The organism is Erysipelothrix anatis (assembly GCF_009828745.1).
GTDB lineage: Bacteria > Bacillota_I > Bacilli_A > Erysipelotrichales > Erysipelotrichaceae > Erysipelothrix > Erysipelothrix anatis.
This window is the reverse complement of the sequence record NZ_WTSX01000016.1, coordinates 1-55,581: the sequence shown is the minus strand read 5'-3', so window position 1 is coordinate 55,581 and position 55,581 is coordinate 1. Positions and strand designations below refer to the sequence as shown.

At 37.9% G+C, this 55,581-nt stretch carries 52 protein-coding genes, 1 other RNA gene and 1 riboswitch; of the genes, 41 read left to right on the top strand and 12 right to left on the bottom strand.

Annotated features, from left to right (window positions below; all coding sequences use genetic code 11):
- Positions 1–88 precede the first annotated feature (88 nt).
- From GVV19_RS10105 to GVV19_RS09985, 25 genes are all read left to right on the top strand, one after another.
- Positions 89–403 (top strand): dockerin type I repeat-containing protein, encoded by a 315-nt coding sequence (locus GVV19_RS10105; protein ID WP_159647383.1) that lies wholly within the window; start codon positions 89–91, stop codon positions 401–403.
- Positions 403–1,017, top strand: a complete 615-nt coding sequence (locus tag GVV19_RS10100; protein ID WP_159647381.1) for a hypothetical protein — start codon at positions 403–405, stop codon at positions 1,015–1,017. The genes GVV19_RS10105 and GVV19_RS10100 overlap by 1 nt, the downstream gene beginning before the upstream one ends.
- Before the next feature lie 1,046 nt (positions 1,018–2,063).
- Complete coding sequence (locus GVV19_RS10095; RefSeq protein ID WP_159647379.1) at positions 2,064–2,471, top strand: P27 family phage terminase small subunit; 408 nt, start codon at positions 2,064–2,066, stop codon at positions 2,469–2,471.
- The gene (locus tag GVV19_RS10090) at positions 2,452–4,260 is read left to right on the top strand and encodes a terminase large subunit (RefSeq protein ID WP_159647377.1); all 1,809 of its coding nucleotides are present in this window, start codon (positions 2,452–2,454) and stop codon (positions 4,258–4,260) included. The genes GVV19_RS10095 and GVV19_RS10090 overlap by 20 nt, the downstream gene beginning before the upstream one ends.
- Positions 4,247–5,440 carry a phage portal protein gene (locus GVV19_RS10085; RefSeq protein ID WP_159647375.1) on the top strand — a complete coding sequence of 398 codons (1,194 nt, stop codon included), beginning with the start codon at positions 4,247–4,249 and terminating at the stop codon, positions 5,438–5,440. Before GVV19_RS10090 ends, GVV19_RS10085 begins: the two co-directional genes overlap by 14 nt.
- Positions 5,441–6,022 carry an HK97 family phage prohead protease gene (locus tag GVV19_RS10080; protein ID WP_159647373.1) on the top strand — a complete coding sequence of 194 codons (582 nt, stop codon included), beginning with the start codon at positions 5,441–5,443 and terminating at the stop codon, positions 6,020–6,022. It begins immediately after the preceding gene.
- Positions 6,019–7,224 carry a phage major capsid protein gene (locus tag GVV19_RS10075; protein WP_159647371.1) on the top strand — a complete coding sequence of 402 codons (1,206 nt, stop codon included), beginning with the start codon at positions 6,019–6,021 and terminating at the stop codon, positions 7,222–7,224. The genes GVV19_RS10080 and GVV19_RS10075 overlap by 4 nt, the downstream gene beginning before the upstream one ends.
- Positions 7,225–7,255: 31 nt before the next feature.
- Positions 7,256–7,447 (top strand): hypothetical protein, encoded by a 192-nt coding sequence (locus GVV19_RS10070; protein ID WP_159647369.1) that lies wholly within the window; start codon positions 7,256–7,258, stop codon positions 7,445–7,447.
- On the top strand, positions 7,428–7,712 hold the full coding sequence (locus tag GVV19_RS10065) for a phage head-tail connector protein (RefSeq protein WP_159647367.1): 285 nt from the start codon (positions 7,428–7,430) through the stop codon (positions 7,710–7,712). Before GVV19_RS10070 ends, GVV19_RS10065 begins: the two co-directional genes overlap by 20 nt.
- Positions 7,702–8,019, top strand: coding sequence for a phage head closure protein (locus GVV19_RS10060; protein ID WP_159647365.1), 318 nt, complete (start codon positions 7,702–7,704; stop codon positions 8,017–8,019). Before GVV19_RS10065 ends, GVV19_RS10060 begins: the two co-directional genes overlap by 11 nt.
- Complete coding sequence (locus tag GVV19_RS10055; RefSeq protein ID WP_159647363.1) at positions 8,012–8,404, top strand: HK97 gp10 family phage protein; 393 nt, start codon at positions 8,012–8,014, stop codon at positions 8,402–8,404. Before GVV19_RS10060 ends, GVV19_RS10055 begins: the two co-directional genes overlap by 8 nt.
- Positions 8,394–8,738, top strand: a complete 345-nt coding sequence (locus GVV19_RS10050) for a hypothetical protein (RefSeq protein WP_159647361.1) — start codon at positions 8,394–8,396, stop codon at positions 8,736–8,738. The genes GVV19_RS10055 and GVV19_RS10050 overlap by 11 nt, the downstream gene beginning before the upstream one ends.
- Positions 8,728–9,300 (top strand): major tail protein, encoded by a 573-nt coding sequence (locus GVV19_RS10045; protein WP_159647359.1) that lies wholly within the window; start codon positions 8,728–8,730, stop codon positions 9,298–9,300. The genes GVV19_RS10050 and GVV19_RS10045 overlap by 11 nt, the downstream gene beginning before the upstream one ends.
- Positions 9,301–9,328: 28 nt before the next feature.
- Positions 9,329–9,649, top strand: a complete 321-nt coding sequence (locus GVV19_RS10040) for a hypothetical protein (protein ID WP_159647357.1) — start codon at positions 9,329–9,331, stop codon at positions 9,647–9,649.
- A gap of 107 nt (positions 9,650–9,756) precedes the next feature.
- A complete protein-coding gene (locus tag GVV19_RS10035; protein WP_159647355.1) occupies positions 9,757–10,110 on the top strand; it encodes a hypothetical protein in 354 nt (117 codons plus the stop codon).
- Between the two features lie 12 nt (positions 10,111–10,122).
- Entirely contained in the window at positions 10,123–13,431 is a 3,309-nt protein-coding gene (locus GVV19_RS10030; RefSeq protein ID WP_159647353.1) for a phage tail tape measure protein, read from the top strand.
- A gap of 1 nt (position 13,432) precedes the next feature.
- Complete coding sequence (locus tag GVV19_RS10025; protein ID WP_159647351.1) at positions 13,433–14,173, top strand: distal tail protein Dit; 741 nt, start codon at positions 13,433–13,435, stop codon at positions 14,171–14,173.
- Positions 14,174–14,175: 2 nt separating this feature from the next.
- Positions 14,176–17,133 carry a phage tail spike protein gene (locus tag GVV19_RS10020; protein WP_159647349.1) on the top strand — a complete coding sequence of 986 codons (2,958 nt, stop codon included), beginning with the start codon at positions 14,176–14,178 and terminating at the stop codon, positions 17,131–17,133.
- Between the two features lie 3 nt (positions 17,134–17,136).
- Positions 17,137–17,574: a hypothetical protein gene (locus GVV19_RS10015; RefSeq protein ID WP_159647347.1), complete on the top strand. Its 438-nt coding sequence runs from the start codon at positions 17,137–17,139 to the stop codon at positions 17,572–17,574.
- A 10-nt stretch (positions 17,575–17,584) separates the two neighbouring features.
- Positions 17,585–17,995 (top strand): hypothetical protein, encoded by a 411-nt coding sequence (locus GVV19_RS10010; protein WP_159647345.1) that lies wholly within the window; start codon positions 17,585–17,587, stop codon positions 17,993–17,995.
- A complete protein-coding gene (locus tag GVV19_RS10005) occupies positions 17,995–18,765 on the top strand; it encodes a M23 family metallopeptidase (protein ID WP_159647343.1) in 771 nt (256 codons plus the stop codon). Before GVV19_RS10010 ends, GVV19_RS10005 begins: the two co-directional genes overlap by 1 nt.
- A gap of 8 nt (positions 18,766–18,773) precedes the next feature.
- Entirely contained in the window at positions 18,774–18,983 is a 210-nt protein-coding gene (locus tag GVV19_RS10000) for a hypothetical protein (RefSeq protein WP_159638334.1), read from the top strand.
- A gap of 190 nt (positions 18,984–19,173) precedes the next feature.
- Entirely contained in the window at positions 19,174–19,677 is a 504-nt protein-coding gene (locus tag GVV19_RS09995; RefSeq protein WP_159647341.1) for a Panacea domain-containing protein, read from the top strand.
- Between the two features lie 6 nt (positions 19,678–19,683).
- Positions 19,684–20,190 (top strand): hypothetical protein, encoded by a 507-nt coding sequence (locus GVV19_RS09990; RefSeq protein ID WP_159647339.1) that lies wholly within the window; start codon positions 19,684–19,686, stop codon positions 20,188–20,190.
- Between the two features lie 146 nt (positions 20,191–20,336).
- Positions 20,337–20,579, top strand: a complete 243-nt coding sequence (locus GVV19_RS09985; protein WP_159647337.1) for a hypothetical protein — start codon at positions 20,337–20,339, stop codon at positions 20,577–20,579.
- A gap of 94 nt (positions 20,580–20,673) precedes the next feature.
- On the opposite strand, the gene ssrA is transcribed toward GVV19_RS09985, so the two are convergent.
- The 10 genes from ssrA to GVV19_RS09935 all read right to left on the bottom strand — a co-directional run bounded on the left by ssrA (position 20,674) and on the right by GVV19_RS09935 (position 35,093).
- Positions 20,674–21,024: a transfer-messenger RNA gene (gene ssrA / locus GVV19_RS09980) on the bottom strand.
- A 65-nt stretch (positions 21,025–21,089) separates the two neighbouring features.
- Positions 21,090–21,500 (bottom strand): SRPBCC family protein, encoded by a 411-nt coding sequence (locus GVV19_RS09975; RefSeq protein ID WP_159647335.1) that lies wholly within the window; start codon positions 21,498–21,500, stop codon positions 21,090–21,092.
- A 100-nt stretch (positions 21,501–21,600) separates the two neighbouring features.
- Positions 21,601–22,371 carry a pyrroline-5-carboxylate reductase gene (gene proC, locus GVV19_RS09970; RefSeq protein ID WP_159639815.1) on the bottom strand — a complete coding sequence of 257 codons (771 nt, stop codon included), beginning with the start codon at positions 22,369–22,371 and terminating at the stop codon, positions 21,601–21,603.
- Positions 22,372–22,614: 243 nt separating this feature from the next.
- Positions 22,615–29,364, bottom strand: a complete 6,750-nt coding sequence (locus GVV19_RS09965) for a SpaA isopeptide-forming pilin-related protein (RefSeq protein ID WP_159647333.1) — start codon at positions 29,362–29,364, stop codon at positions 22,615–22,617.
- Between the two features lie 319 nt (positions 29,365–29,683).
- Positions 29,684–30,985, bottom strand: coding sequence for an ATP-binding protein (locus GVV19_RS09960; RefSeq protein WP_159634644.1), 1,302 nt, complete (start codon positions 30,983–30,985; stop codon positions 29,684–29,686).
- A 64-nt stretch (positions 30,986–31,049) separates the two neighbouring features.
- Positions 31,050–32,321, bottom strand: coding sequence for a DUF1576 domain-containing protein (locus tag GVV19_RS09955; RefSeq protein ID WP_159634642.1), 1,272 nt, complete (start codon positions 32,319–32,321; stop codon positions 31,050–31,052).
- A gap of 134 nt (positions 32,322–32,455) precedes the next feature.
- Positions 32,456–33,148, bottom strand: a complete 693-nt coding sequence (locus tag GVV19_RS09950; RefSeq protein ID WP_159639809.1) for a GTP pyrophosphokinase — start codon at positions 33,146–33,148, stop codon at positions 32,456–32,458.
- Between the two features lie 61 nt (positions 33,149–33,209).
- A complete protein-coding gene (locus GVV19_RS09945; RefSeq protein ID WP_159647331.1) occupies positions 33,210–33,494 on the bottom strand; it encodes a HesB/YadR/YfhF family protein in 285 nt (94 codons plus the stop codon).
- 76 nt (positions 33,495–33,570) lie between these two features.
- Positions 33,571–34,224 carry a hydrolase gene (locus GVV19_RS09940; RefSeq protein ID WP_159639807.1) on the bottom strand — a complete coding sequence of 218 codons (654 nt, stop codon included), beginning with the start codon at positions 34,222–34,224 and terminating at the stop codon, positions 33,571–33,573.
- Positions 34,225–34,238: 14 nt separating this feature from the next.
- The gene (locus GVV19_RS09935) at positions 34,239–35,093 is read right to left on the bottom strand and encodes a YitT family protein (RefSeq protein WP_159634634.1); all 855 of its coding nucleotides are present in this window, start codon (positions 35,091–35,093) and stop codon (positions 34,239–34,241) included.
- Between the two features lie 50 nt (positions 35,094–35,143).
- Between GVV19_RS09935 and GVV19_RS09930 the strand changes: the two genes are divergently transcribed.
- The 5 genes from GVV19_RS09930 (at position 35,144) to GVV19_RS09910 (ending at position 38,377) form a co-directional block, all read left to right on the top strand.
- A complete protein-coding gene (locus GVV19_RS09930; protein WP_159647329.1) occupies positions 35,144–35,647 on the top strand; it encodes a GNAT family N-acetyltransferase in 504 nt (167 codons plus the stop codon).
- Between the two features lie 59 nt (positions 35,648–35,706).
- On the top strand, positions 35,707–36,117 hold the full coding sequence (locus GVV19_RS09925) for a hypothetical protein (RefSeq protein ID WP_159639803.1): 411 nt from the start codon (positions 35,707–35,709) through the stop codon (positions 36,115–36,117).
- Complete coding sequence (gene alr, locus GVV19_RS09920) at positions 36,117–37,181, top strand: alanine racemase (RefSeq protein ID WP_159647327.1); 1,065 nt, start codon at positions 36,117–36,119, stop codon at positions 37,179–37,181. The genes GVV19_RS09925 and alr overlap by 1 nt, the downstream gene beginning before the upstream one ends.
- Positions 37,182–37,251: 70 nt before the next feature.
- A complete protein-coding gene (locus GVV19_RS09915; RefSeq protein WP_159647325.1) occupies positions 37,252–38,148 on the top strand; it encodes a CPBP family intramembrane glutamic endopeptidase in 897 nt (298 codons plus the stop codon).
- Positions 38,149–38,164: 16 nt separating this feature from the next.
- Entirely contained in the window at positions 38,165–38,377 is a 213-nt protein-coding gene (locus GVV19_RS09910; protein ID WP_159634622.1) for a hypothetical protein, read from the top strand.
- 43 nt (positions 38,378–38,420) lie between these two features.
- Here GVV19_RS09910 and GVV19_RS09905 read toward each other — a convergent pair whose 3' ends face one another.
- Positions 38,421–39,575 carry a DNA recombination protein RmuC gene (locus GVV19_RS09905; protein WP_201288211.1) on the bottom strand — a complete coding sequence of 385 codons (1,155 nt, stop codon included), beginning with the start codon at positions 39,573–39,575 and terminating at the stop codon, positions 38,421–38,423.
- A 67-nt stretch (positions 39,576–39,642) separates the two neighbouring features.
- Between GVV19_RS09905 and GVV19_RS09900 the strand changes: the two genes are divergently transcribed.
- The 7 genes from GVV19_RS09900 (at position 39,643) to GVV19_RS09870 (ending at position 47,823) form a co-directional block, all read left to right on the top strand.
- On the top strand, positions 39,643–40,539 hold the full coding sequence (locus GVV19_RS09900) for a patatin-like phospholipase family protein (protein ID WP_159647323.1): 897 nt from the start codon (positions 39,643–39,645) through the stop codon (positions 40,537–40,539).
- A gap of 6 nt (positions 40,540–40,545) precedes the next feature.
- Positions 40,546–41,352 carry an aldo/keto reductase gene (locus GVV19_RS09895; RefSeq protein ID WP_159639795.1) on the top strand — a complete coding sequence of 269 codons (807 nt, stop codon included), beginning with the start codon at positions 40,546–40,548 and terminating at the stop codon, positions 41,350–41,352.
- Positions 41,353–41,593: 241 nt separating this feature from the next.
- On the top strand, positions 41,594–43,426 hold the full coding sequence (locus GVV19_RS09890) for a heavy metal translocating P-type ATPase (protein WP_159647321.1): 1,833 nt from the start codon (positions 41,594–41,596) through the stop codon (positions 43,424–43,426).
- A gap of 213 nt (positions 43,427–43,639) precedes the next feature.
- Positions 43,640–44,683: an AEC family transporter gene (locus GVV19_RS09885; protein ID WP_159634610.1), complete on the top strand. Its 1,044-nt coding sequence runs from the start codon at positions 43,640–43,642 to the stop codon at positions 44,681–44,683.
- Positions 44,684–44,701: 18 nt separating this feature from the next.
- Entirely contained in the window at positions 44,702–45,694 is a 993-nt protein-coding gene (locus GVV19_RS09880) for a 2-hydroxyacid dehydrogenase (RefSeq protein WP_159634607.1), read from the top strand.
- Positions 45,695–45,811: 117 nt separating this feature from the next.
- Positions 45,812–46,225, top strand: a complete 414-nt coding sequence (locus GVV19_RS09875; RefSeq protein ID WP_159634604.1) for a GNAT family N-acetyltransferase — start codon at positions 45,812–45,814, stop codon at positions 46,223–46,225.
- 68 nt (positions 46,226–46,293) lie between these two features.
- A riboswitch (purine riboswitch) is annotated at positions 46,294–46,396 on the top strand.
- Between the two features lie 65 nt (positions 46,397–46,461).
- Positions 46,462–47,823: an NCS2 family permease gene (locus GVV19_RS09870; protein WP_159647319.1), complete on the top strand. Its 1,362-nt coding sequence runs from the start codon at positions 46,462–46,464 to the stop codon at positions 47,821–47,823.
- Positions 47,824–47,954: 131 nt separating this feature from the next.
- Here GVV19_RS09870 and GVV19_RS09865 read toward each other — a convergent pair whose 3' ends face one another.
- Positions 47,955–49,169, bottom strand: a complete 1,215-nt coding sequence (locus GVV19_RS09865) for an amidohydrolase (protein WP_159647317.1) — start codon at positions 49,167–49,169, stop codon at positions 47,955–47,957.
- 195 nt (positions 49,170–49,364) lie between these two features.
- On the opposite strand from GVV19_RS09865, the gene GVV19_RS09860 reads away from it, so the two are divergent.
- The 4 genes from GVV19_RS09860 (at position 49,365) to GVV19_RS09845 (ending at position 55,411) form a co-directional block, all read left to right on the top strand.
- Entirely contained in the window at positions 49,365–50,666 is a 1,302-nt protein-coding gene (locus GVV19_RS09860) for a class II D-tagatose-bisphosphate aldolase, non-catalytic subunit (RefSeq protein WP_159647315.1), read from the top strand.
- Between the two features lie 256 nt (positions 50,667–50,922).
- Positions 50,923–51,954, top strand: a complete 1,032-nt coding sequence (locus tag GVV19_RS09855; protein WP_159647313.1) for a DUF916 and DUF3324 domain-containing protein — start codon at positions 50,923–50,925, stop codon at positions 51,952–51,954.
- 25 nt (positions 51,955–51,979) lie between these two features.
- The gene (locus tag GVV19_RS09850; RefSeq protein WP_159647311.1) at positions 51,980–54,583 is read left to right on the top strand and encodes a hypothetical protein; all 2,604 of its coding nucleotides are present in this window, start codon (positions 51,980–51,982) and stop codon (positions 54,581–54,583) included.
- A 141-nt stretch (positions 54,584–54,724) separates the two neighbouring features.
- The gene (locus GVV19_RS09845; protein ID WP_159639781.1) at positions 54,725–55,411 is read left to right on the top strand and encodes a WxL domain-containing protein; all 687 of its coding nucleotides are present in this window, start codon (positions 54,725–54,727) and stop codon (positions 55,409–55,411) included.
- The last annotated feature ends 170 nt before the right edge of the window (positions 55,412–55,581 follow it).

Here is a 55,581-nt window from a genome sequence, read left to right as displayed (position 1 = left end):
TATGATCCATACACAGGAAGAACTACACCCAAAGTTCATCACGCAATCAACCTAACAATCAGGTACTTAGAAGCGCAGGAGATAATCAATGGAACCATTTAAATCGAAAATAGTAACTAACGTATTGTTAATGATAATTGTTTCTATGATACTCACTATTGGAATCAGAACCGAGTTAGAACATAAACAGCAGATAAATGATCATCTAGTAGGTGATGTTAATGGAGATGGAATACTAAACATATCGGATATGGCCATGATTAAAAGTCATCTAATGGGAGTAAGACGTCTCGAGAAAGTAGAGCAACTCCGAGCTGATATCAACAAGGATGGGATAGTGGATGGAACAGACTTGGAACTTGTAAGAATAATCATTCAAAGAAAGTTAGGGGTGTATGAATAGTGATTGACAATGTCAAACTTGAGCGGCTTAAATCTGAACGCAAAAGATTAGAAGGTTTAATTACAAACAGCAAGAGCAATGAAATGAAAAATGAATTGATAGTTCAGGAAGCAATCGAAGAACTCCATGATATTAATAATCAAATTGAGATCGTCGAGAAAGCATCTAGCAAATTCCTAAAGGTCTTTGAGAACAAGCGTGCCCATATAAACTATGCTAAATCTGAATTGAAACAATATATGTTCTTATTAGGTGTGTGCCATGAATTGCAAGATAAAATACTTGTGATCCTAACTCAACTAAAAGGTGTAAAGTCTCCTGGTACAACTGTAATCATTTCAAATGGAAATGGCGAAAGTAAAGAAGTAAAAGCTCAAGCACTTAGAGATAAACTTCAGGAGTATCAAAAAGAATATGCTACGACTCGCCACAGAACTGATAAAATTGAAGACTTCTTAGATAACTTATCGGATCAAGACAGGAAGATTGTTACAAAAATATATATCAATAGCAAAAGAGAGGACAAACTCACTATGGAAGTTTTAGCGAGAAGACTAGGAGGTAGTGAAAAAACATTAAGACGATCGATTGATGAAATCATGATTAATTTTTAAGTTGACCGTCGCGCCCTGTTTTTTGATGATATTATGTTAGTGTGGCTTTCAAGCCATTCAGTTATCTGACAACAATCATTATCCGTACAAAAGGCATGCATTAATTTGTGTGTCTTTTGTTTTGGTTCGCGCCACAGTATAACAAAACAAGTTATTATTACCTCCACTGTGGTGGGAACGAGAAAGGAAGATACTATGTATATTTGTGTAAGAAAGACAATTGGAAAAAATGTCAGCGGAATTCAAGTCCAAATTAATCCAGGTGATGTATTAAAAATAGTCAAAAAAGTAAGGAACTCCTATATCGTATCTGTCAATGGTCAAGGTAATTTGACTATGCAAGAGGAATCGATGAGATTCAACTTTAAACAACTATGATGTACAAATCTACCAAATGGAAAAATAAAAGAGAATATATATTAAAGCGAGACCATTATATTTGCCAGGAGTCAAAAAGATATGGTCGAACGATACAAGCAAGTCATGTACACCACATCTATCCATTAGAGTCTTATCCAGAACTAAGATTTGAAAATTGGAATCTGATTTCACTCTCTCGAGTGGAACACAATAAAATGCATGATCGAGTTACAAATGAAATAACAAATAAAGGTAAGTACTGGCAAAGAAGACGTAGAAAGGAATTCGAAGAATGGGAAAAGAAAAAACAGAAAAAGTTCAAGTGATACTACTATGCATCGCATTCATACTGTTTGAAGTGGCCATATATATCTGGCTTCCTTATTGGCAAACTATCTTAATAACGCTAGGTTTTAATCTAATAGTGGTTGTGCTTGTCTTACAACTCATTGAAAAAGAAGAATAGATGTATGATGAACAGACGTTGTGAGGCATTTATAGACACATACGTAACTAAAAATATTACGCATGTAAAGGTACATGCCATTACTTATGAGCTTTCTGTGGTCGATACAAGGACCCCCCCACTCCAAAAATGGAGTTTAGAAACTCCTAGGGAACGGTAAGGGGGCACTTTTCCAAATGTACGATATTTCAAAAACTTTTTTCCGGATGGAGGTGATGAATTGGCAAACAGCGGAAAACGGTCTAGACAAGCGGTCATTAAGAGAAACTCGACTGCAGAATTTATAAAAAAGAAGACCATAAGTAATATGCAGTTACTGGGTACCTACAAACCTGAGTACGATGTAATCATCACTGTTTTTGCTGATACTGTTCGTGCTTACAACAAAGCGATGGAACAATTCATCAAGGGCGGAGAAAAGCTAGAAGTAGAAACCGAAAATGGCACAACGAAGAAAAGTGGTACTGCATCTTCATTGGAAGTTTTGCGTAAAGATATCCAAAATTTATCGGACAGACTCCTGCTAAATCCGAAAACAGGGATGACATCTGAAATCCTAACTCAACCCACTCAAAATATGGATGTAGAGGATTTATTTAAGGTCCTTGATGAAAAACTATCCGAATAAAGCTAAATTTGATGATTATGTAAATGGTGTCATGAGTGGTGATAAACCAGTAAATGCATATCAGAGAAAAGCGGTGGAAAGGTATCTTGAGGATTTAAAGAACCCTAAGTATGAATTTAAACCCAAGGATGCTGAAATCGTAATTAGTCTTATAGAGTATCAAATGGTGCACAAACAAGGTGAATTATTAGATGGAACTCCATTAAGGGGAAAGCCATTCATTTTAGAGCCTTTTCATGTGTTCCAAATTTATAACCTATTGGGATTTAAATTGAAAGGAACTAACATAAGACGATACAAGGAAGCATTTATTTATATACCTCGAAAAAATATTAAAACTTCATTTGCCGGTGCTTTAGCGTGGGCATTAGGAATTCTTGAACGAGAAAGTGGTTCAAAAGTATATATCGTATCTGCTGCATTAAAGCAATCTTTAGAGTCTTTTGAATTCATATCAAATAGTCTAAAACACATAAACCAAGTTGATAAAAACCCAAAGGCTGGATATAGGCTAAGAGAGAATAATCAAGAATATTCAATCTATCGTGAATTTCCGAGTGGTGGATCGTTATACATCCAAGCACTTGCAGCCAATCCTGATCGACAAGATTCATTAAACTGTAATATTGCAATTGCTGATGAAATTCATGCTTATAAAACTCCAAAGCAATACAACATCATCAAAGAAGCGATGAAGGCTTACACAAACAAGTTGATGATAGGAATTACAACTGCCGGTGACAATATGAACTCATTTTGTTATCAAAGACTTCAGTATTGTAAAAAAATATTGGATAAAACTGTCACAGACGAGCAGTACTTCGTGTTTATTGCTGAAGCAGATGCAGACGAAAATGGAAATGTTGATTATACAAATCCAATTACTCACGAAATGGCAAATCCTGCATTTGGAGTATCAATCAGACCTGAAGATATCCTCAATGATGCAATGCAAGCACAAAATGATCCGCAACAACGTAAAGACTTTTTGTCAAAATCGTTGAATGTCTACACATCGTCAGTTAAAGCATATTTCAATCTTGATGAATTTAGAAGAAGTGATGATAAGTATGATATCGGAATAAAAGACAATGGTGAAGTTGATTATAGAGTTCTTTCAAATCTCGATGTTGAGTGGTTTGGTGGTGCTGACTTGTCCAAAATGTTTGACCTTACAGCCACGTGCCTATATGGCGAAGTGAAAAGTGGAAAGTACAAAGGTCTAAACATTGCCATCACACACGCATTTTATCCAATCATTAGAGCACAAAACATGCAAGATGAATTGAATATTCCCTATTTTGGTTGGAGTGATGATGGTTGGTTGACCTTTTCTAATCATAGTGTTGTAAACTATTCCGAAGTTGTTAATTGGTTCAAAGAAATGCGCGATAAACATAAGTTTAAAATCAGAGAAATAGGATTTGACAGACAGATGTCGCGAGAATTTGTTAAGGAAATGGAACAAGCAAAATTCAAGATGATTGACGTTCCACAAAAATACTGGGTTAAATCTGAAGGGTTCAGACACATAGAGCACAAAGTTAAAAAAAGAGAGTTTTACTACATACATTCGGAAGCATATGAATACTGTGTGGAAAATGTACGTGCAGTAGAAACCCAGGAAGATAGAGTGCGCTATGAGAAAACTGATGATAACTTAAAAATTGACTTATTCGATGCAAGTGTCATGGCCTGTGTCAGACATTTGGAAAACATAACAGATAGCAAACCGAGTGTATCGGATTATTACGCAGCTATTAGAAAGGAGAAAAATGGGAATATTTAATCAATTATTTACAAGATCAAGAGAAGACCCTCCAAAAGAACAATCAAATATAGGTTATCTCGACAAAAGTGACTTTCCTTCGCTTTTCTTTCAAGGGTACACGCCGTTAGATAAGCATCCAGAGTTCGTTGCAGGAGTCGATAAAGTCGCGGATTTGATTTCAAATATGACAATTCATATTATGTATAAAAATGAAAAAGGTCATGAAAAACGAGTCAGAGATGGACTTTCAAGGAAACTTGATATTAATCCAAACCAGTACATGACTCGTAAAACGTTTATCAATAACATCGTAAGGAACCTCTTGTTGTATGGAAACCAAGTCACGCTACCGCAATATGGTAGCGGTTATTTACAAGACTTAGTTCCTATCACAAGAGGTAATGTATCATTCAATCCGAAACCCGTAGGATATTCAATAACAATCTCCACAAAAGAATACAAACCAGACAATGTGCTTCACTTTGTTCTTAATCCGGATCCAAATTTTCCTTACAAAGGAATGGGCCACAGATTAGTGCTGAAAGATGTTCTTGAAAACTTAACAACAGCAAATAAGACAAAGAAAGCATATATGTCTCAAAAATACTCTCCCTCAATGGTTATTGCTGTTGAAGCAGATGGAGATGCCAAAGATTGGGCGGACACAAGGGATTCTATTATTGATGATTATGTTTCTTCTGATGAGGCTGGAAGACCGATGGTTATTCCTTCATCAATGCTAAAGGTGGAATCTGTAAAACCATTAACGTTACAGGACTTAGCGATTAACGATGCAGTACAAATTGATAAGAAAACAGTAGCAGCGGTTTTAGGGATTCCTGCTTTTTTGTTGGGTGTTGGAGATTTCAAGAGAGATGAATACAACAATTTTATTGAAACAAAAGTTAAATCAATCGCAACAATCATTCAACAGGAAATGACAAAGAAACTAATCATTTCCGACGATATGTTCATTAGACTAAATCATCACTCACTACTCGATTATTCACTTACAGAATGGGCGAAAATTGGTAAAGATTTAAGAGCAATTGGAGTTATGTCCGGTAATGAAGTCAGAAACAAGGTTGGGCTTGAATTTGATGACAACGAAGATCTGAACAAATATGTAATGCTTGAGAACTATTTAAACGTAGAAGACATAGGCAAACAGAAAAAACTAGATAAAGGTGGTGAATAAATGGAAAAAAGAATATCATACTTTCAAAGTGATTTAAAAACTCGCTCAGAAAGTGATGAAAAGATCCTCGAAGGGTATTTCGTTGTATTTAATCAGGAAACAGAATTATGGCAAGGTGTTTACGAAGAAATTGCACCAAGTGCTGTAGTTAATAGTTTAAAGACTAACGATATTAGGGCACTGTTCAATCATGACGCAGCAATTGTTCTTGGAAGAGTTGGTAATCAAACATTAGAATTAAAAGCAGATGAACACGGTCTATATGGTCGTGTTTTTATTAACTCTGATGATCGAGAAGCAAACGACATCTATGCTCGTGTTTCACGTGGAGATATCAATCAATGCTCATTTGGTTTTTATCCCTTAGAGGAAGAAGTTCAAAGAGATCAAGAAAGAGATACAACAAAATTCATCGTTAAAGAAGCCGATGTTATTGAAGTATCGATTGTTGCGTGGGGCGCTTATTCTACGACTGAAATATCGGCAAGGAGTCGAGCTAAACAAGTCGAAGATATTAAAGAACGTGAACGCAAAGCAAAACTCAAAGAGTTTAGAAGCAAATACGGAAAGGAGTCATTATGACAGAACAAGGATTAATCTCTCACAAAATTAGACTTAAAAAGGATTTACTAGCGAATCAAAAAAATGATTTAAGCGAAATCAAACAACGGGAACAGGAAGTGTATTCAAAAATAACTGATGGATCAACTACTGAAGAAATCGAGTCAGTTGAAAAAGAACTAGTACCAATCAAGGAAGAAGGCGAAGCAAAAGAAACAGAGGTCAAAAAAACTGAAGAAGATATCGCTGAGTTAGAGAGAGAATTGATTGAAGTACAAAAAGAATTAGCACCACCAGCGCTAGAAGGCGGAGAAGGAGAACAAAGAAATATGGACAAAGAATTATTGCTAGAACAACGAGATGCTGTTAATGCATATATCCGAAAAAAAGAAATGCGTGCAGTAGATGGCATTACATCGACAGATGCTGCATTGGTTATACCCGAAGAAGTAATCTATAGAACAGATGACGAAGTCGGAGAAGTTCCTTCATTACGTCATTTAGTAAGCGTCCAACCTGTTAAGCGAGCATCAGGAAAAAAACCTATTCGTAAACACGCAACTAACCGGCTTAACTCAGTTGCTGAATTAGAAGCAAACCCAGAACTTGCAAAACCAGTATTTACTGAAGTTGATTGGAGTGTAGAAACGTATCGGGGAGCTATACCTATTGCGCAAGAAGCAATCGAAGACGCAGAAGAAGATTTGACAGCACTCGTGGAGAAAGATGCAAAAGAACAAAAAATTAATACAGAAAATTATTTAATCACTACTGCTTTAAAATCATTCACACCGCTAACAATCAAAAGTGTAGATGATCTGAAAGATTTACTAAACGTTAAAATCAAACGTGCATATACCAAGAATTTGGTAATCACATCAAGCGCATTCAATATCTTAGATAAACTAAAAGATAAAGACGGTCGCTACCTATTACAACCTGATGTAACCGGATCCACTAGCGGCAAACTACTCGGTAAAACTGTAGAAGTTATCGATGATGAATTATTTGGGTCAGCGGGAAATGCAACTGGATTTATTGGCGATACTAAACGTGCTGCACTTTTATCAGACCGTAAACAATTGGAAATCAAATGGGTTGATCATCACATTTATGGAGAATACTTGCGTGCAGGTGCTCGTATGGGGGTTGATGTTCAAGACACAAATTCAGGATTCTTTGTAACGTTTGATATCAAAGAAGAAACTGGTGAAGGAGCCTAAAACTCCTTCTTTCTTTTGAAAGGAGAAAGATATGAAATATGTTGTTGTAGTCCCATTTAATGATTTGCAAGACGGAGAGAAACGATATGAAGTTGGCGATGAATACCCAAGAAATGGGTTAAAGTCGACTCAAAAACGTATTAAAGAACTTGCTACTGAATCAAATATGCGCGGACTTGTATTGATTGAGAAGGTGAAAGTCGATGACCCAACCAAAGCTTGATCTCTTAGAATTAACGAAATCTAAACTCGGTATTTTGAGTACTGATAGAGATACTCTCATTACTGCGATTATTGATGGAGTTAAAAGCGAACTAAATGATTTTAACAATATCACGTACAATTCTGATGATGCAGCTTTAAATATGTATATATCTGAGCTATCTTGTTGGCGGTATCAAAATGCAGGTAACCCTTCATTACCTCCCTATCTGAGACTTTGGCTAAACAATCTCATTTTAAGGGGGATGAAAACTGATGAACCGTAAGATCACATTCGATTCAATTTTAAAATTGGTTGTAGTAAATTCAACAGGTCAAAATGACTTGGGAATTCCAAACAAAAAGGAATCGGAGAGAAGTGTCTATTGCAAAGTGCTTCCAATCGGACAAAATGCAGATTTTCAAGCTCGGCAACTTGGAGTAAAGTGGGATAAAAAATTTGCTATTCACTCTTTTGAGTATAATGGAGAACAAATAGTTATTCATAACGGAATGCGTTACTCGGTTGAGCGCATATATGGAGAAAACTTGAATGAAGTAGAGCTTACCTGTTCGGAGATTCGAGGTGTCTGATTTGAAAGATTTGGGAAACTTAATAGTAGAAACGATTCATGATTACAGTAATGAAGTAAAAAATGGAATTGACTTAACTGCTGAAGAAGTTGGTAAAAAAACAATGAGTAAAGTCAGAAGCGGAGCTCCGGAAAGGACAGGTAAGTATCGAAAAGCCATCTCATTAAAGGTCGAAAAGCAATTATTAGGTAATAAAAAGGTGACAGTTTATGTTAAGAAGCCTTATTACAGACTTGCTCATTTGTTAGAGCATGGTCACGCTTTAAAAAACGGTGGTAGAACTCAATCATTCAAACACTGGGAACCTGCAGAAAAAGAAGCTGTAGAGAGCTTTGTTAAGGGGGTCTCACAAGTTATTGAAAATGGAGGTAAGCATGGAATATAAAACTATTGTAAAAAGAATACAAGAAATTAATATCCCAAGCGTTTATCATCATTGGGATGCGGAGGATGTTCCGAAACTACCCTATATAGTTCATATGATGAATGGTAGGGATGATAGAAGTGCGGACAATATTAATTTCAATAAAATTCAAAATGTAACTATTGAATTATATTCTGCAAATCCCGACTTCGTAAACGAAGAAAAAATTGAAATAATTCTTGAACAAATGGGATTATTCTATACTAAGAGTGATCCCTTTTATCTTGATAAAGAAATGATGTACCAAACTATATATGAATTTAAATTCATGGAAGGAAAAAAATATGACAACTAAAAAACAAGCATTTTTCGGACTCTCGCAAGTCCATATTGCATTCCATAAAGCAGATGGAACATTTGATAAGCCTGTACACATCCCAGGTGCAGTGAGCTTCACACCTTCTACCGTCGGAGAGAACTCAACATTTGCTGCAGATAATGACCCAAACTATTTTGCACACTCTACTAATGGAGGATATACAGGTGATATTACTCTTGTCGACTTTCCGGATGAAGTAGTTGCCAAAATGTATGGTTGGGAAATTACTGCAAATGGAGCACTTCGTGAAGTAGCCAACGGTAAACCAACTGCATTTGCTCTCATGTTTGAAGAAGACGGTAATATGACAAGTAAACGATATGTCTATTACAACGTAGTTGCAGGTCGATCAGCACGTGAAATGCAAACGACAGCAGATACAACTGAACCAGCACCAAGTGTTGCTTCATTAACTATGCGACAATTTGAAATCGATGGGAAACCAGTAATTAAAGATTCGATGGCAAAAACTGAAGAAAATGCAGCAGCATTTGAAAGTTTCTACACAACTGTGAATGGACAAACTGAAGGAGCGTAAAAGCTCCTTTTCTTTTTAAGGAGGAACTATGAAGTTAAAAATTCCGAATAATAAAAATATCGAGTGTTTCGAAGTAGCATTTACGCCGATAACCCCAGATATATACTTTCAACAATTTCGCCGTGATTTATCGTTAGATATTATTACTTCTCGTGCTTCACAAGGCGATTTAGGTATGACTTTAACGCAACGGATCATTTGGAGTTGCTGTATGACTCAAAATCATGAATTCATGCAATTTCAAGAGTTCTTAGAAATTATCGATGGAAGCATTAGCGCCTATCTAACCGAATGGGGCCCCGATGTAGATAAGTGGTTAATGCCTATTATCGATAACTTATTCTCATGAGACTGATTAAGTATGGAGGATTAGAGTTTCCAATAAACGCAAATGTGTTAACAGGTTTTTTTTATAGACAACAATTTGGCAGAGATTTTTTAGGTGACCTATTAGAAATGATAACCAAAACTAATACACTGGTAACACCAAAAATTGTGTGGTCACTGGCAAAATCTCATGACTTTGATCTAGTCGACTATGATCAATGGTTATTAAAACTAAAAGAAGGGCCTGCAGACTATGAAGGTATCTTGATAGAAACAAACAAATTTCTTCGTAAAGTCGATATAGATACAAAGAAATCCGAAAATACTGAACATTATGAAGTGAAGTCACTCGCTACTGCAGCAAAACTTGGATTTGATTTGGAGACTCTAAAATTGCTATTGCCAAGTGACTTGATAAATGCTGTTTCACAACCCCAGTTGCGAAAAGCTACGAGCGAAGAATTCCAAGAGTTCTTTGGATAGAAAGGAGATATTATGTCTTATGTAAAAGGTATAAATATTGTCATAGGTGCAGATACTACACAATTAGATGCTGCACTAAATAAGATCGATCGTAATACCAAGTCTCTTAATAAAGAATTACGAGATGTAAATAACTCCCTTAAATTCGACCCTAAGAACACTGATCTGTTGGCACAAAAACAGAAAATACTTGGCGAGAGGGTAAATGAAACAAGCAAAAGATTGGATGCATTAAGACAAGCCCAGGAACAAGTAAATCAAGCCTATAAAAATGGTGACATCCCCGAAGAAGAATATCGGCAGTTTCAAACTGAAATTGCGAAAACTGAATCGCAATTAAAAGGATATCAGGATCAGCTAAAAAAGGTTCGCGTCGAATACGCACATCACTCTTCTAAGCTTGGTGTCGCATCTGAAGGTCTCAAAGACTTTGGGAATAAAGCATCAGATGTATCAAGAAAACTTGCACCTGCTTCTTTAGCTGCGGGTGCTGCATTAGGGCTAGCAGCTAAATCAGCAATCGACTTTGAAAGTGCTTTTGCAGGTGTAGAAAAAACTGTTGATGGTACATCTGAACAAATGGCTAACCTTAAGCAAGGAATTCGAGATATGGCAAAAGAAATTCCTTCTTCCACCACCGAGATTAGTGCAGTTGCTGAAGCTGCTGGACAACTTGGGATAGAAACAGAAAATGTTCTAGACTTTACCCGTGTAATGATTGACATGGGTAACTCAACTAACTTGTCCGCGGAAACTGCGGCTACTACACTCGCAAGATTTGCTAACGTAACGAAGATGAGTCAAGGTGATTTCGACAAACTAGGATCAACAATAGTTGCGCTTGGAAATAACTTTGCAACGACTGAAGCAGAAATTGCAGCAATGGCTATGAACTTAGGGGCTGCAGGTACACAAGTTGGAATGTCTCAAGCAGACATTTTAGCACTTGCGACATCTTTAAGTTCTGTAGGCATTGAAGCGCAAGCGGGTGGAACCGCTATGAGTAAACTCATGATTGAAATGCAGTTAGCATCAGAAATAGGGCTCAATGCTTTCGGGCCACTAGAGACTGCAGCAAAAAGAGTGGGTTACAGTATTGCAGATGTTAATAAAGCTGTGAACAATGGCGGAAAACCATTAAAAGAAATGGCTTCAAAAATGAGCATGACAACTAAGGAACTCAGACAAATGCATGCGGAAGCTGCCGGTGCGGAAGCAGTTCTAGAAGATTTTGCTAAAATCGCAGGTCTATCTGTAGACGAATTTGCGAAAAAATTTAGTGAAGATGCAGTTGGAGCGCTTCAATTATTCATTAACGGTCTTAACGATACTGAAAGAAATGGAGCAAGTGCCTTAGCAGTTTTAGATGACATGGGAATTACTGAAGTTCGTCTTAGGGATGCAGTTCTTCGTTCTGCCAATGCTACAGACATTTTAGCTTCTGCTGTGGATATGAGTAGTGCTGCTTGGGGTGAAAACATCGCGTTAACTAATGAAGCAAATCAAAGATATGGAACGACTGAATCTAAACTACAAGTTACTAAGAATCGCTTCAATGATTTAGCAATTTCACTGGGCGAAAAAATACTTCCTCATTTGAATACATTCTTGGAATGGCTCGGTAATTTGGTTGACAAATTTGATGATCTTTCACCAGGTATGCAAGAATTCATTGTTAAAGCATTGGCAATCACTGCTGCAAGTGCACCACTCATAGGAACAATTGGTAAATTATCAAGCGGTCTTGGCGGTCTTTTAGGAGCTGCAGGAAAAGCTAGACGAGCATTAGGTCTACTTACTTCTCCAGCTGCAAGTGCAACTGCATCAATGGTTGGAGTGGGAAGCGCCTCAACTGTAGCATCTGGAGGACTGTTGGCTTCTGTTGGTGGTCTTAGTGGACTTGCTGCAGGATTAGGCGGTGCAGTCGTTGCTGCAGCACCATTTGTTGCTACTGTAGGTGCAGTTGCCGCAGGTGGTTATTTAGTGTATAAGACAATGCAAGAGGAAGCAATTCCTTCGGTTGACTTATTTGCAGACCATGTTCAAGTTGCTGCACAAAATGTATCCAATGACTACGGCATGATGACACAAGCAATTCAGACGGAAACCGTAAAAATATCTGAAGATACACAAAGTAGGTTGCAAAATTATTTAGACATGTCTCAAGCGGTTCAACAGGAGTCTATGAACATGTATCTCGGATTAACCGAAATCACGGATACTAATATTGCTTCCTTAATGGAAAAGAATCAAGGGCTAACTGACTCAGTGATTACAAATATTAATCGTCAAAAAGAAGATAGCTTAACTGCATATCATGAAATGTTTAATAATACCACAGTAACAACTGCGGAGCAGGAAGCGGAAATTCTGAGATTAGTAACTGAAGGTAGTCAAAATAGAATCAATGATGTTAATGGACTCAAAGAAGAATTGAACATTATTTTTGCTCAAATTAAAGAACAAGGAACAGCGGCTACAGCTGATCAACAGCAATCCATTGATTCTTTGTATGAGCAGATGAAAACTCAAGCAGTGCAATCTATGGCCGACTCAGAGGCTGAACAAAGCGTGATTTTAAATAGGTTGTCTGGATCAAGTCAAAGAGTTACTGCGGAAATGGTTGGTGAGTCAGTTAAACAATTCAATACTTTATATGATGAATCTGTTTCAAAAGCCGGAGCACAACGTGATGAAGTTGTAAAACAAGCCGAACTTATGAAATCGGAATTAGGTGGAGAATATTCTACCCTTGCCGATCAAGTAATAGCAGATGCCAATAGGCAATATGAAGCTACAGTATCGGCATCCTCTAAGACACGGACTGAAGGATTAGATAAACTTCAAGGCGCATACGGTGAATTATATAAGGAAATCGACATTAACACCGGAAACATTCTTAACTCAGGTCATAAATTCGAGAGGTTCTGGAACAGTCAAAGATATGAAGACAAACGAGCAGTAATAGTCACTGAATATCGAAATGAATATACCGAAAGAAACTACCGAAGTGGTGGTAATTACTATCCAGGGTATAACGATGGCCTAGACTTTGTTCCACATCATAACTTCGTTGCCAGATTGCACAAGGGTGAACGCGTTTTAACTGCTGATGAAAACCAACAACTTAAGTCTCAAGGATTCCTTGATTCGATGAAGGGGAAATTAAGTGAAATTGGTTCGTATGTCAATAACATTGATCAATCTCAATTCACTCAAAACGTCACACTTGCAGGAACATATGTAGTGCGAGAAGATGCCGACATTAAAAAAATTGCGCGAGAGTTGAGTAATGAAATGAATAGACAAAGGAGGGGATAATATGACTTTCTCAAGAAGAAATATAAAGAGAAGTAATACTTTTATGTTTGGTGAACATGATTTATCAGATGTAGTTGTTGTTGAAAAAATACTAAGACAGGTTATCCCTTCTGTCATAAATCAAGGCATTAGCATTGGCGAGAGGGATGGTCGTTATTTTCAAAGAAACAAAATTGAGTCTCGATATATAAATGTATCACTACGATTTATCGAAGACTCATATGAAGATGTTCAAAGCAGAGTGATCGAACTCGGAAAACTTCTTTATTCGCTTAAACCGCAAAAATTGGTACTACGTGATAGCGAACTTTATAACTATGCGATTGTATCTCAAATTACAGATGTCGAAAAGACTGTTTATACAGGGGTTTGTGAAGTCGTATTCGAATGTTTTGACCCATTTAATTATGGGAAGCATATAACGTTTCCATTAGAAGGTACTACAACTGTAGTTAATGCTGGAAGTGCATCAACACAAGGTATTGCTACTTTAACAACCCAAGCATCAAATTCAGTAACAATCACTTTAAATGATGGTCAATTCATCAAAGTGAACGGGCCAATAGTCGAAGGTGCAACAATGATTGTAGATTTTAAAAATCAGAAAGTCACTATCAATGATAATTTGGTCATGAACAAGATTAGTTTAGAGAGTGACTTTTTTTCTATTCCTTCGGGAGAAAGCTCTATTTCGGTAGCTGGAGCAACTGGCGAAATAACGTTTACAGAGAGGTGGATCTGATTATGTGGCTGCTCGATAAAGACGATAATCTAAAAGAGAAGCTGATTGTAGAATCGGCTATTCACTCGCAAGTAGTAAATGGCTTAAATACACTTGAGTTCGAATGTCAAAATGCAATTGAAAAGTATGATCGAATTGTTTATAAGAATGAGCGCGGTCATTGGGAAGAATTCATTGCTCAACGAGTAACTGACGGTCGTTACTCATCAAATGTCTATGCAGAGCATTCATCGTATGAGCTCTATGCAAGTTATGTTGGAAATAGAAGACCTACCGAAGTTCCTTCGAAGCATTTAGAAATACTTCTGTCTGAGACGAGGTGGAAAGTTGGACATGTGGAAATAGGGAACCCATATTATTTGTCGTATTATTACATGCCAATCTACACTGCTATCCAAAATCTATGTGTAAAAATTGAAGGTGAAGTTCAATTTAGAATTACTGTAGAAAATGGAAAAATTAAAGACAGGTTTGTCGATATTTTAAACAAAGTAGGAAGTGATGTTGGGAAGAGGTTTACGTACACCAAAGATTTAGAAAGTGTCACAAGAACAATTTTAGATGATGAAGTTTATACTGCTTTGATTGGTCGTGGACGAGGCGAAGAAATTGAAGATACAGGTGGCTTCGGAAGAAGAATTATGTTCACAGATCTTAATAAAGTTGATAGTCCTAAAGGAACTGAGTATGTATTCGACTTAGATGCATTAAACAAATGGGGTATTGAAGACGGAAATATACGTCGACATCGTTTTGGTATCGTTGAATTTGACGATATCGAAGATACAGAAGAACTTTACATAGCAACAAAGAAAAAACTTCAAATAGTTAAAGAACCTCGAGTGTCTTATGAGTGCAGTGTAGTGTTATTGGACGAACCACATGAGAATGTATCAATCGGAGATGTTGTTGCAATCATAGACAAAGATTTTTTCGGTAACGAAATTAGAATTAAAGGGAGAGTCATTCAACTCAATAAAGACTTGTTGAACTCAAACAATTCAACAGTTACCCTTGGAAATTTTGTAAAGTCATTTGTTACCGAAACAATCTCTTTAACTGACTACGTCAATAATTTTAGATCTAAAAGTGGAGTATGGGACCGCTCAAATGCATTTGATTCAAATAATCAATTAGCAGGGTCATACATTAAAGACTTACTTGATGCATGGAATGATAATATCAACCAAACTGGTGGTTATGTTTATGCAGAACTTGGTAAAGGGATCATGACATATGATAAACCAATAGATGAAAATCCAACTAAAGTCACTCAATTAATTGGTGGGTCATTAAGAATTGCCAATTCGAAACTATCAAATGGTGATTGGGACTGGAGAACGGTATTAACCGGAGATGGTATTGCGGGTCAAGAAATTATTGCTAATTCTATAACAGTAAACAAAGTTTCTAGCGACTTTGGAGCGAGTCTAGACTTATGGTCCAATGAAGCGATAACTGCATTGGTAAAAGATATAGGTACGCTAGATAATGGTCAAAACTTGATTGTTGGAGCTAATGGAGAACTCGGGTACAACGGCTGGGAGTTTTCTCAACCAGGATTGTACCCACCATTCGCGCCACCTCACGTACCAATGAGTAGAATTACTCCTACATTCATCGTGGAGAAAGTTCATTCACTATCTAAATCTGCTCTAAAATTCTTCACTGAAGGTAAAGCATTATCTCCGGTTGCGTATATAGTTCCAAACGAAATTTATTCATTGAGACTAAAAAGACAATTGGGTATGCAAAGTTTTAGTGTGTCAATTATTGAGTTTAATGCCGGCATGCTTCAATTGAAGAAAACGAGCGTTGTATTTGACGATGCCAATGAATATGAAGATGTATCCTTTAAACCAACAAGTGAAACAATGTATGCAAGATTTGAAATTGAAACACATGACAACATGTCTCTCGTATTAACTGAAATAATGTTTAATCGAGGAACACCTTCGATTTGGAAGGAAAGCTCTGAAGAAGTAAGGGTGTATGCTGAAACGATTGTACAAGTCTTAGACAACAAACTCAAAATCGATATTGAAGAAGTTGAACGCGGAGTTGATGGATTAAGTCATGATATCCACAATGCAGGGGTTGAAATCAATGCTAAAGAAGGAATCACAACCTATGGTGATATGTTTAGGGTAATGGATTCAAAAAGGCAGAGAGATGTATTCAAGGTAGTAACGGTCGAAGGAAAAGAAGAAGTCAAAATGCTTGGGTCAATCCAATCCGAGGGAGGAGAAATTGCTTTCGACAGCGAAAATAAGGAAATCAAAATCGGAAGTGCGAAATTTAAAGGGTCAATCATTGAGGGCACACCTTCATTACATATAGATGCTAATCGACTTAATATTGGTGATCCAAACAGCGAAGTTTCATTTATGATGAGAATCAGAGATGAAAACTTTCTTGTGCAATTTGCTAGTACGGGAACAAGATCGATGGGGATAGATAACATAAATATTAGACAATCAGGTTACGCTATCGGAAGCAGCGATAAAAGATTAGGATTTATTTACCTTCAAAACCAACCAAATGTATCATCTGATAAGCGATACAAATACAACGTATCTCAGATTGATGACTTGTTGCTTGATGAATTTGAAAATCTTCAGCGTAAGTCTTTTGTTACTAAACATGATGATAAATATAGTTTCGGTTATATCGCACAAGATGTAGAACGTTGCTTATACAAATACATTCTAAAAGTATGGGGATATAGTGAAGCTAATCAATGGCTAAGCAGATTTAAATTGCTTGCGCGTGGAGAAAGTTATCTATCCCTGCTATATGCAGAAGTAGACATCATAATGGCTGAAGTGGAAACAAGAGCTCGTAAACGAGAAATCGAAGAATTGCGTAAACAACTTGAAGAACAAAAGAAAGAACATCAACAGTTAAGAAATGACTTTGATGCATTGATGCCGATACTAAAAGAAAAGGGAGTGATATAGAAAATGAAATCACCTAAACCAAATGGCACACCAATTACAGAATACACATTCACAGACTATGATCCAAACAGTGATCTCTATGATGCAAATTTCGCTAAAGAAATCGTTAAATCCTTGACAAAAATAACTGATTCAATAACAAAAGGAAGCGGAGTAACAGACTTAGTACGAAATAAGGTTTCGAGAATAGGGAACATTGTGTTTGTTGAAATAGCAGGGACATTTACAACAGGTACAGGAAATAAAGTTGTGGGCACTATTCCAGATGATACTGTGCCAGAACGTGCACTACGTGTCATTGGTGTTGCTTTAACGTCATCAAGTGGTTACGGAGCACAACAATTCATTATTAATCAAGGAACACGAGAAATAGTAGCAGAGAATATCCCAACTTCAGCACAAGGGGGAGCATTTCAATTAAATATTAGTTATACAATTTAAAGGAGCAACTATGAACGAAATCATATTATTCATTAAAAGCGATCCATTATGGGTCGCTTTAGTATTATTACCGCTAGCAATCATAGCGAAGAATTTACTCGGTGCAGGACATGCACAACAATCTAATAAATTGAACTGGAACTATCTGAAACGTGGATTATACAAAGGATTACTAATTTACACGGCAATCGCAGTTCTGTCCGTCATGGCAGCTCTAAGTAATGATTTGAGTGTCATTGTTAATGGAACGAGTTTAACACTCGTACAAGCCGTTACTGTGATAATCACGGGTGCAGTTGCCGTATACGTGAAGGATATCTTTTCACTATTTCTATTAATCTTTAAACAACCAACAACTATTGATGAAAATAAAGTAATTAAAACGGAAAGCGGCACTTATGAGTACCGGGAGGACAAATAATGTCATGGAGCGATAACGGAACATTAAGAACAAGTGGTAATGCAGGTTATGTTTTACCGGATAACCCTTATCCTGAAGTTCCTGACTGGCACTGGAAACGACGTAATATAACTGGTGGGTTTTGGAATAGCGATGAAAGCTATCCTTATAGGCCACATAGTGGAGTTGATTACGGTGCGAATAAAGGAGAAACAGTAGCATCTTATGATTATGGAGAAGTCATCTATTGTGGTTGGGATGATGTCTTCGGAAATATTGTTATGATATATCATCCAGCTATTGATAAAACCACGCTGTACGCTCATTTAGATAGCTTTATCGTATCTAAAGGTCAACATGTCAAAGCGCAACAAAAAATCGCTACAGTAGGTAATACAGGCTCGGTAAACGGAGTTGGTTACGGAGATCATCTTCATATTGGAATTCAAGATGGAAAATCAACGAATTTATATAAATATGATAATACATGGCACGACTTTGATACATTCGATTATCAAAGTAACATAATTCAAAAGGAGAAATCGCCAATGATTTTATTTGATACAAGCAATGGTAAAGATGGAAACTTTACATTCGCTCAGGATGCTCATGTCCTGAGCGAGCCAAACTGGACAACAGGTACTCGCCTTACAACATATAAAGCAGGAGAAACTGTACTATTTGAAGGTATGACCTTTGCAGATAATCACACATGGCTCTTTTATACTAAAGATGGCGCTAAGCGCTATGTCCCAATTCAAAAAGGAAATCCTTTTGGAAATTTTGTGTAGGTGATTTAATGGACGAAAAAGAACTAAGTCTGTTGGATGCCATTCATAAAGTAGATAAACGTGTTGTTAACTTAGAAAGTAAGATTGATGACAGTGTGAATGGCAGGTTTAAAGATATTGAACGAAGAACTACAAAACTTGAAGATAATCAACGTTGGTTAGTTCTTGCTGTAGTTGGTGCTGTTGTAGCCGCACTATTAAAAATAGTATTGAAGTAAACTAAAGCCACTCTCTTGATTGAGGGTGGCTTTTTTTATTCGTATAGATATACGCTCTTGCATAAAGAACACAAAATGTGTAATAATACCAACAAGAGGAAATTATGGGCATAAATTGGAGTTTGGTGATGTGAATCACTTTTTATTATGTCCCTTCTTATATGGTATAATACACATAGGAGGAAACATTATGGTATCGTTGATAACTTCTGATCCGCTGGAATATAAAAATGCTAGAGAGATAAATGTAGTTCATTGGCTGCTTTCGAAAGAGCAAATGAGTCACAAAAAAATTCAAAAAATGGCATACTACCTACAAGCGTGGAGTGTTACTTTAAATGATGTTGATTTCATTCCTGGGTTTGAATTTGAGGGATGGGTTCATGGTCCTGTAAATATGAATATATGGCACATTTGTAAGGATTTTGGATGGCGAGATATAATGATTAACAAAGAATCAGAAGACTCAATAATGGCAGAAATGGAGCAAGTATGGGGAAAAGACCAAATAGAAATAATGGAGTTGGTTTGGAATACATACGGTAATTACACTGCCAATGAGTTAGAAGCGTTGACACATTCCGAAGTCCCTTGGATAAATTCTAGACTTGGTAAAACAGATTTTGAAAGAAGTAGAAACAAAATTAAAAGAGAAGATATGAAAAATTATTATATCAATTTTTTTGAACAGTAAATTGAAATGGCAAAATCAAAAGGAACGATAAAAGTTCAATTTCCAAAATCTACACCAGTCTCAAAATCAATTCCAAAATCACTAAATAAAAGTGACGTTTATGTTGATGAATCCGCACTTAACTTAAAGCCGTCTGTTGATATTAGATTTCTAAACCAATCTAGTAAGTGCTTCAAGCATGCGTTCCAAACTTTTAAAAATAATAAGAAAGCAACTAATGACTTTTATGATGACTTTCAAAAGTTTCTATTTGATTTTTCTTCTCTTGAAAATATAGAGGTTGCTAAAAAAAGATATGCATCACATAAGAACGGATCAAAAATTTCAAAATCCAATAGTTTTGTAAAAAGTATTGTCGATTCCTTACCAGAAGATGTTGGGAAGTATGTTGAGGATGAATTAGACCATTTGCACCTTAAGGCTAATGGTAAAGGGAAGGCAGTAGTATTCGGTTTTACACATATCTCAACATTTTATATTGTTGGATTGGATCCAATCCATGAATTTGCATAATAGATTGAATACTACACACTAAGTGTGTGCGGAATGAGGTTGTACTATATGAATAAACAGAATTTGTAATTGATTTCACCTAGAAAATAGCCTACTATATGAATGGCTATTTTATTTTTATGTCGAACTACAATGAAGGTGAAGTTATGAACGGCTATTACAAACGTGTAAATATAGATGTTGAATTAATATACAATTCAAAAGGTAAGATTCACCTACTTGCTATGTACTGGGGTGACAAACGTTTTGAAATAACGGAGTTTGAATCTAGGGCTTTCGTTAAGAGTGAAACTGGATTTGTATCTGAACTGTACTTGGCAACGATTGATGGTAAACAGAAGAAGATTTACTTCTCTGAGGGATTGTTCTTTGTAGAGATTGTAAGATAAGAAAAGACACGATAATCGTGTCTTTAATAACCAAAATTGAATTTGTAGGGGTTTTGTAGGTGGTTATGTCCATAAAACCCACTTAATAAGCTATTGGTGGAGTCGGCGAGAGTCGAACTCGCGTCCAGAAAGTGTCCCACATCTCAACGTCTACAGTTTAGTCTCGTGTTAATAATCAAGGCAAGGACATAAGACAAACCATTAACCTTGATGCGCTCTTAGATTTTCGTGTGGTACACCGAGCAATGCAACACCTTATCCTTTGTAGGTTGTTAGATACTATTTGCCCAAAGGCTAAAACGCATAGTATCTGGCTGCAGCGTTAAACGCTAATTAAGCAGCGAATTGTAAACTGTTGTTTCCAGTTATAAGTTTTTTGGCCTTTAGGTAGCCACACCACTGCAATTGAGATCAAACGAAATCCTGTCGAAACCATGACGACCCCGTAGGGCTATTATATCATGAGATAATAAAGCACACAATTAAGTATGCATATCATACTGAAAAACCTTAAAGTTTTTCAGTATAGTGGGCAAAGCTATCAAGAATCGCTTGCCATCCGGCTTGTTGAAAGGCGACGGGGTTTGTTGCCTCTGGATCAAATGTTTGTGTTACGGTAGTGGAGTCATAGTTTTCTGAAAATATAACCGATACCTCACGCCCATCATCTAACACGTAGTCAATACGTGAGAGCGGTTCTACCGCGGTATATGTGCCACCAAAATCAAATCCCATGCTACCGTCTTTGGCTTCCATTCGTGACAATAATTGTCCACCAACGGTAAGATTGTTCGAGGCATGGACAGTATGCCAGTCTTCAGATGCTTGGTTCCACTTCATAATGTGTTGTGGGTCATTCCAAACCTCCCAAACAAGGTCAATAGGTTGATTAACCCGAGTTGTGATTGAAATCTTTTCCATAAGTATCCTCCTTTATCTTCATTCTAGCATTTAGAGATAAACGATGACTTGCAAAGTGCACCGGATTCAACAAAAAAACTCCCATCATAGGAGTTTTTGTTTATTGTTTATCTTTGTTAATGGTTGCGCGTACCGCTTTACGGACAGTATCTTCAAAATGATTGGCGTCGAGCGAACGGACACCTTCAATCGTTGTGCCGCCAGGGGAACAAACACGTTCCGTTAAAATTTGGGCATCGACACCACTAATACGTAAGTAGTTTGCACTTCCGGATACAGCGTGGCTGGCAATGCTTAATGCATCGTCGTAAGCAAACCCTTCTTGCATTGCTTCACTAACCATTGCATCAATAAACTTAAATACAAATGCCGGAGAACTTCCTGCAAGTCCGATAAAACCACTCATTTGTGATTCATGGATGAGGACCGTTGAACCCAAATTATCAAACATTTCGCGAACATATGTTGCAACCTGATTTTCGACATTGTCTGATGCCGTGATGGCCGTGATGCCCTGTTGAATGGCTACATTTAAATTGGGCATTGCGCGAATCACGGGAATGTCGCCGACTTGTTCCTGTATCATCTCGATGGTAAGTTTTGCTGCGATAGACACAATTGTTTTTCCCCGCAAGTAAGGGCCTATTTCATCAAAAATAGTACTAAACATTTCAGGTTTGACCGACATCACAATAATATCTGACTCGATAACCAGCATATGATGATTGGCAGCGGGGGTAACGTTCAGTTTATTTGCTTTAAACAGCGTATCATCATGCGTTCGTGCACTAATAATGATATCTTCCTTGTTCGGCATTCCGTGAATGATTGCCTGTGCCATGTTTCCAATTCCAATAAATCCTATTTTCATGATATCACTCCTTTATTTCATTGTGTTCCGAATACAAATAAAAAGCAAGATATCTTGCTTTTTATTTTCGCTTCATTGAAAGGTTCTTGGTTTACCAAGGTTTGGAATGTCGTTAAACGCTACAACCCTTCATTCCTATATCTATTATGCACTTATTTGTTCGAGAATGAAAGTGAAGTGATAACCAATATCATCAAGTGATTAAAAAAAACTTACACCACTAGGGTGTAAGTCTCAAAATGATTAATTTTTGGTATGTTTGCGTCGTTTCGCAATGATTAAAGCACAGAGCCCCATTAAGGTTAGTGCAGTACCAGATAAGAGAACTGAATTAGAAACACCAGTTTGTGGGAGTGTTTCAGATGGTTTCTTAGGTTCTTTGCTTTCGCCAAGAACAATTGGTTCTTCATCATTTTCAAATTCGACAGCAATTGATTCGAATGCGCCCGCATAAGTTTCTGGGATTTCGATGGTAATGATTTCCTTCGAAAGGACATAGCCTTGCGGTGCGACTGTCTCGCGTAAGCTGTATGTTCCTGGAGCTAAATCTTCAAAATGTGCAATACCATTAACCGTAGTTAATGTTGCGACAGGATTTAAAGATGCATCCAATAGTTCAAAGGTAGCTTCGCCAATAATATTTCCTTTAGGATCAACTTTTGTGACTGTCAATGATCCTTGATAATTGATATGGTGTGCAACGACAAGAGATGGTTCACCTGCTAATTCAGATTTGATCGTGAATGTTGCTGGAAGCGTGTTGATCATAAAGCCGTTAGGTGCTGTTACTTCAACGAAGGTGTAAGTTCCAGGGGCAAGATCAGAAACTACGATCGTACCTTGTGTATCAGTCGTATATGTATCGCCAATTTGTTGCTTATCTGCATCGTAGAGTTTGTAAACAGCATCTTGAAGACGGTTGCCATGAGCGTCTTCTTTGATAAGAGAAACAGATCCTTTGTAGTTGATATGGTGTATAACAACAGAGGCTGGTTCACCTTTTGATTCAGCTTGAATTGTAAATTCAGCAGGAACGGTATTGATAATGTACCCGTTAGGTGCTGCAACTTCCACAAATTGATAGGTTCCAGGTGCAAGGTCAGATACAGTAATTAAGCCTGATTCATCCGTAACATAGGTATCACCAATTTGTTTCATTGTAGCATCGTAGAGTTTATACGTTGCGCCTTCAAGTACATGGCCACTTGCATCTTGTTTCACAAATGAAACGGATCCTTTGTAGTTGATATGAGATGTTTCAACACGTGTTGGTGCGCCCATTGCTTCAGCATCAATCACGAAAGTAATTGGTGTTGTATTAATGACATACCCTTGAGGTGCTGAAATTTCCACGAATGAATAGGTACCAGGAGCTAAGTTTTCGACAGAGATCAAGCCATTGATATCTGTTGTATACGTGTCCCCGATTTGATTCATTGTCTCATCGTAGAGTTGATAGCTTGCACCTTCGAGAAGATCTCCATTTGCATCTTGTTTTGTTAGTGAAACGGAACCTTGGTAGTTAACATGTCGTGCAATGGTATTTGTTAAGTTATCTACAGCTTCATCCACAACTGTGAATGAAACAGGTGTTGTATTAATAAGGTACCCGTGTGGTGCTTGAACTTCAATAAATGAGTAAGAACCCGGTGCTAAATCAGCAACCGAAATAATACCATTAACATCCGTTGTGTACGTATCCCCAATTTGTTGATTTTGAGCATCGTAGAGCTTATAGACTGCACCTTCAAGAACAGTGCCATTTGGGCTCTCCTTAATTAAGGAAACAGTTCCTTTATAGTTAATATGAGTTACTGCTGTTGCTGTTTGATTTTCTACAGCTTCAGAAGCAATCGTAAAGGTTGCCGGAACAGTATTAAGTAGATAACCTTGTGGCGCAGTTATTTCTACAAATGAATAGGTACCAGGAGCTAAATTATCAACAGAGATCAAGCCATTGATATCGGTTGTGTAGGTATCTCCAATTTGGTTGTTATCGGCATCGTAGAGTTTGTAAACAGCACCTGCTAAGACGTTTCCGTCTTTGTTTCCTTTAGTAAGTGTAACAGAGCCTTTGTAATTGATATGGTGAGCTGTGATAGCGATTGGTGTATCAATCGCCTCAGAAGCAATGGTAAAGGTTGCTGGTACAGTATTAATGAGGTAACCAAGTGGTGCTGTGACTTCAACGAATGAGTAAGCACCTGGAGCTAAGTTTTCAACAAAAATCAAGCCATTGATATCCGTTGTGTATGTATCTCCAATTTGGTTGTTGCTGGAATCATAAAGTTTATAAACAGCGCCTTCAAGGACATCGCCATTCACGTTTTCTTTTGTGAATGAAACGGATCCTTGATAGTTCACATGTTTTACAACCGTATTTGTTAAGTTGCCTTCAGCCTGAGCCATAATTGTGAAGACCGCTGGTGTTGTGTTGACGAGGTAGCCATTTGGAGCTGCAATTTCAACAAATGAATATGATCCAGGAGCTAAGTTTTCAACAGAAATCAAGCCATTGACATCCGTTGTATACGTATCTCCAATTTGGGTCATTGCTGCATCGTACAGTTTATACACCGCACCTTCAAGCGTTTGACCTGTTGGTGCTTCTTTTATGAGTGAAACTGAACCTTTGTAGTTGATATGGTTTGTAACGACAGGGGTTGGTTCACCGGAAGCACTTGCTGCGATTGTGAAGGTAACAGGAATGGTATTTAAGAGATAACCATTTGGTGCAACTACTTCTACAAATGAATAAGAACCTGGAGCTAAATCTGTAACAGAAATCAAGCCATTGATATCCGTTGTGTACGTATCTCCAATTTGGTTGTTAGATGCATCGTAGAGTTTATAGACAGCACCTTCGAGGACATCACTGTTCGCATTGTGTTTTGTTAATGTAACGGATCCTTGGTAGTTGATTCGTGAATCAAGTTCAACTTGAAGCGGTGAGTGAAGGTCAACAACAACTGGTGTAATTGTGTTATCAAGAACATAGCCAGGTGCTGCTTGTGTTTCTTTTAAATAATAGTTGCCAACAGCGACATTTTCGAAGGATACAAGTCCTTGTGTATTTGATGTTGCTTCGTAAACTTGTTGTGTTGCGCTAGCATCTGTAAATAATCCGAATGTTGCACCACTTAGTGTGTTGCCAAGAGCATCAGTTTTCGCAAAGCTAAGTTTTGCTTTGTGGTTAACGACATTTACGGTGGTAAGACCGTTATTGTTGACGCTGACTGTTACTGGGATGTATGCATCATTGTGGATAAATCCATCAGGAGCTTGTGTTTCTTTAAGATAATAAGTGACGCCATCTTCAAGCAAGTTGCTGCGATCTGCTGTAACTCCTGAGGCAGGATTAATATCGTTTGTAAAGACGATACGGCCTTGTGCATCCGATGTTTGTGCAGAACGGAATAACGTATAGCCGTCACTTTCAGAGTGGGTATAGAGTTCGAATGTAGCGCCCGCAAGTGCTGTGCCATCTACGGATGCTTTTAGAACTTCGATCGATAGTGGGTAATTAACAACTGTTTCGTGCTTTTTACGATCTGCTTCAGTATTTGCTGAGAGTACGATGTCACGCGGAGCAATTGAAACATATCCCGGATATGGAGCAACTTCCTCAATACGATATTTTCCTGGATAAAGTCCCTTAAATGCAAGTTTTCCATCTCTATCGGTTGTTGCTTCACGGATTGTACGTCCGTTTGGTGTGATCAATTTAAATTGAATATTTTCAAGTGGGTCGCCACCATTGAGGGGTTTACCATACTTGTCGGTAATATTGCTTTCTGATATTTTGAGAATTTCGAGTTCGAGATTCACAACACCAGAACTACCGCTTCCATATGTATAGGAGTTTTGACTGGAGTCCGTTACAGTTTTTGTTCCACTGTCCGTGATAATTCCTGCCATCGATACATTATTTGTCCATTCAACACGACCTTCAGAAACGATTGATTCTGTTTGGTATGTGACTTTGAATGATGCGTATTCATTGCCTTTGGTTACGGGTGTTTTGAGTTTAAATCCTTGTCTGTGGGGTTCGTTAATAGGCCCATCTAAAACTGTCTTACCATCGTTGGCGTAGTTTAGATAGGTTACAGAGTATTGGTTGGGTTCAAGCAATTCAGCTTTCTCTGGAATTTCTTGCCCCGTGCTGTCGTAAACGACTTTATAAACCTTCAAGGTTTCAGGAAGATAAAGGTGTGTGTCATTCAATAAATCCTGAACTTGGATAGTTTCTTGTAACTTTGAACGTCGTTGGTTGATGTCAATTTGCCATGGAATTTTAACATTTCCAGACGCATCGATATCAATCGCTCCTGGGCTGGACTTCACAACATGCTGTCCATCGGAAACCTTAACTTTCGCAGTAATGTCGGTTTTGTAGTCATCATATGTTACCTGAGCGGTATTGATGACTTCTTGGGGTGCTTCTACATCTTTAATATCGGTTTCAAATATAATTGCGATACGTTGGTCGGAACCTAATGCCTTTAGGTTATCGCCATCGATTCGAATAGTTAGTGTTGTTGTTTGTGATTCTGTTTGGTCATCATTAATTGTTTTAGCGATATCAACAGTGGGGGTAATCGAAAGATCATTGCTGATATCATCGCCTAAAACAGTGCGACCATTCGCGTCAACCGTATAACGGAAGAATTTGAGTGATTCACGATGATAAACTTGATTGTCTTGAAGAACATCTGTGAATACAATCGCATCTTTAACCGGACGATTGTTGAAGTTGAGATAGTTTTCCCATTTGATAATCTTCTTCGGATCGTTGAAATCAAAATGACCACGTTTCTCACCGTTGTGTGAAACTGTCGTTCTGATTGATTCTGAGACGCGTGTTGTATCAATTAATGTTGTACTGCCATTTGATAATTCTACTGCGGCGTTATTGGCAATACCAATTGCTTCACTTGTTTCAAATTGACGAGCATCAAACTTCGTTGTATAGGTGAGTACATAACGTTGTTTGGTTGGTTTAGGTGGGTTAATTTCGAACGAGAATCCTGTTACATTGTCACCTATTTTGGTGAATGTAAGAGAACTGTGCGTTGTTGTTGAAACTGCGACGCCATCCAGTTTTAAAGAATCCGTATCGATCGAGAAGATGTTATGGGTTCCTTGAAGCATATCACTCACAAAAATCTTATCGTGAAGATATTCTTTATTGTTAATTTCGACGGTCCATGTCATTGTCTCTGTTGCATAATCAATCACTGGTCTTGATTTTGAAATAATTCGACCGTGGTATCCAGCTCCGGTACCGCCACCACTACCAATGACTGTATCACCTGTTTTACCAATAATTCGGTTGGTGACATTGCCATCAGGTTGGGTTGTTACATTGTCACTGTTTCCTTTTTCGGGAAGCGTCACAATTGTATCGTAAGTAATATCTACACGTTCTGATGAATTGCTAAGGTAGGTTAGCTCGAAGTGGGGGTTCTTACTGCTATTGTTCAATTCAAAACTGAAACGTGATGTAGCATCTGAGCCTTCGAACGTATATTTATTAGGGTTTGTGCTATCTTGTTTTAAATCAGCAAGAGTATAAGTTTTTGATCCAACTTTAAATTTGAAGCTGGATGAATCATAGGTACTTGCAATGCCTGAAAGTGTATCTTTGAAGACTGTGCCAGTTTTTAAAGAGACTTTATGAGGATTTATCGCAACTGCCCATGAATCCTTACCAGAATTTTCTACACCTGCTATATGCTCTTTGGTTACTTTCTCAGGAAGTGTATAAGTGAATGATGCTGAATCTTCAGTTTTTGATCCAGGTTTGATTCCTTCGCCAGTAAGTTTGGCATGGTTAATGAGTGTTTCAAATTCTTTGCTTTGGTCAATCGATGAGTCATCTGTTTTGGTAGTAACATGAATTCGATAGGGTTTATCGATATCGCCTAAGCTAATCTCGACATTGCTGCCTGTTTGAGACGCTACATCAAGGGGTGTTGTTGTATTAGAAACGGGTTCTAATGATAAATTACCATTCTTTAAGATTGGTTTTAATTCGGTTTTTGTTACAGATACTAATGAACTATGCTCGGGGAGTGTTTCAAGAAGCTTGGCATTGGTTATTGATGTACTACTACGGTTTATATCAATTTCCCATGTGATTGTTTGGCCATTTGCTTCAGCTGAAAGTACTTTTTTGGTAACATCGTCTTTAACATCCAAACGAGGATTTAAGGTTAAGACTTTTTCATCAGTATAAGGAATTGTGATATCGAATGGAACATTCAAATCAACATTATTAAGATCTGCTCGTAAATTTAAGTTGAGTTTTCCTTCTGGCAAACCACTCGATGTTGATCCTGAATTGAGTGCTTCGTTAAAGGTAAAGCGTACTTTACCATCTTCAACCTTATAAGTACCATATTCAGTTATAAACAGATTTGCAGTACTTGCAAAATGTTTGGGTAAATCAAATTCGAGATAATCTTGTGGTAATACGGGGTCGTCAGAGTTTGCGATTGTTTCATCAATTTTCCAATTAATTTTGAAACTAAGGACATCGCCATTTTCAATGTTTAGAGGCTGATCGAAATCAGTGATTTCTTGACTGTCTCGATATGTGATATCACCATTATTATCGATGACATTGTCTTTCTTAGTATGTAATAACGTCAGCATTGGTGCAGTTCCTGGTAAGATTGCATTTGACCAATCTTTAGGCCCGCGCTGGGTACGTGGTGCGGCTTGCTGAGGTTTCACGGATTCAGTCGATAGTGTAGTTACGTTTTGCATTGCGTCGACTTCTGTAGAAATCTCAACCTTCTGTGGTTGGGGTGTGCCCACAGCAGGATCTAAATCTATATTTGATGTATTGTTTTTGTTTGCATCATGACTAGTTTCAGAAAGAACGGTGGGGGCGATTTCGTGGGTTGTTTTATCCTCGGCAAGTACAGATACTTGAGAGAATGCGACAAGTAGCGCTAAGGCTAGCGCCAGAAATCTATTCTTCTTCATTTATATTTTCTCCTTTAGACATGAGAATCATTATATCAAATTGATGAATACAAAAGTAGTGAAGTGTCTCGTTTCCACAGTCGAAAATGTATAATTCATACATAATGTAAGGAAATAAACATATTAAATGGGGTAACGCAGAAAAAGATCCGGGGGCGGATCTTTTAGCTTAATACATGTCAGATGTCGAAGACGTTCTGTACTAAGTCATATAAATGGTGGGGTAAAACGTCATCTTGCGATGCTAGCTTAAGTTTACACCACTTTCGGAAATGTCGATTGTTGATGTTCTCAACGGTAAATAAAACGTTCCCAATGATTAGTAATTGTTTTTGTTACGTGTCCATCGGACCACTTTAGCATAGTCGTCCATCAGTACGTACAACGTATTCGGTTCTGTTTTTAATGGGTGCCCATACACTCCCGATTCGTAACGACTGCGTACGTTATGGTTCGGTTGGGTTGGTGAAATCTCTTCAATTCCGGTAACCGTAAACGTATAGTCTTTGATATTGGTTACATAGACTGAAGGGGGCTCTAAATGATTCATAGTATCCAAAGAATCAAGGGTTAGAATACTTTGTCCAGAAAATTTAGAAACAATATTTTCGATAATGTTTAGCATTGGTATTTGATGGAGATAGTGGTCAAATTGGTCATAAATGACGGTATTTCCCAACATCAGTTCAACAAAGCTAATCGACATCGATAAAACATGTGTCAATCCTGATGGAAGTTCATTCGCAGGAACACTTACGATGCCTAAATCGGTTCGTTTAGAAACAACGAGATCGTATTGCCATAAGTTAGGTTCAATTTCAACGAATGTATAATCCACAGAATCAACCAATGGAAAAATACTTTTAATCGTATTATTTAATACGGGTAAAGAACTTAAAATAAACTGTTTCAACTCAATATCCGCGCGGCCACCGAAAACTGAAATATTGGAATTCCAGATAAAGTTATGGAAGTCTAGTTGCATATAATGATTTGGAATTACAACGCGCATATGCGCAATGTATTCAATGAAGTCAGAAAGTGTTGATTTAAAGACAATGTCTTTGTGTTCATAACATATATAATTAAGAATCGATAACATTGTATACTCACCAAAGGCTTTCTGGTGGAAAGCATTGATAGTATCAATATCGCGGACTAAGACCATACTGCGACCAAAGACAATCCCGGTGCTGTCGGCTTTATAGATAATGTTTTCTTTATTGTTAACACGTTTCATGAGTGACTCTTGAATGAGATTATGACTGTTGTCAAATTGTACTGTATAAACAAATATTTGGTTTTTAATGGAGACTTCGAAAGCCAAGACCATGTCATCACATGCTAGTTTTCGATAGTGCTTTGCAACTTCACGTTTTAAATCGAATGGATCTACTTTCGGTGTATAGCGGAAGTGAGTGCGGGTACGGTAAATATCATTGACACGATATCCATCGGTGAGCCGTCTTAGAAATCCAAAAGCTAAAAGAAACGATGTCTTGCCACTTGAATTTTCTCCGAATACACTGACTTGTTGTTTGAACGATCCGCGTTTATTTTTCAAAGAAACAGTAGTTTCATCGAAACAACGGAAGTTTTTTAAATAAACAGAACCAAACATTTCATCACCTCACATACGAGTATGATACCAATTATCAAAAGAAAACGCACGACATTTATCATGTCTATGCGTCTAAATCGTATTCAAGTTGTTTATCCAAATCTGGTGGTACTGGTGCGAAGCGGTGCATGATTGGAACCAAAACGGCAGCAACGATACCAACAGAGAATCCAGTGTTATAGAGATTCATACCGGCATGCATCTGTCCAGAGTTCAAGGCGACTGAGGAATTGATATAACTTGCAAGAATACCCCAACCCCAACCAAAGTGACCAGCAATCGGTGCAAGGGCAGTTCCGAATAATGCGGCAAAGACAATCGTTGGTGTATCTAAAGTCCAGTTTTGGGTTAAACTTCCCAATACAACACCCACAAGAATAGGTAAGATATTCCGAGCATGTTTTCCCAGACCCGAAAATCCGACAACGGTGAGAATGGCGCCAATGTAAGGACCGTTTAATCCAGCACGAGCCACAAAGAGGACATATCCCATTACAATAAAGCCATTAATAGCCATATTGATTAGAACTGTGGAAAGACCGTACATTTTGAGATAGTCATGATCCAGATAACCAGGTTCCTTCAAAAGTTGACGATAGTTTTTAAATGAGAAACCATCAAGATAAAACCCGTACATAAACATTGCTAGTAATAAAACGGAAAGGGACAGAGCATACGGGAAGGTGTTGCCTGTATCAAGTATTAAACGTTTCACCGGTTCATAGCCATATGACTTCATAATTGAAACATAGAGCGTCGCTAAGATACCAACTGAAAATCCTGTATTATAAAGGTTAAACCCTTCATGAACTTTAAACAGATGTCGTGAGACTGGTTTAATAATAAAACCAGCAGAGATACCGACAACCATACTCAGTGATAAGCGAATCGATAACGGTGCATGAATATAGAATAGCAATTCCGTAACAATTGGCGCAAAACTCGTAGCCAGTAGCGAAATGTGGACAATGTCACAATAGCGCTCTTTTGTTATTTTAGAATAAAGATAGGTACCAAGCAAAATCGGTAAGACATTGAAGATGTTTTTTCCAAAAAAGGCAAAACTTCCCATTAGGTAGACTGAAGCAATCGCGGTACCATTAATTTCTGCTCCCGAGTATTGAATCATCCAAACAGCAAGTAGTGATATCAACCCTACATTAAGCAAACTGGCTCCCAACCCTCCAATTGCTATGTAATCTGTGATAAGAATGTCTTGTGCCTGAATAATTGCGATAATACCATTAAAAAGCTCCGTAGGCGAAGCTATCAAAAACGCAAGTACAATCGGTAAAATACTTGAGAATAATAAGAAATTTAGGGTATGGCGTTTCATAAATCACTTCCTTTTCTCTATTCTACATAATATTGCAATGCGCTTACAATTCATAAACCCTAAAAAAACAATCGAGACAGTAAAAATAACAGAAAAAAACCAGAAAGTGAGTTATCTTTCTGGTTTAGTGATTGTTATTCTTCGTGTTTTTCATCGCCATCGTCAATGAGCGAACGAATATCAAGCATTTTCTGATCCGTTTCGGCAATGGTATTGGCACAGTCCATTAATGCTTCAGCAACACTTTCTAAGTGCTTGTGTGATTTTTTGTAGCGAATTTCGTGTTCGAGGCTCGCCCAAAAATCCATCGCAATCGTGCGGATTTGAATTTCGACACGCACATATTCTTTACCTGATGAAAGGAAGACCGGAACTTCAACGATCATGTGCAAACTACGGTATCCATTATCTTTGGGGTGTGTAATGTAGTCTTTGACTTCAATGATTCGAATGTCGTCTTGTTTCTTAATCATTTCGGCAAGTGCAAAAATATCATCAATGTAGGAACAAATGACACGAACCCCCGCAACGTCGTTGAGGTTTTCGCGAACAGAATCGACATTCACGGGTTTTTCGTCACGGATAAGTTTATCTACAATACTTTGTGGACGCTTGACGCGTGATTTGATGGCCGAGATGGGATTGCGTTGTGATACAAATCCTAATTCTTTATCTAAAATATTTAATTTGGTTGTGATTTCGTCAACGGCACATTCGTAGAGCAACATCATCTCACGAAAGCGTTTGGCTTGTTGAAGAAAGAGTGACGGGATATTAAAACGTTGGTCACGGTTAATTATGATTTCTTGTAAAGTCTGTTGTGTCATAGTAAAACTCCTTATACCAATATTGTACCAAATAGGTATAAATAAAAAAGGGCGTGAGCCCTTATTTTACAATAACTTCATATTCTGGTTCGTAACCATCTGCACGCATTTTGATGTTGACTTCTTTATCATTGAAGAACCACTCATCAAATTGCTCGACGTAGAAATTTATGCCTTCTTCCGTGATAAGCATAAGTGGGTTGGTAGGCTCCTCTTTAGCTATCGCGAATGAAAATCCACCATGTGGACCGTATACTTTACCGAAGAATTTGATGCTATCACCAGGAACTAATCCCATTTCTTCGATATACCATTTTGCGGCCTCGTTTGTAATTGTTAGTTTCATATCAATCTCTCCTAATTTCTAATATCATCATAGCATAATAATCAATTATACGGGTTTAAAGTGCACAGGAGGTACACTAACGATACGATTGCATAATACCTTTAAAGAGACTTGCAGTTGAAGGCGGTGTATAAGTAATTGCATTGGCACCAGCATCAATTGTTTCTTGAATAGATTCTTCGGTTGGACCACCAGTTGCGATAATCGGAACATCCGGATAAGACTCACGAATGTGACGCACAATTTCTGGAGTCTTTGAGGCAGCAGATACGTTTAAGATTGCTGCACCTGCGTTAATGCGGGCTGAGATATCCGTATCAATATCGGTAATTGTGATAATGATTGGAATTTCGAGACTTTGTTTTGCCAAACGAATAATTGTATTCGAAGTTGGCGCATTCACGACGACACCGTGTGCTCCTTGACGTTCCGCATCCATAGCGAGTCCAATTACCCGAGGACCACGTGTGGTACCACCACCAACGCCAGAAAAGACGGGTTTGTCAGACGAAGCAACAATTGCATCCGTAATAATAGGTTGCGGTGTGAATGGGTAGACAGCCATGACAGCATCAGCATTGCAATTACGAATAATGGCGATATCCGTTGTGAAAACGAGCGACTTAATAACACGGCCAAAGACACGAATGCCGCTTGCTGTATCAATAATGTCAGGAACACGGAGAATGTGTTTTCTTAAATTACCATTATATTCTGGAATATTTTTCATAATACGCTCCATTTCTAAATAAGACGTTTTTCGAATCCACCATCAACCTTAAGGTTTTTGGTTACAATAACAAAGGCACTCGGATCATGGTGACGAATTAAGCGTTTAACATCGCTCAACTCGGATTGTGCAACAATCGTAACAAAGACATCCATGCTTGTTCCTGTATAGGCTCCAAAACCTTCCCAGTGAGTAACGCCTCGGTGAATTTCAGAGATAACATGTGCTTTGATATCTTTATTCTTCGTAAAGACCATGACACTGGCTTCCAAGTTATGTTCATGGAAACGATCAAGTCCCCACGAAAATACAAAGGAATACACCAACGAATAAATTGCAGTCTGAACATCGTAAACGACAAGACAGATTAAGTAAATAATACTATTAATAATTAAGTAGATTTTACCAAGACTTCCCTTTTTCTTCTGGGAATAGTAGAATCCGATAACATCCAATCCTCCACTTGATGCTTTTGCACGAAAGGCAAGTGATGCACCAAATGATCCTATAATTCCTGCTAATACAATCGCAATAAAGACATCCTCCACTAATGGCGATTTTGGTATGGGTATTAACGTCAGCGCTACAGTTTGTGTTATAATACTGAGTAAACTTAATTGAACGAATTTAGGGGATAAACGACTCCAAGCAAAGATAAAAATTGGAATGTTAAGACCTAAATTGATGAGGCCAAAGATATCGAATGATGGATGAATATTGAATGTATTCATGATCCCATCACGAAGCAACTGGGCTATACCTGTTATCCCACCATTATAAATGGAGGCAGGAATCAAAAATAAGTTAACGGACATTGCAAATAAACATGATCCTACAATGACATAGGAAATTCTCTTAATATTGTTCATGTCCTTATTATAACAATCAAAGTGACGAATGTCTTTACGCGAGGTTAAAAATGACATATCAAATTCGAAAAGCAACTTATTCTGATCGAGATGCTATCGTAGAAATGTATCGCAATGCCGCAACGATGTTGAGAGAAGATGGAATTGATCAGTGGCAAGATGGGTATCCTAATATAGAAACACTGACACATGATATAGATGCAAAAACTTCATTTGTTTATGTCGAGGACAAGATCGTACTGGCCAGTGGCATGATATCCACAATGGGTGAGGCAACATATGCGAATATTGATGGTGCTTGGGGCTATGACGAACCGTATGCCGTCATCCATCGCTTTGTCGTTTCTTCAATACATCAACGTGGAGGTCTTGGAAGCCAATTTCTTCAAGCAATCGAAACAGAAATTGGAATTCCTTACTATCGCATCGATACGCATGTTCAAAATAAAAAAATGCGTCGCTTCTTAGAGCGTAACGGATATATCGAACGTGGGGAAATTACCCTATTAAATGGCAGTAAACGCATCGCATATGACAAGTTAATCGTGAAATGATGTCACTGCAGTAAAAATAGTGTAAAATATACAATGAAAACACAAGGAAAGAGGCGCTTATGGTACTATTCAACAATCAAGCAGCATCTGTAAAACATCGTTTTACGATGTCCATCATTGCTGGTGTGATTTCGGCAGTGCTTTTAGGGGTGATTAGTGGTTACTTCAGACAATATGTCTTTAACCATGCAATCGTTCTTACAGGTGTTGGCTTACTTATCGCAATGCTAATCAATCGCGTAGGGCGAGGCATTCAATTAAAATTCGCAATTGTAGCGGTATTATCAACATTACTTGCAATCATCCTTTCTGATATTATTTCAGAGTTTGGGATTGTGGGACTTATTAATATGGAATCCATTCGTTTGACATTTAGCTCAATGTTAAAAGAAAGTATTTCATCAGTTTTATGGTTTTTATACCGTGCGTTAGCACTGTATGTATCTTATATATATTCGAGGGTTGTTTAATGGGATTTAGAGAAACATGGGCAGAAATAGATTTGGATAAATTGGAACGTAACTATAAACGGATCCAAGCTTATACAAATACAGAAGTATTTGGGGTAGTGAAAGCCAATGCATATGGTCACGGTGATATTACAATTGCACGCGAACTGGAAGCGTTGGGAACACCTTTTTTATGCGTATCATCCTTTGATGAAGCACTGCGTCTTCAAACAGCTGGAATTACGCAAGATATCCTTATCTTCAGCTATGTTTCTGCGTCGGTGATTCAGAAATATCATCACCCGCAATTTGTGTATACTGTGCCATCAGAAGCATGGTATGCATCAATTCAAGCATTAAATATGCAACTTCGTTTGCATATCGAAGTGAACACAGGGATGAACCGTTATGGCATTAAAGATGCTGCAGTCATTCGAGATATTGTTTCAAACCATGAGGTTGAAGGAATATATATGCATTTCCAAAGTCCTGAAAATCTTGAAATAGGACAACGCCAACTGAATGCATTTGAAGCGATCGTGACATCTTTAGAGAAAACGATGAAATGGATTCATGTAGGAAATGCGCCAACCGCGCTGATTGCAGATAAAGCGTGGATTAATGGATCACGTTTGGGAATCGCATTGTATGGTTATCGCGTTGATATGCCAGATTTGGAACCCATCCTTACACTCAATGCATCAGTGACTCATTTGGATCACATCCACGCAGGTGAAACTGTTGGGTATGATTATACCTACACGGCAACAGCGGACGAAACTTTCGCAACAATGCCGATTGGGTATGCAGATGGCTTTGATGTTCGCAATCAAGTTGTTCCAGTATCAATCAACAATCGTAATTATCCAATCATTGGTAAAGTGTGTATGGATCAGACGATGATACGTGTGGATGAAACGGTAAATTTTGGTGATACGATACAATTACTAGGTCCTAACCGACCTGCAAAATTGATTCATGAAGCAACAGGCATTATGCCGTATATTCAACTGTCAACGTTAAGTGATCGGATTGAACGGCGCTATCTTCGTAATCAACACGTTGTATCCGTAATCGTGCGTTAAACAAGTGTTTATAGGCTAACTCAGGTTTGACTACAAACACTTTTTTCAAAATAACAATAGGGGGCTTATGATGAAAAAAAGAACAAGAAGTATCTGGATTTACATGATTGGGTTTTATGTTGGTGCAGCGATGCTAGCAGCACTGTTACCATTCAATGCTGACATGAGCGCATTCTTAGGTACAATTATTGCAGGTTCGGTATTTTTGGTTTTCGGCGGACACGAGCTGTACATGCGCCTTTTTCAGGATCCACTGACAGTTCCAGTCTATGAACATATTGAAGATGGATCAAACTTTAGCTTGGGGCGTGCCGCACTCACAATCTTACAGCTGTTTCTGTTTGAGGTTGTACTCAATATTATGTTTGTAACGATATCCATGGCCGCTGGTGGTACTGAAGTTGTTGGCTTATATTCGCAAATTGTGATGGGCCTCATCAGTATCTACTATTTGGTGTACAAGATGCGCGTGGTCATTTATGAATCGTGGCAAAACTTTAAAAATAGTGATAAGAAATACCGTTATGTCTTTATTGGTTTAGGACTTGTTTATTTGGGTAATATTGGAACAGCAATGGTAACCCAAGCTATGGGTGTAACAGAATCAACCGTAAACCAACAAATGGTGGAAACAATCATCCGTTCGGTACCTATCTATGGATTCTTTATGGTTGTGCTACAAGCACCAATCGTTGAAGAGATTACGTATCGCGGTATCTATTTCCGACAAATATACGGCAAGCATAAAATTCTTGCTTATGTTGTGACGGGCGTCATTTTTGGTCTTCTTCACATTATCCCTGGGCTTCTTGAAGGTGTAAAAGTTGAATGGATTATGTCGCTGAGTTACATTTGGGCTGGACTTGTGATGGCATGGGTTTATGCCAAAACAGATAGTATGGTGTATAGTATTCTGCTTCACGCATTGATGAATGGTATTTCATTCCTTGTGCTGATTGCAATGTAGATAAGAGGGTTTAAATATGGATCGTGTTACGTTTTATAATTATATGTCGACAGCGGGATATTTGATATTTATGGCATGTATTGCTGTTATGATATCCGCATACGGTGATCGTCTCAAAGGGAAAGATGAAAAAGATGAAGCGTTATTAAAACGTTCAAAAATCAAATTTATCGTTGCCCCTATCGTAATGGTTGGGTATGTCGTTTTATTATTTGCTATATTTGGATAAGAAAAGCTTGCCTCGTTATTGAAGCAAGCTTTTTTTTTTTTTACTATTCGTTGGAAATTGCGTCTGTATTTTGAACATCCACATTGGAAATATCATCAAAACGTTTGGTGATTTTTTCGGTGGTAATGTCAAGTTGTTTGAAGTCGGTATGGAGTGTATCCATATGGCGCGATAAATTATTCCAACGGCTCCGGTAACGGTCAAATTCAACGGATAGTTTGCGTAAGTGGTCATGAATTTCAGCTGCATACTTCTCGCGTTCAAGATTAATGAGAATTGTTTGAATTGTGGTTAAGGTGCTCATCAATGTTGTTGGTGACGCGAGCCAGACACGACGTTTTTGGGAATAGTCAATAATATCTTCGTGATAAGCATTGATGGTTGCAAAGATAGCCTCTGCAGGAACAAACATTATAGCTTGGTTGGATGTTTCGTTCGGGATAATATATTTGTTGGCAATCGCATCAATATGCGCCTTCACATCACTCACAAAGGTCTTGGTGGCGAGTGTTCGCGCCTCAGGGCTAAGGTTCACATCGACCATCCGGCGGTAGTTTTCTAACGGAAACTTAGAATCAATAGCAAGTGTTCCCAAAGGTTCCGGAGCAAACAAGACGGCATCAGATCGGGAACCTGTAGAGAATGTATACTGAAGTTGGTAAATTTTGTCGTTTTTCTCACCAAAGATGGAAGCGAGAATGTGGGCAAGTTGCACTTCACCAAAAGCGCCACGTGTTTTCTTATCGGTCAAAACATTTTGTAATGAAACAATTTCAAACGAAAGCGCATCAATTTTTTTCTGTGCTTCATCAATTTTGCTGAGTCGCTCAACAATATCGGTAAAGGTTTGATTTGTCTTTTTAAATCCTTCTTCAAGACTTTCAGACATACGACGATCCATCAACATTAGTCGCTTCTCAACAGACTCTTGCAGTTTATCGAATTGTGTACCCATGGTTGTTGTGGTACGGTCATGAAATTGGATTAAACTTGACGTAATGGTCCGTTCAAATTCTAAATTCCGTTGATTCAAATCATTAATTTTTATATCCAAACGGTCAGTTAGGTTATTGAAATTACGATTGAGTAGTTCCTGCTGATTGTGTGTGTTATCAGTTTTAATAAAACTGCGGATTAGAAGTAAGAGGATTCCCAACGCAATTAAAATAAGTAATACTAGTTCAAGTGTCAGTGTCATAGTTTCACATCCTTTTTGTAATTGTATCATAGAAGATACGGTATAATTAAAAGCAGAGGTGATAAACATGACAAAAATTGGAATTGCATTATCGGGTGGTGGAATCCGAGCATTCTCCCAGTTGCCGATTCTAGCGGCTCTACATCGTGAAGGTGTTGAAATTGATGCGATATCGGGAACTTCCATGGGTTCTGTTATCGCTGCATTGTATGCCAGTGGTGCAGATATTGAAACGGTTAAGGAAATCGCTTTGGAATTGGAGAAAGAAATTCAAGACAAGAAAATTATGAGTCGTCCTTCGATGAAGCTTCTGCCCTTCTCAAAAGACAAATTAGTAGGCGGTCTTGTCGATGGTCAAGACTTAGAGGATGTGCTGGATGTCTATTTAGAGAAACTGGGACTCCATATGATCCAAGATGCCAAAATCCCCCTAGCAATCAATGCCGTTGATGTTATTACAGGGCGAACGATTATGTTTGTTTCACATCCAGAGCTTTACCAAAACTCCGATCCTGAAACGATTGTGATTGACACCATTAAACTTTCGACGGCCGTACGGGCATCGTGTTCGTTCCCATTCGTGATTGCTGCGACACCGTTTGAAGAGATGATGCTGGTCGATGGTGGGGTGCGTCAGAATCTACCCCTTGTTCCGATTAAAGACTACGGTGTTGATCGAACCATTGCGATAACAATGCATTCGAACGAGCCTTTTAAAGACTTTGATTCGATGATTGGATTGGGAACTCGGGTCATGGATATTATGCGGATTGAAGCAGACCAATTAGTACAAAAACAAGCCGATGTCCATATCAACATTCCCCTTGATAAAGTTGGTATTTTTGAAATAGGTCGTGGGCAATTTACGATGATTCAAGGCGCTCGCGTGATACGATATCACATGGACGATATCCGCAAACTTACAAAAAAGGAAACGTGGTTCGATCATTTGAAAAGGAGATAAGTTATCATGCTTTATCAAACATTAAACAATGGGGTTGCTATTCCAGTTCTTGGTCTAGGAACGTATAAATTAACAGGTGACGAAGGTCTTGTAGCCATTAAGCATGCAATTCAAACAGGCTATCGCCATATCGATACTGCATCATATTATGACAATGAAACAATCATCGGAACGGCTGTTAAAGACAGTGGTATTCCACGATCAGAGTTCTTCTTGACCTCTAAAGTGTGGGAAACTGATCAAGGATATGATGCAACACTTCGAGCGTTTGAACATACACTCGAAAATCTACAAACTGATTATCTTGATTTATATCTGATTCATTGGCCCCACGCGCTATCAAAAGCAACATGGCGTGCGATGGAATACTTGTACGATCAAGGTAAAGTCAAAGCAATTGGTGTTTCTAATTTCAGTAATCACCAACTCGAAGTTTTAATGGAAGATGCGGTTGTGATGCCGATGGTAAATCAGTTGGAACGTCATCCATATATGATTCAAGCGGAAGCATATGCATATAATCATAATCAAGGAATTGTTATGGAAGCATGGCGCCCCTTACTACGAGGTGCTTTGGAAGAAGAACCCATTCTCGTTACATTATCACAAAAATATGGAAAATCAGTCTCGCAAATTGTGTTGCGCTGGCAAATTCAAACTGGATTTGTTGTTTTTCCAAAATCGGCGAATGAGCGTCGACAAGCAGAAAATTTTGATATCTTTGATTTTGAACTATCACCATCAGAGTGTGACGAAATTTCTGGGTTGCATAAAGAGAATTCACCAGCAAGTGATATTATCATTGAAAAATAGGAATCATCAGATTCCTATTTTTATTTGTTCATAATGCTGAATCAAGAATCAAACCTGTAATTCACTAATACAAAAATCAAATGTTCATACATAGTGAATCGTAAACGATGGCGTCCATGAAGCAAATACTTTGTGAAGTTGAATAATTAATGGTTCGCACTTCAAAAGCGGGAGAACGTATGATACAATCTACATATAGTGATAATCATTATCAATATCATTTGTGAGAGAAGGTATATGTATGAATTATATAAAAGAATTTTGGGATACGATTACATGTGGAATACTCCTTGTATTAGGATTTGTTACCAATAGTCCCGTATTTTTTGTATTGGCAATTGTAATCGGGGGATACAAACAAACGCTTGAAGGGATTCAAGATACGCTAGAAAATAAACATTTAAACGTTGAACTGTTGATGATTTTATCCGCATTAGGGGCCTGCTTAATCGGTTACTACTCTGAAGGTGCTGTATTAATCTTTATCTTTGCGGTATCGGGTGCTCTTGAAGCAATGACATTGGATCAAAGTAAACGCGAAATCAACTCATTGATGGCGATGCAACCAGAAACAGCCCAACAATTGCTTGAAGATGGAAGCACACGTACTGTACAAGTTGAAACACTTAACATCGGCGACAAAGTCATCGTTGCTCGTGGTGCCGGTGTTCCAATTGATGGAAAAATCATTAGTGGTGAAACTGCACTTGAAGAAGCTGCAATTACGGGTGAATCAGTTCCACGTAATAAAACAATCGGAGATCGTGTCTTTGGTGGAACGTTGAATGTGTCAAGTCCAATTACCATAGAAGTAGACGAAGAACCCGGAAATACGATGCTTCAGAAAATCGTCAAAATGGTTGATGATGCTCAAAATTATCCGTCAAAAACAGCACGATTTATCGATAAAATTGAAAGCTATTATGCAGCAGGAGTTTTAGTTGTTGTTGCATTGTTTATTGCGATTCCGACATTGTTGATGAATGTACCGTTTGAAGCAGCCTTCTATCGAGGCATGATTTTACTTGTAGTTGCTTCACCGTGTGCATTAATTGCTTCCGTAACACCAGCAACTTTGGCAGCAATATCTAACGGTGCCAAACATGGTATTTTAGTTAAAGGTGGTATTCATTTTGAAAACCTTATGGACTTAAAAGCAATTGCTTTTGATAAGACAGGAACCTTAACGGAAGGCGAGATGCGTGTAACTGATGTCTATCTAAACGATGAAACACTTCGCGGCATTGTTGTTGCATTAGAGCGCCATTCGACTCACCCACTTGCACAGGCTATAGTTAAAGAAATGCACACTGGTGCTGTTGCTGTTCAAGATATCGAAGAACTTCCGGGTTTTGGTGTGCGTGGATTGTATCAAGGCAAACTGTATAAAGTTGGACGGAATGAATCATCACAAGCTCTTAGCGAACCAATGATCGCCTTAGAAGCTGCTTGGATGGCAGAAGGGAAAACACTGGTCTACATTCAAGAGGAAGAAACAATTGTTGGTATTATTGGCTTAATTGATACGTTACGTCCCGATGCGATCGCTTTAATTTCATGGTTAAACGAACAAAACATCCAAACCGTTATGATTACCGGTGATAACCAAGAAACGGCAAACAAAATAGCCGAAGCAGTAGGTGTCCAACACGTGATTGCACGAACACTTCCAAATCAAAAAGCAGATATTATTAACAATTTAATTGAAGAATATGGTGATGTTGCGATGGTAGGGGATGGCATTAACGATGCACCCGCACTTGCGAATGCAACCATTGGAATTGCCATGGGAGGCGGAACAGACATTGCGATTGAAGCAGCGGACATCATTCTCGTTCACAATAATATCGAGAATATTCGTTACGCATATACCTTGTCTCAACGACTCCGTCGAATTGTAATTCAAAATATTGTTTTCTCGTTCAGTGTAATCCTACTCCTTGTGTCTGCTAACTTTATGGGCGATATTTCATTGCCACTTGGAGTTGTTGGTCATGAAGGAAGTACAATTCTTGTTATTCTCAACAGCCTTCGCTTGTTGAAACCATTAGTGATGAAAGATACTGTAAAATAGTATCTTTTTTTGTAAAGGGTTGCACTTGTTATCTTAGTTAAATATTTCACATATTATATAATATGGATACCACTCATGCACTAAAAATGACATAAAATGATAAAAACCGATAAAACACCCTATATATATGCATATTTATCTCTTATGATTAATATCTCGAAGCACTTCGAAGCGGAACTTGAAGTGAGATGAGAACAATGGAGGAAATAGAATATGGAAATTATGAAACAGGTCCTTTCGGATCAAGCATTTCTAGGGGCGATTTTTTCAACAATTTCAATTATCCTTTTAGGATACTACTTGAAAAAATCAAATAAAGTTACAGACCAAGCGTCTAAAGCATTAACAGCAGTCTTGCTGAATGTTGCGTTACCAGCGTTAGCATTCCAAGCATTTATGACTGAAATTAAACCTGAGACATTTACAGTCGGACTCAATACATTTATCTTCGGCTTTGTCGCTTACGTAATCTTAATCATCATCACATTTGGCTACATGTTTATTTATAAAGGGGATAAACTTGACGCTATTCGTGGAATCACAATTTTTGGATCAACAACATTCTTCGGAATTCCTATTATTTCAGCATTCTTAGGTACAGAAGGAACACTTTATGCAAACTTATTTAATATTGCTTACCGTGTCTTCTTATACTCATATGGATTTATTCTCTTCTCTGGCTTAAAACTCGAAAAGAAAAACTTAAAACAAATCATCTTGAACCCAATCATTCTTGCAACATTTATTGGATTTGCAATTTGGATGTTCCAAGGTAGCTTACCTCAAGTAACAATTGGTACTGGTGATAAAGCATGGACTGGTGCATTCTTACGTTTAGATAAAACATTACCATGGTTCATGAAATCAGTCGGTTACTTAGCATCACTATCATCACCATTAGCATGGTTAGCAATCGGGATGACACTTGCAAAAATTTCATTAAAAGATGCTGTGAAAGACAAAGCAGTTTGGATTTATTCAGCAGTAAAACTTGTCATTATTCCAGCAATCCTATTAGTCATGATGATCATCTTCAAGAAAATCGGATTCTTACCATTAGACTCTGTTGCAATTACAGGAATTATCATTATGTTAGCAACACCACCAGCAACTGTCTGTGTTAGCTACGCAATCAACTTTGATAAAGAAGCACTCTTTGCATCGAATGCATCATTAGTTGCTACCGTCTTATCAATCGTTGCTATTATTGTTTGGTTAATTATCTTAACAGCTCTTGGTACAGCAGGTATTATTTAATTTTGAAAGGATAAAATTATGAAACTCTTATGTTATGGGGTACGCCCAGTAGAAAAACCATTCTTTGAATCATTGAATGAAAAATTTGGTTATGACTTAGTTCTAACTGAAGCAATGTTAAACGATGAATCTGTTCACCTTGCAGAAGGTTGTGATGCAGTTATGCTTCGTGGAAATTGCCCGGGAAATCGTAAAAATTTAGAAATCTATAAAAACTATGGCGTTAAATATGTCTTAACACGTACAGTTGGATACAACCATGTTGATTTAGAAGCAGCAAAAGAGTTCGGATTGAAAGTTGCTTATGTACCTTTCTATTCACCCAATGCGATTGCTGAACTTGCATTAACCATGGCATTGACACTTGCACGCCATACATCTTATACAACAAACAATACTCAACAAGGAAACTTCAAAATTGATGACTTCATGTTTAGTAAAGAAATCCGTAAATCAACTGTTGGAATTATCGGACTTGGTAAAATTGGATTTACAGCAGCAACAATCTTCAAAGGTGTTGGTGCAAACGTTATTGGATATGATGTTGTGGAAAAAGATTACTTAGGCGATACATGTACACAAGTTGATCTTGAAACACTTCTTAAAGAATCTGATATCATCTCAATGCATATGCCTTACTTTAAAGGTTCAAATGACGAATTCTTAAATGCAGACTTAATTTCTAAAATGAAAGATGGCGTTATCTTAATCAACACTTCCCGTGGTGAACTCCAAGATATAGATGCAATTTTAGATGCTGTCGAATCAGGAAAAGTTCAAGCATTTGGTACAGATGTCCTCGCAAACGAAACAGCTTACTTTAATAAAGACTTACGTGGAACTGACGTTGATGCGTTGATGACACGTATCATGAACTTATACCCACGTGTACTTGTAACACCACATGTTGGATCATATACAGATGAAGCCGTCAGCAATATGGTTGAATACTCATATGAAAACTTACAAGAGTTTATCAATACCGGAACATCAAAAAACGAATTAGCGTAATGAAAGGAGAGCGAATGCTCTCTTTTTTGATGTATAAAAATTCATGTGAAATATATGCGTAAATCATGGAAATTAATGAAAAGATTGCCTACAATAGTTATATAAGGGGTGGTTACTATGATTAAATCTATAGACTATGATACAAATTCAGCACTGCTAAATGTCCTTCTTGATGAGCACAATGCCGCATTGTCAGTTTTTCCATCACAAAAACAGGAAGCTCTCTCAAATGTATATTCAATCGACAACGAATACATCGGTGGTATTACTGGAAAAATTTTCTATCAACGCCTCAAAATAAGTATGTTAGCGGTTAAGGAAGGGTATCGTGGTCAGGGTATAGGCTCAAAATTAGTGAAATCGGCGATTGATTATGCGAAAGCACATAACTGTAAATCTGTTACAGTTTCAACATTGAACTTCCAAGGTCCTGAATTCTACGAGAAACTTGGGTTCAAACAATATGCGGTTCTTGAAAATGTTCCTGCCGTCGGAATCACAACACACTTTTACATTTTATATCTCGACTAAACTGCTTCGGCAGTTTTTTTAGTCATTCTCAAAGGTTCACTTGACAATCAATAGTTGTGTTCATATACTGTAAGTGTATTAATTAGCCGAATTTAATACCCGAAATATGGTCGGGTAGTCTCTACCGATACACCGTAAATGTATCGACAATCGTGGTGAAAACTCTCAAGATCGTTTTCTCCCGATCTTTTTTATTTGGTTTTTTAATCATTTGAGACGAAAGGGAGAAAGAATAAATGGAAAAATTCTTTAAACTCAAAGAAAATAATACAACCGTAGGTACAGAAGTATTAGCAGGGATTACAACCTTCTTTACGATGGCCTACATTTTATTTGTAAACCCACAGATCTTATCCGAAGCGGGATTACCGATCAACGGAGTTTACATTGCAACGATACTTGCAGCAATTACAGGGACCATGGTTATGGGGTTATTTGCAAACGTACCGTATGCACAAGCACCAGGTATGGGACTTAATGCATTCTTCACCTATACTGTTGTTATTATCGGGGGGTTCACACCTTACGAAGCATTAGCACTTGTATTTGTATGTGGTGTCATTAATATCTTGATTACTGTCACCCGTATTCGTAAACACATCATTAAAGCAATTCCAGAAACATTGCAACAAGCAATCGGTGCTGGTATTGGATTGTTCATTGCTTATATTGGCCTTTTGAACATTAACTTTGTAAACTTTACAGCTGGCGTTCCGGCACTCTCGAATTTCAGTGACCCAAGCATCTTGTTGGCATTAATTGGATTGGTCTTGATCCTTGTCTTAATGCTTCGCAAAGTTAAAGGCGCAATGCTTATTGGAATCGTACTTACAACATTAATTGGTATCCCAATGGGAGTTGTTAATCTTGGTGGCGCAGCGCAAACTGTGAGCTTTGGAGAAATCTTCACAGAGTTTGGCAGTATCTTTGGTAAAGCGTTGGGAAATGAAGGGATTGTAAGCCTCTTTACAAACCATAGTTTAATGACAGTATTCCCAATTGTCTTTGCATTTAGTCTTACTGATACTTTTGATACAATCGGAACTTTTATTGGTACAGGTCGTCGTTCAGGTATATTCACAGCTGAAGATGAGCGTGCACTTGAAGAAGGCAAAGGTTTTTCTTCAAAAATGGATAAAGCGATGTTTGCTGATGCCATCGCAACATCAGTTGGGGCTATCTTTGGTACCTCAAATACTACAACCTTTGTAGAAAGTTCTGCTGGAATTGAAGCGGGTGGACGTACTGGTCTAACATCAGTTGTTACTGCTATATGTTTTGGACTCAGTATTTTCCTTGCACCCGTTGTTTCGTTAATACCTGCTGCTGCGACTGCACCAGCATTGATTGTTGTCGGAATCTTAATGAGTGCTTCGTTTGGGGACGTTCAATGGAGTGATTTCGAAACGGCAGTGCCTGCATTCTTTACAGTTGTCATGACGGTCCTTACATACAGTATTTCAAATGGTTTAGCATTTGGATTTATGGCTTATATTATTGTTGAAGTAGCGAAAGGTCGAGCACGTAATGTCCATCCAATTGTCTACATCTCAACTGCGCTATTCATGATGAACTTTATTCTAGAGGCATTAAAATAATATTCTTTTGTTGCTAGCATGTCTTAATTCCTTATAAAAACATAAACCTCTAATGGTGCCACATTAGAGGTTTTTTTATTATTAAAAATGACAATAAAAAAGTATCCGTAGATACTCTTTGGATGAGGGTATTATTTCTCGAAATGATGCGTCATAAGGGTTCCTTTGAACATCAATACACGATCTTGAGGAATCCGTGCGATAGCGTGTGCCGAAGATTCAGCTTTGATAAAGAGAATATTTGCGCAATCACCAATCTTAGGCCAAAGCATCTCACCAGAAGGCGAGAGCGGTGTTTTCCCTTTTGTTACAAGCCCTAATGATTGAGACAGTGCGATTTCATCAGTGAGATTAAAACGCTCAGCAGCACGGCTTGCACGCTGAATAAGATCACCGGTTCCAAAGGGACTCCAATGATCGTTGATATTATCGTTAATAACATGAACCCGAACTCCAGCATTTTGAAGTGTCGGAATATGTGGCGCTGAAGTATCAATCGGAACAGTAGTGTTAATTGCTATGTCTAATGTCGCCAACCGTTGTGCCAGTGTTGCAACTATTTCTAGAGGAACATCACCCAATGCGTAGGCATGACTAACTTGAACACGTCCTGCTAAGCCATATTTTTCGGTAAAATCTGCAATTTTTTCGATTTCGAAAATACCGAGTGTGCCGTGATCGTGTAGATGGATGTCAATCTCTTTATTATATGTTTGTGCAAGGTCAAACAATACCTGTAACGATGCATCAATATCACGATCAATTGTAGCAGGGTCGAGACCGCCAATTACATTAACACCGGGCTCTTGCATGGCTTGTGTTAACCATTTGTCATTTTCAGTTGCAAGTGTACCGTGTTGGGGGAAAGCGACAAGTTCATAGTCCAAACGGTCAGCATTGTTTTCTAATACTTCGCGAATGCACTGCAGGTTTTGCAGTCCAATGACTGGATCTACGTTGACTTGAACCCGAAGAAACGTTGCACCATAACCACCAAAAAGATCAATTAAAGCTTGTGCTCGTTGAGGCGTATCTACCAAAAAAGATTCCAAGAAGGCTTCTTCTTCACGGATTCGGTCTGCGACTGAATACATGGGAACCACTGCTTGCCATGGACCACCAAGATGACCTTTATCTAAGTGAATATGATTGTCTACAAGACTGGGAATTGCGAGATATCCCTGTGCATCTACAACATCCGTTGCATCATCTGGCAAGTAATCAGAAATGACAGCAATTTTTCCATTCTCAATTCCCAAGACACTGAGTGTTGTCTTAGTTTTGTAACCGAGGGAAGCATGCTTAACATAGCCTTTTTCCAGTAAAACATTTTTAATCCATAACATAGTATCACTCCATTTCTAACTTATTTATATCATGTCACTGAATTAAATGCATTATCCGAAATAGTAAAAAAGATTCACGCTTTTGAATTTTTAATGACAAAATCGCATTTTATGTCGAAAAATGCAACAACCCTATTATTTACCACAACATAGTGCAAATTGAACTGTGCTAAAATTAAAGTACGAGGTGAAAGTATGAAAAAAAATCCATTGTTTTTATTAAGCAATAAACGCCCAGTTGGGGTTTATTCAGCATGTACAGCGAGTGATCTTGTACTTGAAGCTACATTAGAATTCGCAGAAGAACACAACTCATCAGTAGTTATTGAAGCAACAGCGAACCAAGTTAACCAATTTGGTGGATATACAGGCATGAAACCTGCAGATTACCGTGAATTTGTTTACGGTTTAGCGGACAAAGTAGGTTATGACAAGTCACGTATTATCTTAGGTGGAGACCACTTAGGTCCTCTAACATGGACAGACTTAAACGAAGACGAAGCAATGAAAAATGCAGTTGAACTTGTTTATGACTATGTTCGTGCAGGATTCACAAAAATCCACTTGGATACATCAATGCGTGTTGCGGATGATAGCACAACTGAAATGTTATCAAATGAAACGATTGCGCGTCGTTCTGCAATCATGGCTAAAGCATCATTAGAAGCTTATGATGAACTCTTAAAAGAAAACCCAGATGCAATCTTCCCAGCATTCATTATTGGTAGTGAAGTTCCAATCCCAGGAGGAGCTCAAGAAAAAGAAGAAACATTAGCAGTTACAAGCCCAGAAGACTTTAAAGAGACATACCGTGTCTTTAAAGAGACATTTACAGAATATGGTGTTGAAAAAGTATTTGATGCTGTAATTGGTATTGTTGTTCAACCTGGAGTTGAGTTTGGAGATGAAGACCTCTTCCAATATAACCGCGAAAATGCCAAAGTCTTAACTGCAACATTACGTGATGAGTTTGATAACTTTGTATTCGAAGGACACTCAACAGATTACCAAACACCAGAACACTTACGTGAAATGGTTGAAGATGGAATTGCAATCCTCAAAGTAGGACCAGCATTGACATTTGCTTTACGTGAAGCGTTATTTGCCCTTTCACACATTGAAGATCAAATTACAACAGACCCTTCACGTTTCATTGATGTTCTTGAAGAAACGATGTTAGCAAGCCCAGGAAACTGGCAAAAACACTACCACGGAACAGACGCTGAACTTGCAATCAAACGTAAATATAGCTACTCAGACCGTGCACGTTACTACTTGCCAACACCAGCAGTTCAAGCTGCCATCAATAAACTAGTTGCAAACTTAGAAGCAACACCAATCCCAATGACATTGTTATCACAATACATGCCATACCAATACCGTCGTATTAAAGATGGTAAAGTATCTAACGATCCATTGTCATTGATTAAAGACTACGTTAAACTTTACTTAGATGACTACCAATTCGCAACACACGTTGATGAATTAGAAGCTTAGTATAATCAAGGACTTCCTTCGGGAAGTCCTTTTTATTTGTTTAATTCAAATAGAATGTGTTTTGTTTGGAAAATATTGAGTTGCGCTTACATAAGAAAAATATTGTCATTAATTACATAAATGCGTGCATTAATGACATCGACTACATAAAACCGTATAAATTGATATTATGTGCTTGCAATCGATTTAGTGAACGAAATATTAACATATTAAAGTTTCGTGAATGGAGAGCAATTGAAAGGTCGAGGTAACGAATATGAAAAAAAATAAAACAATAATGGCAATGATTCTAACGATGCTCATTATGGTCACCCAAATTAACATTGTACGCGCAGATGCATACGATAAATTTAGCATCAATCCAATCATTCCTGAAAATCAAATAAATCAAAATGTTGGTTATTTCGATCTCGATTTAAAACCAAACACGAAACAAACACTCACAATCGAAATTATAAATCAAGGTGATGAACCGATGAATGCGACTGTTAGTCTGGTTGATGCAACAACAAACAATAATGCTATGAAACAGTTTAGTACAGTAAAAGCGCCAGATGCTTCATTAAGCACACCACTTACAAGCTTTGCAACACTACGTGAGGAACAGATTGAAGTTGCACCTCATGCAACAGAAAATATCTACATTGACATTGACACGACAGACGTAGATTTTGAAGGAATTCGTCTGGGAGGCATTACAGTCATTGCAGATACCTTAAATAATAAGGATACATCAAACGCCTCAGGTGTTACGTTAAACAACCGGGTTGCGTATACACTTGGATTACAAACGAGAATGCACGACACACCAATTAAATCAAATTTAAATTATGTAAAGACAGATATTGATGTGATTGATTTGGATGCACATTTTGTGTCCGTTATTCAAAACGATCAACCAGTCTTGATGAATGGTGTTTCACTTCATGGAAGTATCAGTGATACAAAAACGGGAAAAGTTGTTGGTATGGTTGATAAGAAGAATGGATCTATCGCACCGAATACGAACTTTAATGTTGTATACACTGGAGATCGCCAAACGATTGATGCAGGTACTTATGCCATTGATTTAGAGATTAAACATGAGTCTGATGTATGGCACTTTAAAGATACATTTACAGTATCTGAAGATGCATCAGCGTCAATCAATGACGATGTCGTCAGTTTTGAACAAAATGCAAACATACTAACATGGATTTTACTAGGTATTATGGGCGTCATGCTCATGATTATCTTCTTCCTATTATGGAAACGCCATAATGACAAGGAGAATCAAACATCACATTGATAAATATTGAAAAAGGAGATGTCATATGAACAAAATTCTAAAACGAATTACACTTTTAGCATTGAGTGCAACTTTAGTTCTCACCCTCATATTTACAGCAGGGCAAACGACAAACATTAGTGCCGAAGAGACTAAAGTCTACACAACGACTATAAATAGTGGAGATGTGACATCTCAACCTTTAGCACCTACTGAGCCACAACCTGAGGCACCCATTACAGTTGACCAAGAAGTATCGCAAGATAGTATTGATAATGATGAAGTGACAGAACAAGCTATTCTAAATCATGAAGTGGAGACTCCTGTATCAGCGGAAATAGAAGTACTGACGCTAAAAGAAAATGAAGTAGTAGTGAACTCATTCGACGAACTTTATACATTAGTGACAAACCGTGGAAATGGAGTCTATGATACTTACTATATGAGTCAAGACTTTGTAGTGAGCAAGAGTTTGACGGTTCCTGAAGGCTATAGCTTTGTCCTTGATGGAAGAGATCCGGTAACGGGTGAATATCATAGCCTAACTGCTCGTGAAAATGACGATTTCTTTACATACGCATTTAAAGCAAAGAATGCAACGCCTACAACAATGCACTTTCGAAACATGAACATCTCAACATACAATAAATATGGATTAATGTATTCGGGTTATGACAATACAACGTTTATATATGAAAATGTTTCATTTACTGGAACAACCTTAGTACATAACTTAAAAGGTAAAGTTGTCTTAAACAACTTTACTGCAACAATGAAATCTGGTTATTCCCAGGAGTTAGCTCGTGCACTTGAGATTAACTTCTATGGTGATAATGTCATTACTGACTTCTCATCCAAGAATGGCCCTACATTTAATTCAGCTACAACAGCACTTGTCTTTGAAGAAGGCTCAAGTACAAAAATAAGTTCAGACTACCGTGCCATATACTCGAAATCAATGGATTTAAAACCAAATTCAAGTTTAGATATCGAAATTGTGACAGCATATGATGCAAGTACAGTTTCGATTATTCAAACAGGAATCTTGACGATGAAGGGTGCAAATCTGAATGTTGTCATAAACTCGTACACGCGAACATCTGCGATTGTTCTAACGGATGAAATGATTATTAGTCAGTCAAATGTCTACATAAGCAGTAACCGCTCGTGGCAAGCTTTGACAGCCAAAAATCGTATCGAAATTGTCGATGGTTCGACGGTTACAATTGAAGCCGATTACACATCTCCTGATGTTATCGATCAAACTTCAGAATCAACACCATACTCTCAAGGTCTTGTCATTGACAACTCAACAGTCAACCTTAATATTGACTACGCATATGCTGGTATGATGAAATCCCGCAGTGATATGGTCATCAACAATTCCACAGTTAATATGCAAGCTGCAAAAATAAACCGAGAAGCCATTAGCACAATGGGAAATCTAACGATAACCAATAGTAACATTTGGGCAGATTCGAATGATTCTAGAATCGGTGCAGTCAGTGTCGCAAAAAAATTCATGATTGAAGATTCAGACATTCTGGTTGACTCAGAAGGTAATGCTGGGACCGTTTCAAAATACCATATGATTACAGCGAAAGAGTTTGAGTCCAAAAATGCAAGAGTCAATCTAATTATTGATGATAAAGAAATAATCGGCATCTTCGATGTGGAAAAGCATATAAAAATTGTGAATGATGGAACGAAACCAAGTTGGTTTATTGCTGATGGAAATCACAAAATGGCTTTATTAAATACTAAGAAAACACCAACCATTGAAGTTACGACGCAACAAATTAACTTGTGGAATGACAGTGATTCAACAACATCCGCTGATATTCGGATTTTTAACAAGGATAACAGTACGGGTACCTTAGAATTTACAGTCGGAACCGATAACAGCATAAATATCATTCGTAACACATTTGTTCCTCACGAAGGTTCAAATAAGATTGAAACAGGTATTTTTAATGGTCGTGCCACCTATGCAATGGGTCATGTTATGTTTCAAAATCATAGTGGTGATGACCAAAACATCATAGATTTCAAAACAAATCCAAATGCTGCGATCACCTTCAACTACAATGGCAACCAAGTCATTGAAGGGAATGCGGATACCAACGGCCGATACTATGCAAAACTGGATCAGCCATTAGGAGTTGATTATCATACGATAACTATCAAAGATGGACGCTTTGAAATCGTTGAGGTACTTGATTATACCATTTACGGAAGTGTTGATTTGACACACTATCCAAAGACCATTCAATTCGGTGACGTTGATATTCGAAATACTGCTGGAACACATGCACGTCACGATACAATGACGCTACGAGTCGAAGATACTCGGTATGAACGAACAGGATGGAAACTTGAAGTTCGTGCAAAACAAGAACTTACAGATACATCCGGACGTAATTCAGTCCTTCATGATAGCCTAATCTTTAAAAAGAATGCCCAACATAACGGCAATGTCATCAATAATAGACCGATTGTTGTCTATGAAACACCTGAAAATTACGATGCTGTAACCGAACTGGATTTTGCTAACGACTTAGGTGTGCTTATGCAATTGGGTGGTCCTAATGGTATTTACGCGAATACCGGATATACTGCCGAATTGGAGTGGATTTTGACATATAAGTAATGAACAAATCACTTGTGAAAAAACAATGTTTCATTACAAATACAAATCGGTTCATGACATATACCACATAAAAAAACAGATGAAAATTATAATTAACTTAGCATTAAATTATGATAGTAAAACGATAGAGGAGAAATAAATATGAAAAAGAAATTACTTATACCAGCGTTGGTTATCGCTTTAATGGTGCCAACCGCGGTCTTCGCTGATGAAAACAATGCAACAACGGCCACATCTAATGTTGGCGTTGAGTTTGTTGCTGAAACACCAACAGAGCCTGTGAAGCCAGTCGATCCTACCGATCCAACGAAACCGCTCGAACCAGGCGATGGGGGTGAAGGTACAGGGAATATTGGTCCTTTAACCATTGACTATGTACCGCAGATTTCATTCGGTGAACAAAAGTTAACACGTAAAGTGACAACGATGAATTCAACAACTCAGAAACCATTTGTACAGGTTACAGACGTTCGTGGAACAGGGCAAGGATGGAATCTTCAAGCAAGCCTTGGTGAATTTACCAATGGTACGCATGTACTTCCAAATGCCAAACTCGTGCTTGAAAATGGTGCAGTTAAAACTGGAGATACGCTCGATAAAAATGCTCCTGTCACATCAAATAAAATTGAACTCACTTCAAGTAAAGACAACAACTTTGTTGACATTATGAATGCCGATACCGATCACGGTATGGGTACCTGGATTACAACATGGCTTGCACAAGACTCAAAGTCAAATGATAAAGTTACGCTAAACCTTGATACTCGCGATGCCCGTGTTGGAAACTATAATGCCACAATTACATGGAATCTTATCCAAACACCTTAAAATTGTCAAAACAAAAGCTACAGATCATCAGTCTGTAGCTTTCTTGTGCATTTTAAAACCCCCAGATAGTCTGGGGGTTCGATTATAGCTTTAGCGATGTATTCTGTTTTAAACCTCCATTTGATAATATTTAAGTGTAGTCTGCAAACTATCTAAAATTATCAAAGGAG

Bases quoted from the DNA above. Each gene is read 5' to 3' on its own strand.
- GVV19_RS09945 (WP_159647331.1), bottom strand. From the start codon at position 33,494: ATGAAACTAACAATTACAAACGAGGCCGCAAAATGGTATATCGAAGAA.
- GVV19_RS09855 (WP_159647313.1), top strand. From the start codon at position 50,923: ATGAAAAAAAATAAAACAATAATGGCAATGATTCTAACGATGCTCATT.
- GVV19_RS10015 (WP_159647347.1), top strand. From the start codon at position 17,137: ATGAAATCACCTAAACCAAATGGCACACCAATTACAGAATACACATTC.
- GVV19_RS09860 (WP_159647315.1), top strand. From the start codon at position 49,365: ATGAAAAAAAATCCATTGTTTTTATTAAGCAATAAACGCCCAGTTGGG.
- GVV19_RS10005 (WP_159647343.1), top strand. From the start codon at position 17,995: ATGTCATGGAGCGATAACGGAACATTAAGAACAAGTGGTAATGCAGGT.
- GVV19_RS10090 (WP_159647377.1), top strand. From the start codon at position 2,452: ATGAAAAACTATCCGAATAAAGCTAAATTTGATGATTATGTAAATGGT.
- GVV19_RS10040 (WP_159647357.1), top strand. From the start codon at position 9,329: ATGAAGTTAAAAATTCCGAATAATAAAAATATCGAGTGTTTCGAAGTA.
- proC (WP_159639815.1), bottom strand. From the start codon at position 22,371: ATGAAAATAGGATTTATTGGAATTGGAAACATGGCACAGGCAATCATT.
- GVV19_RS09965 (WP_159647333.1), bottom strand. From the start codon at position 29,364: ATGAAGAAGAATAGATTTCTGGCGCTAGCCTTAGCGCTACTTGTCGCA.
- GVV19_RS09915 (WP_159647325.1), top strand. From the start codon at position 37,252: ATGAAAAAAAGAACAAGAAGTATCTGGATTTACATGATTGGGTTTTAT.
- GVV19_RS09910 (WP_159634622.1), top strand. From the start codon at position 38,165: ATGGATCGTGTTACGTTTTATAATTATATGTCGACAGCGGGATATTTG.
- GVV19_RS09880 (WP_159634607.1), top strand. From the start codon at position 44,702: ATGAAACTCTTATGTTATGGGGTACGCCCAGTAGAAAAACCATTCTTT.
- GVV19_RS09850 (WP_159647311.1), top strand. From the start codon at position 51,980: ATGAACAAAATTCTAAAACGAATTACACTTTTAGCATTGAGTGCAACT.
- GVV19_RS09960 (WP_159634644.1), bottom strand. From the start codon at position 30,985: ATGTTTGGTTCTGTTTATTTAAAAAACTTCCGTTGTTTCGATGAAACT.
- GVV19_RS09935 (WP_159634634.1), bottom strand. From the start codon at position 35,093: ATGAACAATATTAAGAGAATTTCCTATGTCATTGTAGGATCATGTTTA.
- GVV19_RS09930 (WP_159647329.1), top strand. From the start codon at position 35,144: ATGACATATCAAATTCGAAAAGCAACTTATTCTGATCGAGATGCTATC.
- GVV19_RS10075 (WP_159647371.1), top strand. From the start codon at position 6,019: ATGACAGAACAAGGATTAATCTCTCACAAAATTAGACTTAAAAAGGAT.
- GVV19_RS09990 (WP_159647339.1), top strand. From the start codon at position 19,684: ATGGCAAAATCAAAAGGAACGATAAAAGTTCAATTTCCAAAATCTACA.
- GVV19_RS09870 (WP_159647319.1), top strand. From the start codon at position 46,462: ATGGAAAAATTCTTTAAACTCAAAGAAAATAATACAACCGTAGGTACA.
- GVV19_RS09940 (WP_159639807.1), bottom strand. From the start codon at position 34,224: ATGAAAAATATTCCAGAATATAATGGTAATTTAAGAAAACACATTCTC.
- GVV19_RS10065 (WP_159647367.1), top strand. From the start codon at position 7,428: ATGACCCAACCAAAGCTTGATCTCTTAGAATTAACGAAATCTAAACTC.
- GVV19_RS09995 (WP_159647341.1), top strand. From the start codon at position 19,174: ATGGTATCGTTGATAACTTCTGATCCGCTGGAATATAAAAATGCTAGA.
- GVV19_RS10000 (WP_159638334.1), top strand. From the start codon at position 18,774: ATGGACGAAAAAGAACTAAGTCTGTTGGATGCCATTCATAAAGTAGAT.
- GVV19_RS10105 (WP_159647383.1), top strand. From the start codon at position 89: ATGGAACCATTTAAATCGAAAATAGTAACTAACGTATTGTTAATGATA.
- GVV19_RS09985 (WP_159647337.1), top strand. From the start codon at position 20,337: ATGAACGGCTATTACAAACGTGTAAATATAGATGTTGAATTAATATAC.
- GVV19_RS09845 (WP_159639781.1), top strand. From the start codon at position 54,725: ATGAAAAAGAAATTACTTATACCAGCGTTGGTTATCGCTTTAATGGTG.
- GVV19_RS09925 (WP_159639803.1), top strand. From the start codon at position 35,707: ATGGTACTATTCAACAATCAAGCAGCATCTGTAAAACATCGTTTTACG.
- GVV19_RS10070 (WP_159647369.1), top strand. From the start codon at position 7,256: ATGAAATATGTTGTTGTAGTCCCATTTAATGATTTGCAAGACGGAGAG.
- GVV19_RS09975 (WP_159647335.1), bottom strand. From the start codon at position 21,500: ATGGAAAAGATTTCAATCACAACTCGGGTTAATCAACCTATTGACCTT.
- GVV19_RS09950 (WP_159639809.1), bottom strand. From the start codon at position 33,148: ATGACACAACAGACTTTACAAGAAATCATAATTAACCGTGACCAACGT.
- alr (WP_159647327.1), top strand. From the start codon at position 36,117: ATGGGATTTAGAGAAACATGGGCAGAAATAGATTTGGATAAATTGGAA.
- GVV19_RS10010 (WP_159647345.1), top strand. From the start codon at position 17,585: ATGAACGAAATCATATTATTCATTAAAAGCGATCCATTATGGGTCGCT.
- GVV19_RS09885 (WP_159634610.1), top strand. From the start codon at position 43,640: ATGGAAATTATGAAACAGGTCCTTTCGGATCAAGCATTTCTAGGGGCG.
- GVV19_RS10035 (WP_159647355.1), top strand. From the start codon at position 9,757: ATGATAACCAAAACTAATACACTGGTAACACCAAAAATTGTGTGGTCA.
- GVV19_RS09865 (WP_159647317.1), bottom strand. From the start codon at position 49,169: ATGTTATGGATTAAAAATGTTTTACTGGAAAAAGGCTATGTTAAGCAT.
- GVV19_RS10030 (WP_159647353.1), top strand. From the start codon at position 10,123: ATGTCTTATGTAAAAGGTATAAATATTGTCATAGGTGCAGATACTACA.
- GVV19_RS09900 (WP_159647323.1), top strand. From the start codon at position 39,643: ATGACAAAAATTGGAATTGCATTATCGGGTGGTGGAATCCGAGCATTC.
- GVV19_RS09955 (WP_159634642.1), bottom strand. From the start codon at position 32,321: ATGAAACGCCATACCCTAAATTTCTTATTATTCTCAAGTATTTTACCG.
- GVV19_RS10080 (WP_159647373.1), top strand. From the start codon at position 5,441: ATGGAAAAAAGAATATCATACTTTCAAAGTGATTTAAAAACTCGCTCA.
- GVV19_RS10020 (WP_159647349.1), top strand. From the start codon at position 14,176: ATGTGGCTGCTCGATAAAGACGATAATCTAAAAGAGAAGCTGATTGTA.
- GVV19_RS10025 (WP_159647351.1), top strand. From the start codon at position 13,433: ATGACTTTCTCAAGAAGAAATATAAAGAGAAGTAATACTTTTATGTTT.
- GVV19_RS09905 (WP_201288211.1), bottom strand. From the start codon at position 39,575: ATGACACTGACACTTGAACTAGTATTACTTATTTTAATTGCGTTGGGA.
- GVV19_RS09895 (WP_159639795.1), top strand. From the start codon at position 40,546: ATGCTTTATCAAACATTAAACAATGGGGTTGCTATTCCAGTTCTTGGT.
- GVV19_RS10050 (WP_159647361.1), top strand. From the start codon at position 8,394: ATGGAATATAAAACTATTGTAAAAAGAATACAAGAAATTAATATCCCA.
- GVV19_RS09890 (WP_159647321.1), top strand. From the start codon at position 41,594: ATGAATTATATAAAAGAATTTTGGGATACGATTACATGTGGAATACTC.
- GVV19_RS10045 (WP_159647359.1), top strand. From the start codon at position 8,728: ATGACAACTAAAAAACAAGCATTTTTCGGACTCTCGCAAGTCCATATT.
- GVV19_RS10060 (WP_159647365.1), top strand. From the start codon at position 7,702: ATGAACCGTAAGATCACATTCGATTCAATTTTAAAATTGGTTGTAGTA.
- GVV19_RS10085 (WP_159647375.1), top strand. From the start codon at position 4,247: ATGGGAATATTTAATCAATTATTTACAAGATCAAGAGAAGACCCTCCA.
- GVV19_RS09875 (WP_159634604.1), top strand. From the start codon at position 45,812: ATGATTAAATCTATAGACTATGATACAAATTCAGCACTGCTAAATGTC.